The 56,398-nt window shown below is 66.4% G+C and carries 52 protein-coding genes, 1 tRNA gene and 2 pseudogenes (1 of these 55 cut by a window edge); 25 read left to right on the top strand and 30 right to left on the bottom strand.

Annotation, left to right across the window (positions count from 1 at the left end; genetic code table 11):
- From FHR94_RS06120 to FHR94_RS06135, 4 genes are all read left to right on the top strand, one after another.
- The coding region (locus tag FHR94_RS06120) for a glycine cleavage T C-terminal barrel domain-containing protein (RefSeq protein ID WP_281375940.1) at positions 1–1,644 on the top strand (1,644 nt) is incomplete at its 5' end.
- Positions 1,637–2,287 (top strand): sarcosine oxidase subunit gamma, encoded by a 651-nt coding sequence (locus FHR94_RS06125; protein WP_183324754.1) that lies wholly within the window; start codon positions 1,637–1,639, stop codon positions 2,285–2,287. The genes FHR94_RS06120 and FHR94_RS06125, both read left to right, overlap by 8 nt.
- Before the next feature lie 68 nt (positions 2,288–2,355).
- A complete protein-coding gene (purU, locus tag FHR94_RS06130) occupies positions 2,356–3,243 on the top strand; it encodes a formyltetrahydrofolate deformylase (protein ID WP_246389848.1) in 888 nt (295 codons plus the stop codon).
- 36 nt (positions 3,244–3,279) lie between these two features.
- Positions 3,280–4,659 carry an L-serine ammonia-lyase gene (locus FHR94_RS06135; RefSeq protein WP_183324755.1) on the top strand — a complete coding sequence of 460 codons (1,380 nt, stop codon included), beginning with the start codon at positions 3,280–3,282 and terminating at the stop codon, positions 4,657–4,659.
- Here the strand turns inward: FHR94_RS06135 and FHR94_RS06140 are convergent.
- From FHR94_RS06140 to FHR94_RS06170, 7 genes and pseudogenes are all read right to left on the bottom strand, one after another.
- Positions 4,646–4,981: a helix-turn-helix transcriptional regulator gene (locus FHR94_RS06140; RefSeq protein ID WP_183324756.1), complete on the bottom strand. Its 336-nt coding sequence runs from the start codon at positions 4,979–4,981 to the stop codon at positions 4,646–4,648. The two genes, FHR94_RS06135 and FHR94_RS06140, sit on opposite strands and share 14 nt — an antisense overlap.
- Entirely contained in the window at positions 4,978–6,318 is a 1,341-nt protein-coding gene (locus FHR94_RS06145; RefSeq protein WP_183324757.1) for a type II toxin-antitoxin system HipA family toxin, read from the bottom strand. Before FHR94_RS06145 ends, FHR94_RS06140 begins: the two co-directional genes overlap by 4 nt.
- 340 nt (positions 6,319–6,658) lie before the next feature.
- Positions 6,659–6,949 (bottom strand): annotated as a pseudogene (locus FHR94_RS06150) (transposase); the annotation flags it as partial.
- Positions 6,950–6,960: 11 nt separating this feature from the next.
- Positions 6,961–8,127, bottom strand: a complete 1,167-nt coding sequence (locus tag FHR94_RS06155) for an HNH endonuclease (protein ID WP_183324758.1) — start codon at positions 8,125–8,127, stop codon at positions 6,961–6,963.
- Positions 8,124–8,849, bottom strand: coding sequence for an OmpA family protein (locus FHR94_RS06160; RefSeq protein WP_246389849.1), 726 nt, complete (start codon positions 8,847–8,849; stop codon positions 8,124–8,126). Before FHR94_RS06160 ends, FHR94_RS06155 begins: the two co-directional genes overlap by 4 nt.
- Entirely contained in the window at positions 8,846–11,452 is a 2,607-nt protein-coding gene (locus tag FHR94_RS06165; RefSeq protein ID WP_183324759.1) for an apolipoprotein A-IV repeat region-like domain-containing protein, read from the bottom strand. The genes FHR94_RS06160 and FHR94_RS06165 overlap by 4 nt, the downstream gene beginning before the upstream one ends.
- A gap of 115 nt (positions 11,453–11,567) precedes the next feature.
- Positions 11,568–11,825 carry a hypothetical protein gene (locus FHR94_RS06170; RefSeq protein WP_183324760.1) on the bottom strand — a complete coding sequence of 86 codons (258 nt, stop codon included), beginning with the start codon at positions 11,823–11,825 and terminating at the stop codon, positions 11,568–11,570.
- Positions 11,826–12,447: 622 nt separating this feature from the next.
- Between FHR94_RS06170 and FHR94_RS19460 the strand changes: the two genes are divergently transcribed.
- From FHR94_RS19460 to FHR94_RS06185, 3 genes and pseudogenes are all read left to right on the top strand, one after another.
- Positions 12,448–12,792 (top strand): IS110 family transposase, encoded by a 345-nt coding sequence (locus tag FHR94_RS19460; protein WP_221188389.1) that lies wholly within the window; start codon positions 12,448–12,450, stop codon positions 12,790–12,792.
- Between the two features lie 9 nt (positions 12,793–12,801).
- Positions 12,802–13,818, top strand: coding sequence for an IS110 family RNA-guided transposase (locus FHR94_RS06180; protein WP_221188396.1), 1,017 nt, complete (start codon positions 12,802–12,804; stop codon positions 13,816–13,818).
- Between the two features lie 93 nt (positions 13,819–13,911).
- Positions 13,912–14,124, top strand: a pseudogene (locus tag FHR94_RS06185) (transposase); the annotation flags it as partial.
- 415 nt (positions 14,125–14,539) lie between these two features.
- On the opposite strand, the gene FHR94_RS06190 reads toward FHR94_RS06185, so the two are convergent.
- Positions 14,540–14,616 (bottom strand) — tRNA-Arg (locus tag FHR94_RS06190).
- Positions 14,617–14,846: 230 nt separating this feature from the next.
- On the opposite strand from FHR94_RS06190, the gene FHR94_RS06195 reads away from it, so the two are divergent.
- On the top strand, positions 14,847–15,668 hold the full coding sequence (locus tag FHR94_RS06195; RefSeq protein WP_343064637.1) for a c-type cytochrome: 822 nt from the start codon (positions 14,847–14,849) through the stop codon (positions 15,666–15,668).
- A gap of 246 nt (positions 15,669–15,914) precedes the next feature.
- Here FHR94_RS06195 and rep read toward each other — a convergent pair whose 3' ends face one another.
- From rep to pyrE, 3 genes are read right to left on the bottom strand one after another with little or no spacing between them, the layout of a single operon-like run.
- A complete protein-coding gene (rep, locus tag FHR94_RS06200; RefSeq protein WP_183324762.1) occupies positions 15,915–17,963 on the bottom strand; it encodes a DNA helicase Rep in 2,049 nt (682 codons plus the stop codon).
- Positions 17,964–18,007: 44 nt separating this feature from the next.
- A complete protein-coding gene (gene trmL / locus FHR94_RS06205; RefSeq protein WP_183324763.1) occupies positions 18,008–18,550 on the bottom strand; it encodes a tRNA (uridine(34)/cytosine(34)/5-carboxymethylaminomethyluridine(34)-2'-O)-methyltransferase TrmL in 543 nt (180 codons plus the stop codon).
- 41 nt (positions 18,551–18,591) lie between these two features.
- Entirely contained in the window at positions 18,592–19,284 is a 693-nt protein-coding gene (pyrE, locus tag FHR94_RS06210) for an orotate phosphoribosyltransferase (protein ID WP_183324764.1), read from the bottom strand.
- A 109-nt stretch (positions 19,285–19,393) separates the two neighbouring features.
- On the opposite strand from pyrE, the gene FHR94_RS06215 reads away from it, so the two are divergent.
- On the top strand, positions 19,394–20,161 hold the full coding sequence (locus tag FHR94_RS06215) for an exodeoxyribonuclease III (protein ID WP_183324765.1): 768 nt from the start codon (positions 19,394–19,396) through the stop codon (positions 20,159–20,161).
- Between the two features lie 94 nt (positions 20,162–20,255).
- Here FHR94_RS06215 and rph read toward each other — a convergent pair whose 3' ends face one another.
- Positions 20,256–20,993 (bottom strand): ribonuclease PH, encoded by a 738-nt coding sequence (rph, locus tag FHR94_RS06220; protein ID WP_183324766.1) that lies wholly within the window; start codon positions 20,991–20,993, stop codon positions 20,256–20,258.
- A gap of 137 nt (positions 20,994–21,130) precedes the next feature.
- Between rph and FHR94_RS06225 the strand changes: the two genes are divergently transcribed.
- From FHR94_RS06225 to FHR94_RS06260, 8 genes are all read left to right on the top strand, one after another.
- Positions 21,131–21,994 (top strand): YicC/YloC family endoribonuclease, encoded by an 864-nt coding sequence (locus FHR94_RS06225; RefSeq protein ID WP_183324767.1) that lies wholly within the window; start codon positions 21,131–21,133, stop codon positions 21,992–21,994.
- Between the two features lie 200 nt (positions 21,995–22,194).
- Positions 22,195–23,394, top strand: a complete 1,200-nt coding sequence (locus FHR94_RS06230; RefSeq protein WP_183324768.1) for an MFS transporter — start codon at positions 22,195–22,197, stop codon at positions 23,392–23,394.
- Between the two features lie 259 nt (positions 23,395–23,653).
- On the top strand, positions 23,654–24,286 hold the full coding sequence (gene gmk / locus FHR94_RS06235; protein WP_183324769.1) for a guanylate kinase: 633 nt from the start codon (positions 23,654–23,656) through the stop codon (positions 24,284–24,286).
- Positions 24,287–24,367: 81 nt separating this feature from the next.
- The gene (gene rpoZ, locus FHR94_RS06240; protein WP_183324770.1) at positions 24,368–24,631 is read left to right on the top strand and encodes a DNA-directed RNA polymerase subunit omega; all 264 of its coding nucleotides are present in this window, start codon (positions 24,368–24,370) and stop codon (positions 24,629–24,631) included.
- Between the two features lie 63 nt (positions 24,632–24,694).
- Positions 24,695–26,827, top strand: a complete 2,133-nt coding sequence (locus FHR94_RS06245) for a RelA/SpoT family protein (protein ID WP_183324771.1) — start codon at positions 24,695–24,697, stop codon at positions 26,825–26,827.
- Between the two features lie 84 nt (positions 26,828–26,911).
- Positions 26,912–27,301 carry a RidA family protein gene (locus tag FHR94_RS06250; protein ID WP_183324772.1) on the top strand — a complete coding sequence of 130 codons (390 nt, stop codon included), beginning with the start codon at positions 26,912–26,914 and terminating at the stop codon, positions 27,299–27,301.
- A 10-nt stretch (positions 27,302–27,311) separates the two neighbouring features.
- On the top strand, positions 27,312–27,851 hold the full coding sequence (gene thpR / locus FHR94_RS06255) for an RNA 2',3'-cyclic phosphodiesterase (protein ID WP_246389850.1): 540 nt from the start codon (positions 27,312–27,314) through the stop codon (positions 27,849–27,851).
- Positions 27,848–28,354: an acyloxyacyl hydrolase gene (locus FHR94_RS06260; RefSeq protein ID WP_183324773.1), complete on the top strand. Its 507-nt coding sequence runs from the start codon at positions 27,848–27,850 to the stop codon at positions 28,352–28,354. The genes thpR and FHR94_RS06260 overlap by 4 nt, the downstream gene beginning before the upstream one ends.
- Before the next feature lie 36 nt (positions 28,355–28,390).
- Here the strand turns inward: FHR94_RS06260 and FHR94_RS06265 are convergent, their stop codons facing one another.
- Entirely contained in the window at positions 28,391–29,272 is an 882-nt protein-coding gene (locus FHR94_RS06265) for an NAD-dependent epimerase/dehydratase family protein (protein ID WP_183324774.1), read from the bottom strand.
- A gap of 96 nt (positions 29,273–29,368) precedes the next feature.
- Here FHR94_RS06265 and FHR94_RS06270 point away from each other — a divergent pair, with 96 nt between their 5' ends.
- Entirely contained in the window at positions 29,369–30,289 is a 921-nt protein-coding gene (locus FHR94_RS06270; RefSeq protein WP_183324775.1) for a hydrogen peroxide-inducible genes activator, read from the top strand.
- Positions 30,286–32,367, top strand: coding sequence for an ATP-dependent DNA helicase RecG (gene recG, locus FHR94_RS06275; protein WP_183324776.1), 2,082 nt, complete (start codon positions 30,286–30,288; stop codon positions 32,365–32,367). The genes FHR94_RS06270 and recG overlap by 4 nt, the downstream gene beginning before the upstream one ends.
- 181 nt (positions 32,368–32,548) lie before the next feature.
- On the opposite strand, the gene FHR94_RS06280 is transcribed toward recG, so the two are convergent.
- The 3 genes from FHR94_RS06280 to FHR94_RS06290 all read right to left on the bottom strand — a co-directional run bounded on the left by FHR94_RS06280 (position 32,549) and on the right by FHR94_RS06290 (position 34,674).
- Positions 32,549–32,905: a hypothetical protein gene (locus tag FHR94_RS06280; RefSeq protein WP_183324777.1), complete on the bottom strand. Its 357-nt coding sequence runs from the start codon at positions 32,903–32,905 to the stop codon at positions 32,549–32,551.
- 97 nt (positions 32,906–33,002) lie between these two features.
- Entirely contained in the window at positions 33,003–33,479 is a 477-nt protein-coding gene (locus FHR94_RS20145) for an HU family DNA-binding protein (protein WP_343064638.1), read from the bottom strand.
- Between the two features lie 34 nt (positions 33,480–33,513).
- Entirely contained in the window at positions 33,514–34,674 is a 1,161-nt protein-coding gene (locus tag FHR94_RS06290) for an NAD(P)/FAD-dependent oxidoreductase (protein WP_183324779.1), read from the bottom strand.
- Positions 34,675–34,831: 157 nt separating this feature from the next.
- On the opposite strand from FHR94_RS06290, the gene FHR94_RS06295 reads away from it, so the two are divergent.
- The 4 genes from FHR94_RS06295 (at position 34,832) to phoR (ending at position 38,383) form a co-directional block, all read left to right on the top strand.
- The gene (locus tag FHR94_RS06295) at positions 34,832–35,320 is read left to right on the top strand and encodes a chorismate--pyruvate lyase family protein (RefSeq protein ID WP_183324978.1); all 489 of its coding nucleotides are present in this window, start codon (positions 34,832–34,834) and stop codon (positions 35,318–35,320) included.
- A gap of 61 nt (positions 35,321–35,381) precedes the next feature.
- A complete protein-coding gene (gene ubiA / locus FHR94_RS06300) occupies positions 35,382–36,278 on the top strand; it encodes a 4-hydroxybenzoate octaprenyltransferase (protein ID WP_183324780.1) in 897 nt (298 codons plus the stop codon).
- A gap of 94 nt (positions 36,279–36,372) precedes the next feature.
- On the top strand, positions 36,373–37,062 hold the full coding sequence (gene phoB / locus FHR94_RS06305) for a phosphate regulon transcriptional regulator PhoB (protein WP_183324781.1): 690 nt from the start codon (positions 36,373–36,375) through the stop codon (positions 37,060–37,062).
- A gap of 1 nt (position 37,063) precedes the next feature.
- A complete protein-coding gene (gene phoR / locus FHR94_RS06310; RefSeq protein WP_183324782.1) occupies positions 37,064–38,383 on the top strand; it encodes a phosphate regulon sensor histidine kinase PhoR in 1,320 nt (439 codons plus the stop codon).
- Here phoR and cysZ read toward each other — a convergent pair.
- From cysZ to FHR94_RS06340, 6 genes are all read right to left on the bottom strand, one after another.
- Positions 38,371–39,114: a sulfate transporter CysZ gene (cysZ, locus tag FHR94_RS06315; RefSeq protein WP_183324783.1), complete on the bottom strand. Its 744-nt coding sequence runs from the start codon at positions 39,112–39,114 to the stop codon at positions 38,371–38,373. The genes phoR and cysZ overlap by 13 nt on opposite strands.
- Positions 39,115–39,195: 81 nt before the next feature.
- Positions 39,196–39,924, bottom strand: a complete 729-nt coding sequence (phoU, locus tag FHR94_RS06320) for a phosphate signaling complex protein PhoU (protein WP_183324784.1) — start codon at positions 39,922–39,924, stop codon at positions 39,196–39,198.
- Between the two features lie 41 nt (positions 39,925–39,965).
- A complete protein-coding gene (gene pstB, locus FHR94_RS06325) occupies positions 39,966–40,787 on the bottom strand; it encodes a phosphate ABC transporter ATP-binding protein PstB (RefSeq protein WP_183324785.1) in 822 nt (273 codons plus the stop codon).
- A gap of 31 nt (positions 40,788–40,818) precedes the next feature.
- Complete coding sequence (pstA, locus tag FHR94_RS06330; protein ID WP_183324786.1) at positions 40,819–42,366, bottom strand: phosphate ABC transporter permease PstA; 1,548 nt, start codon at positions 42,364–42,366, stop codon at positions 40,819–40,821.
- Complete coding sequence (locus tag FHR94_RS06335; protein ID WP_183324787.1) at positions 42,363–43,484, bottom strand: ABC transporter permease subunit; 1,122 nt, start codon at positions 43,482–43,484, stop codon at positions 42,363–42,365. The genes pstA and FHR94_RS06335 overlap by 4 nt, the downstream gene beginning before the upstream one ends.
- Positions 43,485–43,560: 76 nt before the next feature.
- On the bottom strand, positions 43,561–44,508 hold the full coding sequence (locus FHR94_RS06340) for a PstS family phosphate ABC transporter substrate-binding protein (protein WP_183324788.1): 948 nt from the start codon (positions 44,506–44,508) through the stop codon (positions 43,561–43,563).
- Positions 44,509–44,659: 151 nt separating this feature from the next.
- Between FHR94_RS06340 and FHR94_RS06345 the strand changes: the two genes are divergently transcribed.
- Positions 44,660–45,067, top strand: a complete 408-nt coding sequence (locus FHR94_RS06345) for an acyl-CoA thioesterase (RefSeq protein WP_183324789.1) — start codon at positions 44,660–44,662, stop codon at positions 45,065–45,067.
- 46 nt (positions 45,068–45,113) lie between these two features.
- Here FHR94_RS06345 and FHR94_RS06350 read toward each other — a convergent pair whose 3' ends face one another.
- The 3 genes from FHR94_RS06350 to hexR all read right to left on the bottom strand — a co-directional run bounded on the left by FHR94_RS06350 (position 45,114) and on the right by hexR (position 49,589).
- Positions 45,114–46,220 (bottom strand): TRAP transporter substrate-binding protein, encoded by a 1,107-nt coding sequence (locus FHR94_RS06350; RefSeq protein WP_183324790.1) that lies wholly within the window; start codon positions 46,218–46,220, stop codon positions 45,114–45,116.
- Between the two features lie 124 nt (positions 46,221–46,344).
- Entirely contained in the window at positions 46,345–48,543 is a 2,199-nt protein-coding gene (uvrD, locus tag FHR94_RS06355; RefSeq protein ID WP_183324791.1) for a DNA helicase II, read from the bottom strand.
- Between the two features lie 191 nt (positions 48,544–48,734).
- A complete protein-coding gene (gene hexR, locus FHR94_RS06360) occupies positions 48,735–49,589 on the bottom strand; it encodes a transcriptional regulator HexR (protein WP_183324792.1) in 855 nt (284 codons plus the stop codon).
- A 257-nt stretch (positions 49,590–49,846) separates the two neighbouring features.
- Between hexR and FHR94_RS06365 the strand changes: the two genes are divergently transcribed.
- Positions 49,847–50,053, top strand: coding sequence for a PA3496 family putative envelope integrity protein (locus tag FHR94_RS06365; RefSeq protein WP_183324793.1), 207 nt, complete (start codon positions 49,847–49,849; stop codon positions 50,051–50,053).
- A 91-nt stretch (positions 50,054–50,144) separates the two neighbouring features.
- On the opposite strand, the gene FHR94_RS06370 is transcribed toward FHR94_RS06365, so the two are convergent.
- The 5 genes from FHR94_RS06370 to FHR94_RS06390 form a co-directional block, all read right to left on the bottom strand.
- Positions 50,145–51,485 (bottom strand): sodium-dependent transporter, encoded by a 1,341-nt coding sequence (locus FHR94_RS06370; RefSeq protein ID WP_183324794.1) that lies wholly within the window; start codon positions 51,483–51,485, stop codon positions 50,145–50,147.
- Between the two features lie 420 nt (positions 51,486–51,905).
- Positions 51,906–52,115, bottom strand: coding sequence for a DUF72 domain-containing protein (locus FHR94_RS20060; protein ID WP_425485360.1), 210 nt, complete (start codon positions 52,113–52,115; stop codon positions 51,906–51,908).
- 231 nt (positions 52,116–52,346) lie between these two features.
- The gene (glmS, locus tag FHR94_RS06380) at positions 52,347–54,182 is read right to left on the bottom strand and encodes a glutamine--fructose-6-phosphate transaminase (isomerizing) (RefSeq protein WP_183324795.1); all 1,836 of its coding nucleotides are present in this window, start codon (positions 54,180–54,182) and stop codon (positions 52,347–52,349) included.
- 12 nt (positions 54,183–54,194) lie between these two features.
- Positions 54,195–55,562 carry a bifunctional UDP-N-acetylglucosamine diphosphorylase/glucosamine-1-phosphate N-acetyltransferase GlmU gene (gene glmU / locus FHR94_RS06385; RefSeq protein ID WP_183324796.1) on the bottom strand — a complete coding sequence of 456 codons (1,368 nt, stop codon included), beginning with the start codon at positions 55,560–55,562 and terminating at the stop codon, positions 54,195–54,197.
- Positions 55,563–55,594: 32 nt separating this feature from the next.
- Positions 55,595–56,398, bottom strand: partial view of an FAD:protein FMN transferase gene (locus FHR94_RS06390; protein ID WP_183324797.1) — the 3' portion only. The gene runs 306 nt beyond the window's last position; only the last 804 of its 1,110 coding nucleotides appear in the window; the start codon falls outside the window, past its right edge; its stop codon occupies positions 55,595–55,597.

Here is a 56,398-nt window from a genome sequence, read left to right on the forward strand (position 1 = left end):
CGCGGCGTCTATGCCACCGGAGAGGTGCTGGCCGACGGTGCCGAGGCCGGCCGCCAGGCCGCCGCGGAGACCGGTTTCACGGCCGCCGAGCTCGCGCTGCCCCAGGTCGCCGCGCGCCGCGACGGTGCGGCCTGCGCGCTCTATCAGGTGCCCCATGAGAAACCAACGCTGCGCGCCCCCAAGCAGTTCGTCGACCTGCAGAACGACGTCACCGCGGCGGGCATCGAGCTGGCCACCCGCGAGGGCTTCGAGTCCATCGAGCACGTCAAGCGCTACACCGCCATGGGCTTCGGCACCGACCAGGGCAAGCTCGGCAACATCAACGGCATGGCCATCGCCGCCCGTTGCCTGGGCCGGACGATCCCCGAGGTCGGCACCACGGTGTTCCGCCCCAATTATACGCCGGTGACCTTCGGCGCCATCGTCGGCCGCCACTGCCGCGAGCTGTTCGACCCGGAGCGCTACACCGCCCTGCACCCGTGGCACGTGGAGAACGGCGCCGAGTTCGAGGATGTGGGCCAGTGGAAGCGCCCCTGGTACTTCCCGCGCCAGGTCGATGGCAAGACCGAGACCCTGGATGAAGCGGTGGCCCGGGAGTGTCTGGCCGTGCGTCAGGGGGTGGGCATCCTCGACGCCTCGACCCTGGGCAAGATCGATATCCAGGGGCCGGATGCCCGCGAGTTCCTGGGCCGCGTCTACACCAACAAGTGGGCCAAGCTGGAACCGGGGCGCGTACGCTACGGCTTGATGTGCAAGGACGATGGCATGCTGTTCGACGACGGCACCACCAGCTGCCTGGGCGAGAACCACTTCCTGATGACCACCACCACCGGCGGTGCGGCCGGCGTGCTGGAGTGGCTGGAGCTGTGGCACCAGACCGAGTGGCCGGAGCTTCAGGTCACCTTCACCTCGGTGACCGACCACTGGGCGACCATCACCGTCACCGGGCCCGAGGCGCGCAAGCTGCTCGCCGAGGTGACGGACATCGATCTCGATCGCGACAGTTTCAAGTTCATGGACTGGCGCGAGGGCAAGGTGGCCGAAGTGCCGGCGCGGGTGTTCCGGATCTCCTTCACCGGGGAGCTGGCCTACGAGATCAACGTCCAGGCCAACTACGCCCTGCACGTGTGGAAGACGCTGTTCGAGCACGGGAAGAAGTATGACCTCACGCCCTACGGCACCGAGACCATGCACGTGCTGCGCGCCGAGAAGGGCCTGATCATCGCCGGCCAGGACACCGACGGCTCGGTGACCCCGGAGGACCTGGGCATGCAGTGGGCGGTCGGCTACGACAAGCCGTTCTCGTGGATCGGCCTGCGCGCCCTGTCGCGCCCCGACACCGTGCGCAAGGACCGCAAGCAGCTGGTGGGCCTCAAGCCCAAGGACCCCAAGGTGGTGCTGGAAGAGGGCGCACAGATCGTCTTCGATCCGAAGCATGCGATTCCCATGCCCATGGTCGGTCATGTGACCTCCAGCTACCACAGCGCCATTCTCGGTCATGGCATCGCCCTGGCGGTGGTCAAGGGCGGGCATGAGCGGATGGGGCAGACGGTCTATCTGCCGATGGCCGACGGCCAGGTCCATGAGGCCGAGATCGTCAGCAATGTCTTCTACGATCCCAAGGGGGAGCGCCAGCATGTCTAATTCGGTTGCCCAGAACGTCAGGACCTTCGACACCCGTCCCGAGGCGGCGGTGCCGGCCGAGTCGCCGCTGGCCTACGCCTACCAGCGCTCGGGGGCTCCGGTCCCCACCAACAGGAGCCGGGTGGTGCTGCGCGAGCGGCCCTTTCTCGGTCACCTGATCCTGCGCGGCGGGGCCATCGTGCTGGACGAGGCGGTGCGCGAGGTGCTGGGCATCACGCTGCCCGGCGAGCCCCAGGGCCTGGTGCTCGACGCCGACGGCGAGCGTAGTGTCCAGTGGCTGTCGCCGGACGAGTGGCTGGTCATCGTGCCCGGCGGCGAGGAGTTCACCCTGGAGGCCAAGCTGCGCGAGGCGCTGGGCGATGCCCACTTCGCCATCACCGACGTCAGCGGCGGCCAGACCCTGGTCGAGCTCGAGGGCGAGGCCGCTCGGGAGCTGCTGATGAAGTCGGTGATCTACGATGTGCACCCGCACCACTTCCCTGTGGGCAAGGGCGTGACCACGGTGTTCGCCAAGGCCACGGTGATCCTGCGCCGTCCCGGCGAGTCACGCTGGGAGCTGGTGGTGCGTCGCAGCTTCGCCGACTACACCTATCGTTGGCTGCTGGACGCCGGCGAGGAGTACGGCATCGGCGTCGAGCGCTGAGCCTGGCCTTTCGCAACTGCTATTAACAGGCCGGGGTTCGCCCCGGCCTGCTTCGTCAGGAGACACCCATGAGCCCCATGAATCGTAGTGTCGATATGAGCGCCGATACCTGGATCCTAACCGCCCAGTGCCCCAGCCGGCTGGGCACCGTCGACGTGGTCACCCGCTTCCTCAAGGAGAGCCGCTGCTATATCACCGAGCAGCAGTCCTTCGATGACCGGCTAAGCGGGGGCTTCTTCATCCGCACAGAATTCCGCCCCGAGGACGATGGCTTCGATGCCGACGCCTTCCGTGCGGCCTTCGCCCCGCGGGCCGCCGAGTTCGCGATGAGCTTCGAGCTGACCGCCCCGGGGACGCGTCTGCCGGTGGTGATTATGGTCTCCAAGGCCGACCATTGCCTGAACGACCTGCTGTATCGCTACCGTACCGGCCAGCTGCCGATCAAGATCCGTGCGGTGATCTCCAACCACCCGGACCTGGAGCCGCTGGTGGCCTGGCATGATATTCCCTATCACCATTTTCCGATCACCCCGGAGACCAAGCCCGAACAGGAGGCCCAGGTCTGGCAGGTGGTCCAGGAAACCGGCGCCGAGCTGGTGATCCTCGCCCGCTACATGCAGGTGCTGTCCAGCGACATGTGCGAGAAGCTCGCCGGTCGGGCAATCAACATCCACCACTCGCTGCTGCCGGGTTTCAAGGGTGCCAAGCCCTATCACCAGGCGTATGAGAAGGGCGTCAAGCTGGTCGGCGCCACCGCCCACTACATCAACGACGACCTGGACGAGGGACCGATCATCACCCAGGGGGTGGGGGCCGTCGGCCATGCCGACTACCCGGAGGACCTAGTGGCCAAGGGGCGTGATATCGAGCGCTTGACCCTGGCCCGGGCGGTGGCCCTGCACGTGGAACGACGCGTCTTTCTGCACGACAAGCGCACGGTCGTGTTCGATCGCTAACTCGACAACAACAAGTCATTGCCAAGGTGAAACAACATGTCAATCAGCGTTTTCGACCTGTTCAAGATCGGCATCGGGCCCTCGAGCTCGCATACCGTGGGCCCCATGCAGGCGGCCTACGACTTCGTCGGTGAATTGAAGGCGCAGGACCTGCTGGAGCGCGTGACGCGCGTGGAGGTCCAGCTCTTCGGCTCCCTGTCGGCCACCGGTATCGGTCACGGCACCGACCAGGCCGTGATCATGGGCCTGATGGGCGAGCGGCCCGACCGGATCGACCCGGACATCATCGAGCCCTGCCTCGCGGAGCTGAAGGAAGCCGAGGCGCTGCGCCTGGATGCCCGGCACAGTGTCCCCTTTCTCTGGGCTCGCGACATGCAGCTGCTCGAGGAGAGCCTGCCGCGCCACCCCAACGCCATGCGCCTGATCGCCCACGGCGATGATGGCGAGCTCTACCGCAACACCTACTACTCGGTGGGCGGTGGCTTCGTCATCGACGCGGCCCAGGCCGCCGAGGGCCAGCTGGATATCGATCACACCGAGCTGCCCTACGATTTCCAGACCGGCGCCGAGCTGCTGCGCATGTGCCGGGAGAGTGGCCTGCGCATCAGCGAGCTGATGCTGGAAAACGAGAAGGCCTGGCGCAGTGAAGAGGAGATTCGCGAAGGCCTGCTGGTGATCTGGGCGGCGATGCAGGCCTGCGTCAAGAAGGGCATGGAAGCCGAGGGCGTGCTGCCCGGCGGGCTCAACGTCAGGCGCCGCGCCAAGGCGCTGTATCAGCGCATGCTGGCCAGCAAGGATGACCACTCGCTGATCGCCTCCACGATGTCGGCCATGGACTGGGTCAACCTCTACGCCCTGGCGGTCAACGAGGAGAATGCCGCCGGCCGGCGCATGGTCACCGCCCCCACCAACGGCGCGGCGGGCATCATCCCGGCGGTGCTGCACTACTACATGCAGTTCAGCAAGGGCGCCAACGAGCGCGACGTGGTGGACTTCCTGCTCACTGCCGGCGCCGTGGGCATCCTGTGCAAGAAGAACGCTTCCATCTCCGGCGCCGAGGTGGGCTGCCAGGGCGAGGTGGGCTCGGCCTGTGCCATGGCCGCGGCGGGGCTGACCGAAGTGATGGGCGGCAGCGTGGGGCAGGTGGAGAACGCCGCCGAGATCGGCCTGGAGCACAACCTGGGGCTGACCTGCGACCCGGTGGGTGGGCTGGTGCAGGTGCCCTGCATCGAGCGCAATGCCATCGCCTCGGTCAAGGCGATCAATGCCGCCCAGATGGCCCTGCGCGGCGACGGCGAGCACTTCATCTCCCTGGACAAGGTGATCCGCACCATGCGGGATACCGGCGCCGACATGCAGGAGAAGTACAAGGAGACCTCGAAGGGGGGGCTTGCCGTCAACACTATCGAGTGCTGACCTCCCTTCTCGGTTCGGCCGCTTTGCCCAGCCGAGCCAGCAGGTCGGCCTGGCGCGGTACCAGGCCGACCTTCAGCCCCAGCGGACGAAAGACCCGGTTCATGCTGGCCGTGGAGAAACTGCCGGCATCGCGTTCGATATCCGAGAGGGTGCGGCGGCTGACCCCGACCAGAGCCGCATAGTCACTCTGCGACAGGCCCAGCACTTCGCGACGCAGGGTGCGCAGCACCTGGCCCTCGGTGGTCTCGCCGCGCAACAGCCGCCCCAGCTGGTTCAGCAGTGCGGCTTCCCGCGCCTCGGGCGTCAGTGTCCTGGGCTTCATACCAGTCCCCAGCGTGCCAGCCGGCGATCGAGGTCCCTCAGGCCCACCGCCGGCATGGTCAGGATCCGCTCCGGCACGCCGCGCCGGACAAGCCGCTCCTGCAGCCCGTGCAGGTGCTGGCCGAGATCACGCAGTTCGGCCATCAGGCGCGCCGGGGGGACCAGCTCGCCGAGCGCCTCGGCAATGGCGGGCCAGTCGAAGTCACCGCCCTGCTCAAATGGCACGCCCCATTGGGTGGTGCGCGTGACCCCTTCCGGGTCGGCCTTCATGGGGGCGAAATCGTAGACGGGGGCATGCCAGATCCCCTCGGGACGCTTCAGCAGGGCGGCGTTGCGGCCGTGATTGTCGGAATTGCCGAAGGCCACGTTGAGCAGGTCGCGCTTCACCCATTCGATGACGAAGGCCTCCCGATCGAAGGCTTCGCCCAGTTCGCGCACCCGATGCTGCCGGTCGAGCAGCGCCGCCAGGCGGCGAATCACCGGCAGATGGCGCAGGTGGGTGCCGGGCGGCGCACCTAGCAGGGCATAGACCGACTCGAGGCCGAATCGGCACCAACCGTCGCCTCGCCACTCGACGTCGAACCGGGGCAGCCACAGCGAGGGATAGCGCTCGCCTTCGATCAAGGCCAGGCCGTCGGTGGCGATGGTCTCGACGCCAAGCGCGGCAAGCTCAAGGTAGTAGTGGTATTCGGCGCGCAGGATGTCGCAGTCGTCGGCGCTGCGCCGGCCTCGCGGAAACTTCACCAGATAATGGGCGTCGGGATTGCCCGGGTCGTCCTGCCAGGTATCGATCCACACCTCATCCTCGGGTGTGCGACGCACCAACAGCTTCGGCGCTTCGCCGCCGGCGCCGGTAGCCCCGCCGCTGGCGGCGCCCATCTGCTGAGCATATTCCAGAAAGTCGGTATGGCGCTCGATGACATCCACCATCGGGAAGCGTCGCGTCCCCAGGCTTGCGGTGTGCGCCGGCACCGCCTCGCGCAGGCGCAGGTTACCGACCGGCGCGATGGTGCCGTGGCGCAGCAGCGGCGCATCCTGCTCGGCCGAAGAAAGAGCCTGAAGGCCCAGGTGCTGCACCCAGTAGCGGCGGCCGGCGCCGGCCGGCATGATGTCCTCGAGGAAACCGAACCAGCGCTCGCCGTGGTGGGTCAGCATCAGCTCCACGGGAAGCATCAGACTGCAGGCGTGCTCGTCGTCTCGGAACATCCACTCCAGGGCATAGTCCTGCAGATAGCCGAGCCTGGCCGGGCCCTGTATACCCCGCTCGGGATCCGGCAGTTCCAGACGCGCCGCGTCCTGCCATTCGCCGCCCAGATGGATCTGGATGGTAAGATGCATCGCGACTGCTCATGTGAAAAAAGCTGCTCACATTATAGGAAAGATCGGATTTTTTGGGAAAAAAATTGCGCATAATAGGCATATAGTGAGCACTTTTGCGCAATTATTTGCGCATCCATGAACGTACCATAACCCCAGAGACTGCGATCGGCAAATCCGCAAGCGGCCTCGGCATCGGTGTAGCGCACTACCAGTCGTTGCAAGAGACAGGGTGGCCACAAGCAAAGAAAGGCTCTTCGCAAATCAGCGTGAAGTCACTGCACGGCCCGGTTCGCATGGTGGGAGCGTTGCTTGCAGCGCGATATTGGAGTTACCCCGATTCGGTGGACGGTGAACAGCTTTAGCTCGAGGCAGCCGCATTCTGTCTCTCGAACTGCACCGGACTGGCATAGCCGATCGCGGAGTGGCGACGGTGTGGGTTGTACCAGCCCTCGATGAACGCGAAGACGGCCCGCTGCGCTTCCGATGGCGTGGCGAACCGCCGTCTATCCAGCAGCTCGCATTCCAGGGTGGCGAAGAAGCTCTCCGCCATGGAGTTATCGTAGCAATCTCCAACCGACCCCATCGATGGCCGCACGCCGGCCTGCTCGCAGCGCTCACCGAACGCGATGGAGGTGTATTGGGCGGATTCAATCGGTCGTCTCAGCGGCTGCGCCGAAGCAGGTCTACCAATTTTTCCGGGCGATCCAGTGCCAGTTGCACTCTGTAGACACGCCAGCCCTGTTCCTTGGCGGAAATGGCATCCGCCTCACTAATGGCGATGCCGATCTGCTGACTTGGCCAGGCCAGCTCCAGGTTGGCGATGATCGCATCTCGCCCATCCTGAATGTCCAGCCCCACCTTGGGGAGTGGAGCACGTTTAGCTTCGAGGTGGTGCAGCAGGCCATTGAGGCCTGGATCCGCCAGACGAAATACCTCTCGCCAGTCAGGTGCCTCAGCACGTTGCTGCTCCTGGCGTAAATGGGCGATCTCCTGCCGGATACGATGTGGAACAGCCATGTGGTAATGCCCAGGCTCCTTGCTATGACAGTCTGCGCACAGCGCCTTGAGGTTATGCTCGGCATTGTCGCTGCGTACGCCATTGATGTGGTGGGTATGCAGAAGATAGGGGCGACGGGAGAAGTTCACGCCGCAGTTCTCGCAGGTATGCCGGCGCGACTCGCGATAACGGCGCGAGACCTCTGCCCAGTCCTCACTGTAGTGCTCTGGGGCACCAGCCTCGCGAGACGGATGATAAGGAAAAAAGGACTCGTACTGCTGGAAAAACTTTACGAAGGAAAAATTGGTGAAGGCGGCATAGTTTCCAGGGGTGCCATAGCCCTCGTAATTGAGTTTGCGCAGGCAGTACTTGCAAACCTTAAGGTCGGTGGTAGCTGACTCTTCCCGCCAGCCAAGCATTTTCCCGGTAATTCGGAACTGCTCGCTGTGATCACGCGTGACCACGTAGCGCTCGAAGCGACCTGAGTCACGCATCTTCTCCAGTGTCTGGCAGAAGGACAGATGTACTCTGTTGCCAACTTTTCCATCCAAGCGGGCTGCATCAAAGCGCGCACGATGATCCTGGATGTAAAGCAGTACCTGCTGCCCCTGCCATGTCAACAGGTTGTTGTCGATACCGACCTGCCCCAGGTCAGTCAGCTCCATGCCGCCTTCGGGAATCACGAGCTCCGGCGGCGGCGCGGTATTCACCGTGATGTCCTTTCTCACCAAGGGCGCATTGGCTGTCTTGAAGCTCAAGTCGATCTGTATTGGCGGCCCCATACGGTTAGCTGCGGCACGCAGGGCGCTGAAGTCCACCAAGAGCTTCATGAGTCTACCTCGGAGAGGATCTCACGGATCTGACTTTCAGCGTTGGTCAGGATGCGGAAGCTGACGCGGCGCGAACGCTCATGATCTTCCTCTCCATTCTCCCCGATGACCGGGTGCGAGGAGGAGAAACCTACTGCTGCGGTGGTCTTCTTCACCCAGCCTTTTTCGACTTGGGTTTCTGGTAGCCCATACAGGTAGCTCAGTACAGAGCGAGTGCGACCCTGGGAGAGCTCCATGTTATGGAAGTAGGCTTCATCCTCGTTTACGTGACGATTCCACAGGCTAGAGGTATGCCCCTCGATGCGTACCTCATCGATGGAATCACGAAAAGGCACCAGCACTTCGAGATAGCGCGGGTAGAAGTCGCCCAGGATGCTCTGGAAGCGCGAACGTAGCTCGGTCGATCCGGTGTCAAAGAGTACTTCCGGCGACTTGAAAGTTAGGGCCAGAGTGTCGGCGTCGATGTCGGCTTCCCAGGCTTCCAGGTCATCCGCGAACTCCTCCATCAGTGCCTGATAGATGGCGACCTGGGTATCCTGGTAGGCCTTGGCGACCTGGGTGACGCGATCACGCTCCTTGAGAGCATGCTGCATCAGGGCGATGGAGATCAGCAAAAAGACCATCATCAGCCCCGCCATCAGGTCCGAGACGCTCAACCAATGGTGTTCTTCCTCGTTGCCGGTCGCGCTGCCATGGCCGAATAAGGCATGCATGCGGCTCATGAGTAGGCTCCCACATTGGCCGACTGCACCACCTTCTGCATTTCACTGGTCAGCTTCTGGTAGTCCTGGGTAAAGTGACCGCTGATCTGTGCCAGCGCACTGCCCATCTCGGTCATCACACGCTGCAGTTCCTGCTGCATGCTTTCATCGATGCGCTCCATCTGGGCATTGACGTGCTCGCCGGTGCGCTGCACGGCCTGCTGCATGGTGGCCTCGACCTGCTGGTAGGCATTGCTCAGCTGATTCTGATATTGCTGGCTGGCTTCGGCCAGCGCCTGCTTGTGCTGCGACTGAAGACTTTCCAATGCCTCGGCGGTCCGGCTCTGCACCTGGCGCAGCTGACTCTGGGTCTCCTCGCCAGATTCACTCAGGGCACGTGCTATCTGTTCTTGCTCGCGGGTGAGCTGCTCGACGAGAGCCTTCACCTGTTGCTCGGCGCTTTCGATGCCCTTGCGATACTCCTCGCTCAAGCGCTTTGCACCTTCATGGAGGGTGCTGGCATTGCCTTCCAGAGTCTCCTGTAGCTCACCAAAGCGCTTGCCGATTCCTTCGGCGCCATCGCGCATGTGCCTCTCGAGACGCTCGGCACCGCCATACATCTTCTCCTCGAGCTTTTCGGCACCTTCCATGAAGCGCTCGTTGAGCTCCTCGGTGCCTTTCTCGAGCTCCCTGGCGCTAGATTTGAGGTGATCCTGAAGGCTTTCGAAGTGCTCTCCGATCTGACGGGTGTTCTTGTCCATGTCCCGTTCGAGACGTTCTGCTCCCTCACTCATGCGCTTCTCGAGGCGCTCGGCACCGCCATACATCTTCTCCTCGAGCTTTCCGGCGCCTTCCACGAAGCGCTCGTTGAGCTCCTCGGTGCCTTTCTCGAGCTCCCTGGCGCTGTTGGTCAGGTGCTCCTGCAGGTTTTCGAATCGCTCACCGATCTGACGGGTATTCTTGTCCATGTCCCGCTCAAGACGTTCTGCCCCCTCACTCATGCGCTTCTCGAGGCGTTCGGCGCCTTCAGCCATACGCTGCTCCAATCGCTCGGCACTGTTGTCCATGCGTGTGCCTAGTTGTTCAGCCCCCTCGGTGAATCGCTGGTTGAGCTTTTCGGTGCCTTGCATCAGCTCGCTAGCGCTCTTGGTCAGGTGCTCCTGCAGGGCGGTGAAGCGTTCACCGATCTGGCGAGCACTGTCATCGAGCTGCCTGCCGACGCGCTCGCTGCCTTCGACCAGGCAACTGCTCATCTGCTCGCTGTGGCCACTGAGACGTTCCACGAGCTCACGGACCTGGGCATTGACCTCCTCGTGAGCATCTCTGAACTGCTGGGCAATTTGTTCTGACTGGGTGGAAAGGTGGTCCGAGGTGCCCTGCAGTGACTCATGGACCCGGTTGTATCGGTCGTTGAGGCCACTGGCGCCTTCGAGCATCTCTTTATTGATGCTTGCGCTGCCCTCGAGGAGTTCACTCTTCATGCTCTCGCTGCCGGCCACCAGCTCCTTCGCAGCGCTCTGCGCGGCTTGATTGATTTCGCTGACGGTTTCGTCAATCTGGCGGCGGATCTCAGGTACGGCTTCCACGGCGCGGTCACGCATGTCGCGGAAAGCACTCAGATGGCCCTCGAGGTCGTTCAGCTGGCGCTGGGTGGTCGTGAGCAAGGTCTCGAGGCCACCCATGGTTTCGGGAATGGCCGCAGCCTTGTCGCTGATGTGTGCGACGCTCTGTTCCGTTTGGGTGATCGCGGTGACGCCCTGCGCATACTGTTCGCGCATCTCACCAAGCTGCTGGCGGTAGTTTTCTTGCCATTCGACGAGGGACCTCACCGAGGCATCCAGGGCCTTGAAATTCTCGCCGAACTGCTCGGTTAGCTGGTGGTTGAAATCCTGAATGACTTCCTTGAGGGCATTGACGACCTGCTCGGTGGCGGACTTCGACATCATCTCCGCGAAGTCCTGCATCTGGGTGGAGAGCTCTCGGGCGAAGGCATCGAAGCGTTCACGCTGAGTCTCAGCGTGCGTGCCCAACGCCTCGGAGGCCTCGGCCTGACGGCTAGCCTCACGGGCCAGCGCCTTGTGGTTGTCGTCCTGATGCTGACGCAAAAGTCGGATCTGTCCCGTCAAGGTGTCGCTATCATCGCCAGCGATGGCCTGGTGTAGGCGGTCCAAGTTGTTGTTCTGCTCACGCAGAAGTTGGTGAATGTGTTCCGGGCCGATTTCGTCTGGACCGATGGCCACATCTGTCTTCGGCTGACACCAGGACGTGCTGGTAACCACTTTATAGGCCATGGTCATGGCCATGCCGAACAGGCTGGTCATAAAGGCCGTTTGCAGGCCACCAAGTAACAAGCTGATGCTTCCATCGATGTCATCCGGGTCGAAATGCAGCAGACCGATGACGATCCCGATGAATGTGCCCAGCATCCCGAGCGAGGTGAGAAGGTTCGGCATGTAGTGGGTAAGGCTGCGGGCCTTGTCGGCCTTGTAATACGCCAGACCAAGTATGAAGAAGCCGATGATAAGCGCGAAGAACACCGCAGTGATGCTGCTGGCAGGCGTGGTTCGGAGCAAGTCTTCCAGTGCAGAAGGGAAGATGCCGAAGAGGCTTATGAGCAGTTCCATTCTTGAGTCCCCTGTGGCATCTCAGTGCCATTTTCTGTTGAGAGCATTACGCTCAATGTTGGCTGAGTAAGCCTTGAGTGCGGTCAATGCCCTCGAGGCGTGTGGCTTCCAGTCTCTACTCAGTAATGCACTTCGAGCTTGGGCGTTTTTCAGCCTCAAAGAAGGCCCATGCCTCGGCATAGTCGGCCTCGCGGTCCTGCCGGGTGAAAGGCGCCAGGCATTCCACCGTAGTCTCGAAGCGCCCAAAGGGCAGGGTGTCGTCCAGGTACGACTTGCACACGACGCCACTATTGGCGTTAACCATGTGTGTGAGCCGCCAATTCATGTCACGAACTTCCAGGCACATGCCCGGGGTGGACTGGTGGTGGCTCATACTTTCTAATCTTTGATTAGTCATGCCACGTGGGTACCGATCTCATTCCTTTGGAGCGCTCTAGCTACTAAATATGCTTTGTTACATTAAATTACGCAAGAGTGACAAACCAGCATGGGTGTGTCGCTACGAGGTATCAGTAGCTTAGGAGCCTGTTGGCTGGTCCTCAGTGGCCTGCGGGCTGGAGCGGGCGAACTGGATCTATGCGGAACTGGCCACTCAGCTGTACCGTAGCCACGGGGTCACGGTGGGCGAGACGGCCATGCGCGAGTTCTGTCACCGCCATGACATCCGCCCTTACCGCCCCAGCTACCGCTTTCTGCGCGCCGACCCCGCGCGGCAGGCGACGGCGCGGGAAGAGCTGGCGGCATTAAAAAACTGTTTAGGGTTGGCACCCGCTTGTCGGGACAGAAACTCGGCGGCTGCCTATATTCAGCTTGGGCGCCAGAGGCGCAGCCGACCGCTTTGTGGAGGTCCGTCCCCGGAAAAAAACGTGGTTCGGGCGGCGTGCTGGACTTGACAGTGGTGACACCGCTTGTCGGTGATCCCGGTTAGGAAGGTAGACTCGTTCAGCGCCGCCTCCTCTGGCCCTCTCGTTCTGGGCTCTTGAGGAGTTCGCGCCATGGCTCGCCAGTCCTCTCCCCGCCAGCGTCGCAGTAAGTTGCAGGTTGTGCACCCTGACGCGGCGGCCATCGACATCGGGGCACGCTTTCATGTGGTCGCCATTCCGCCGGACCGCGATCCGGAACCGGTCCGGCGCTTCGACAGTTTCACCCATGATCTGGAGCGGCTGGCCGACTGGCTGGTGCAGCAGCGCATCACCACCGTGGCCATGGAATCCACTGGTATCTACTGGATTCCCGTGTTCGAGATTCTGGAGGAACGCGGCCTGGAGGCCCTGCTGGTCAACGCCCGTGACGTCAAGAATGTGCCGGGACGCAAGACAGACATCAACGATGCCCAGTGACTCCAGCGCCTGCATGCCTACGGGCTGCTGCGTGGGAGCTTCCGGCCGACCCAGGAACTGGCCAGTCTGCGTGCCCTGGTCCGCCATCGTGAACGCCTGCTGGCCTATGCCGCCTCGCATATCCAGCACATGCAGAAGGCGCTGATGGAGATGAACCTGCAACTCCATCATGTGGTGACCGATATCACCGGCAAGACCGGCATGTGTATCTTGCGGGCCATCGTGGCCGGCGAACGCGACCCCGCGGTGCTGGCCAGCTATCGCGATCGCCGCTGCAAGTCGAGCGAAGGGACGATTCGCGAGGCACTGGTGGGTCACTACCGCGAGGAGCATGTCTTGGCCCTGCGTCAGTCGCTGGCTCTCTACGATACCTATCATGAGCATGTGGCCGACTGTGACCGGCATATCGAGGCGGCGCTGGCCGCTCTGGCGGACTATGCGCCATTGCCTCCCGCCCCGTTGCCGCCGGCGCGTCGTGCTGACACCAACCACAACGCGCCGGCGTTCGACCTGCGTGAGCGGTTATTCCGGGTGCTGGGCGTCGACCTGACCCAGGTGAATGGGTTCGGCGCCTACCTGGTGCTCGAGTTGATTGCCGAGTGCGGCATCGACATGGCCCGCTGGCCGACGGCCAAGCACTTTGCCTCCTGGCTGGCCCTGTCGCCGGGCAACAAGATCTCCGGTGGCAAGCTATTGTCGTCGCGAACGCGGCGGACCAAGAGTCGAGCGGCGGCCCTGTTGCGACTGGCGGCCAATGTCATCGGGCGAACAGAGACGGCGCTGGGCGCCTACTACCGTCGACTATCGAGCCGCATCGGCAAGGCCAAGGCGGTGACGGCTACCGCACGCAAGCTGGCTCTGCTGTTCTACAACACTCTGCGGTATGGCTGGAAGTATCAGGACCCTGGCGTGGATTACTACGAAGCCCGCTATCGGCAGCGGCTGGTGAGCAATCTCCACCGTCGTGCGAAGTCACTGGGCTATGAACTGGCTCCCGTGCAGGCCTGCGAGCTGCGAGTTTCTTAGGAAGGACCTGGTCTACGCCTTCGCGGCCCTGGAGGTGGTGGGGCACGCGCCTGCTCGACAGCCCGGGCCAAGGCCACGACCGGCAAAAGCAAGACGCGGCGGCTTCAGGAAGCCTTCGCGTCGCATCTGCGCGATATCGACCGGCGCTATCCGCGGCTGCGGTACTCACGGGTCGTGGTCATCATCGACAATGCCCCTTGGCACCGGGGACGGCTGATGACGGCGGTGCTGGAAGCGCATCCGCACCTGGAGCTCTATCGGCTGCCCAGCTACAACCCACAGCTGAATGTCATTGAGCGATTGTGACGGGTGCTGCGCCGCTGGGCCACCCACAACCGGTTGTTCGACACCATGGCCGCCCTGCGTCGCGCTCTGCGCGCCAACCTCTGCTGCTACAAGACGCTTCGGCACAAGGTGCTGTCGTTGATCGAAGGCCCCAGAAGCCCCAAAGACAGGCGCGGCGTGAATAAGGCTCGTGCAGTGCTTATTCAGTGGGGCAGCGGCGGTTTCTCACCTGACGGCGTCCGCCGGGCTGTAGGCCAGCAGGGAAACGCCATTTGGGACTATTTCCTCCGCATATACCGGAGGGGTGGTTTAGGGGGCATCCTCGGCGAAGCCAAGCCAAATGGTGACAACTGGAACCTATTTGGAACCTCGAAGAGCGCTAATGAAAACGGCCACTGCGCTAAATGCGCCAAGTGGCCGTTTTTACTGGTGTTTATGGCGCGCCCTAAAGGATTCGAACCTTTGACCTTCGCCTCCGGAGGGCGACGCTCTATCCAGCTGAGCTAAGGGCGCACGCGGCCTGAAGGTGGTTGCCCTCAGGCGAGCGCTATCCTACCGCGCCGCCTGTCGTGTGTCCAGCCGCCCCCGCCGGGTCCGGGACCTCATGCCAAAGAACGGGCCCGCGTCGTTTTCCAGCGGTTTGCGATGCCGGTATACTGTGGCGCATTGTGCGCGTCATGGCGTCCCGGCTTTCGTGATGCCGATCGTGACTTGGATAACAGGACCGTCAAGAGGTGGTGAGAGTGAAATCCAGCAAGCTGATCATGGGGTGTCTGGCCACCCTGGGCCTGATGACCACAGGCATGGCCTTCGCGCAGGACAATCTCAACCGTGAGGCTATCGCCGAGCGATTGGAACCCGTCGGTGAGCTCTGCCTCGAGGGCGAGGACTGCGGTACCGCCATGACCGCCGCCACTACTGGCGGCGGCAGCGCCGCCTCAGGCACTGCCGACGGCGAGAGCATCTACAACAACGTCTGCATGGCCTGCCACGAGACCGGTGCCGCCGGCGCCCCGGTGCGCGGCGACGAGGCCGGCTGGGGCGAGCGCACCGGCAAGGGCTTCGAGACCCTGGTAAGCCACGCCATCGATGGCTTCAACGCCATGCCGGCCCGCGGCGGCAACCCCAACCTCTCCGACGAGGAGGTGCAAGCCGCCGTGGCCTACCTGGTCGAGCCGGTGATGGAGGTACCGGAAGCGGCTGCCGAGGCGGCTCCGACCGAGGAAGCGGTCGCCGAGGAAGCGGTCGCCGAAGAAGGCGCTACCGAGCAGGCCAGCGCCGAGGCGGCGACCGAGGGCGAAGCGACGAGTGCCGGCAACGGCCTCGACGGCGAGGCCCTCTACGGCAGCTCCGGCTGTGCGGCCTGTCATGACTCCGGCGCCGCCGGCGCCCCCGTGCTGGGCGACGCGGAGGCCTGGGCCCCGCGCATCGAGCAGGGCAAGGAGACCCTCTACGCAAGCGCCATCAATGGCAAGGGCGCCATGCCACCGAAGGGCGGCAACATGTCGCTGGCCGACGAGAAGGTCAAGGCCATCGTCGACTACATGGTCAGCCAGGCCGAGTAAACCGGCCGGACGGCCAGGAACGGGGCGCCGAGGCGCCCCGCTTCGTTTTATGCCTGCCCATGGCCCGCCGTCGGTTGCCTGTTCATGGCACCAGAGGGTTGTCGGGTGCGCTCGCAGGCTCGCTTACCCAACCTACGAGGCTATCGCAGCCCGCAGCCCGCAGCCCGCAGCCCGCAGCCCGCAGCCCGCAGCCCGCAGCCCGCAGCCCGCAGCCCGCAGCCCGCAGCCCGCAGCCCGCAGCCAGGATTATCCCAACAGCGAGCGCAGCCCGGCGATGGCGTCTTTCCCCCGGGCCTGCTTCTTCTCCGGGTCTTCCTTGTCGGCCCGCCCTTCCCACTCGAGGTCGGCGTCCGGCAGTTCGTCGAGGAAGCGGCTCGGGGTGCAGTCCATCAGCTCGCCATAGGCCTTGCGCTGGCGGGCCAGCGTCAGTGTCAGGGTGCGTCGTGCCCGGGTGATGCCCACATAGGCCAGGCGGCGCTCCTCCTCCACGGTCCCCACCTCGATGGCGTTGCGGTGGGGCAGCAGCTCCTCCTCCAGCCCCATCAGGTACACATGGGGGAACTCCAGGCCCTTGGAGGCGTGCATGGTCAGCAGCTGGACCCGGTCGGAGTCGTCCTCCTCGGCCTGCTGCTCGAGGATGTCGCGCAGCACCAGCCGCGAGATGGCCGACTCCACGCTGTCGGTCTCGGTGTCCGTGCTGGCGGTGTCCTCGGGCTCACGGTTCATGGATTTCTCGAGCTGGTCGATCAGCGTCCAGACGTTGGCCATGCGCCGCTCGGCGATGGTCGGGGCGCTGGCGTTCTGGTAGAGCCAGGCCTCGTAGTCCATCTCCCTCATCATCTCGCGGATGGCGGCGAGGGCATCCCCCCGGTCCATGCGGTCGCGCACGCCCTCGATGAAGTGGATAAAGCGCGACAGCCGCTCCACGGCCCGGGTCGGCAGCTGCTCGGCCAGGCCCAGCTCGCGGCAGGCGGCGAACAGCGCGATCTCGCGTTCGGTGGCGTAGTTAGCCAACTTCTCCAGGGTGGTCGGCCCGATCTCCCGGCGCGGAATATTGACGATACGCAGGAAGGCGTTGTCGTCGGCGGGGTTGATCAGCAGGCGCAGGTAGGCCATGGCGTCCTTGATCTCGCCGCGCGAGAAGAAGGAGGTACCGCCGGAGAGCTTGTAGGGGATCTGGTAGTGCTGCAGCTTGAGTTCCAGCAGCCGGGCCTGAAAGTTGCCGCGGTAGAGCACCGCGAAGTCGCGCCACTCGGCGCGCTCCTTGATGCGCCGGGTGAGGATCTCGCTAGCCACCCGTTCGGCCTCGGCCTCCTCGTGGCGGTTGACCACCACACGGATCGCCTCGCCCTGCCCCATCTCCGACCACAGGGTCTTGTCGTAGACATGGGGATTGTTACTGATCAGGGTGTTGGCGGCACGCAGGATGGTGCCGGTGGAGCGATAGTTCTGCTCGAGCTTGATGACCCTGAGACGCGGAAAGTCCTCGCCCAGGGTCACCAGGTTCTCGGGTCGCGCCCCGCGCCAGGCATAGATCGACTGGTCGTCGTCGCCGACCACCGTGAAGGTCGCCCGCTCACCCATCAACATCTGCACCAGTCGGTACTGGCTGACGTTGGTGTCTTGGTATTCGTCCACCAGCATATAGTGGATCTTGCGTCGCCAGCGGGCGAGCGCTTCGGGGTCGTCGCGCAGCAGCACCACCGGCAGCAGGATCAGGTCATCGAAGTCCACCGCATTGTAGGCCTTGAGGTGGCGTACGTAGGCCTCATAGACCCGGGCGGCATACTGCTCATCGTCATTTGCCGCATGGGACAGCGCCTGGCCGGGTAGCACCAAGTCGTTCTTCCAGCTGGAGATCTGGCCCTGCACGCGATTGATCTGATCGGCATCGACCTGGGCGTCCTTGTTCATCAGGTCGCGCAGCAACGCCTTGGCGTCCTCGGGATCGAACAGCGAGAAGCCGGGCTTGTAGCCCAGCGCCTTGAGCTCGCCACGGATGATGTTGAGTCCCAGGGTGTGGAAGGTCGAGACGGTCAAGCCGTGGCCCTGCTTGCCCTTGAGCATCTGTCCCACCCGCTCCTTCATCTCCCGGGCGGCCTTGTTGGTGAAGGTCACGGCGGCGATGCGTCGGGCGCTCATGCCGCACTCCTGGACCAGATAGGCGATCTTGGTGGTGATCACGCTGGTCTTGCCGGAGCCGGCGCCGGCCAGCACCAGGCAAGGGCCATCGATGTAGCGGACTGCCTCCTGCTGACGCGGGTTGAGGCGGACCAGGCGTTGCTGTATGGACATGGGGATCGGGGTCCTCCGTGATCGCGCAGCGATGCGCTGCGCACCTACCGATGGTCTTGTATCTTGGCGGCCCCCGGATGGCCGGACCCCGGAAGCCCGGAACCCGGAAGGCCGGCCCCCGGAAGGCCGGCCCCAACGAATCCCAGTTGCCGCCAGGCCTCATAGACGATCACCGCAGCGGCGTTGGAGAGGTTCAGGCTGCGACTCTCGGGCCGCATGGGGATGCGCAGGCGCTGCGTCTCGGGCAGAATGTCGAGCATCGCCTGGGGCAGGCCTCGGGTCTCGGGGCCGAACACCAAGGCGTCGCCTGCCCGGTAGGCGGGCTCATGATAGCCGGTACGCCCGCGGGTCGAGACGGCGAAGACCCGGGCCGGTGCCACCCCCTCGAGAAAGGCAGGCCAGTCACGATGGACCCGCACCCGGGCCCACTCGTGGTAGTCGAGCCCGGCGCGACGCAGGCGCTTGTCGTCCAGCACGAAGCCCAGCGGCTCGATTAGGTGCAACCGGAAGCCGGTGTTGGCGCACAGCCGGATCAGGTTGCCGGTGTTGGGCGGAATCTCGGGCTGGTAGAGCACCACGTCCAGCATCGGCGGCTCTCCGGGACAGCAAAGGCAGGCGCTAGCGTGGTTCAGCGCGGCGTCACGCCGTAGCGATCGCGGTAGGCGCGGATCGCCTCGGCATGACCACGCAACTCGTCGCCGGCCTGCTCCTCGAGGTAGGCGAGCACCATGTCCAGGGTGACGATGCTGATCACCGGCATGCCATAGGCCGCCTCGACCTGTTGGATGGCACTGCGCGGGTCGTTGTCGTCACCGCCACGCTCCTGGCGATCCAGGGCCACGACGACCCCGGCGGCCCGGGCCCCGGCGGCCTCGATCAGCCCCATCACCTCACGGATCGCAGTACCGGCGGTGATCACGTCATCGACGATCAGCACCCGTCCCTCCAGGGTGGCCCCGACGATATTGCCGCCCTCGCCGTGGGCCTTGGCCTCCTTGCGATTGAACGCATAGGGCAGGTCACGGTCATGGTGATCGGCCAGCGCCACGGCGGTAGTGGCGGCCAGGGGGATGCCCTTGTAGGCGGGACCGAACAGCACGTCGAACCCGGGGGCACGCTCGGCGATGGCCCGGGCATAGAAGCGGCCCAGCTTCGCCAGGGCGCCGCCGGTCCGGAACAGGCCGGCGTTGAAGAAGTAGGGGCTGGCCCGGCCGGACTTGAGGGTGAACTCGCCAAAGCGCAGCACCCCCTGCACGATGGCGAACTCGATGAACTGCCGCTGGTAGGGTTGCAGACATGCTGCACCCGGATGATCCGCCACGAGGCCTCCTCTCACGTCTCGCCCCCTTATCACGTTTATCGGCCGGGGCCATTTACCCAAACGTCGAAACGTCGGGTATCATACACGCGCGACGCAAAAGGGACCATGTATGAAAATCGCCACCATCAATGTGAACGGCATCCGCGAGGCGGTAGGCCGAGGCTTTCTCGACTGGCTGGCCAACCAGGACGCCGACGTCGTCTGCGTGCAGAACCTCAAGGCCAAGAGCTTCGAGCTCGACGACAGCATCCTCTATCCGGAAGGCTATGAGGGCTATTTCCTCGATGCCGAGCAGGACGGCTTCTCCGGTGTTGGCCTCTATTGCCGCAAGATCCCCAAGGCGATCATGTACGGCCTAGGCTTTCCCCAATGTGACCACGAGGCGCGCTTCCTGCAGGCCGACTACGATCGTTTCAGCATCGCCAGCTTCCTGATGCCCGACGGCAGCGACCCGACCGCCAAGCAGACCTTCATGGCCCAGTACCAGGAGTACCTGGCCAAGATGGCCCGCAAGCGCCGCGAGTACATCATCTGCGGCACCTGGCACATCGCCCACAAGACCCTCGACCTGGCCAACTGGGCCGACCATCAGGCCTCGCCCGGCTTCAGGCCCGAGGAGCGTGCCTGGATGGACCAGGTGTTCGGCCCCATCGGCTTCATCGACACCTTCCGCGAGATCAACCGCGACGCCGGCGAGTATACCTGGTGGCCAAGACTCGACCAGGAGGTCCCGCGGGAACGCCAGGATGGCTGGCGCATCGACTACCAGATCGTCGGGCCCAACTTCCGCCGCCATGTCGTGGATGCCTGGATCGACTACGATGCGACCTTCTCCGAGTTCTCGCCGCTGATCGTCGAGTACGACCTGACGCTCTGAGCGCGCTCCCTTCGTCGCCGTTCCGGCAAAGGCCGGAACGCAGCACGCCGGCCCAGTGGTCGGCGTGCTGCGTTCATGCGCGGCTCTCTCGCCCTTAGGTCCGGATCCCCAGCGCCTCGCGCTGATGGGCGAACAGCGCGTCGCCGGCCTGCTCGGCCAGGTCGAGCATCGCGTTGAGCTCCTCGCGACTATAGGTGCCGGACTCGGCGGTACCCTGCACCTCGATCAGCCCGCCGCCCTCGGCCATCACCACGTTCATGTCGGTGTCGGCGCTCGAGTCCTCCGGGTAGTCCAGGTCGACCACCGGCACGCCCTTGAACAGCCCCACCGAGACCGAACTTACCAGCTGGTGGAAGGGATCGCCCTTGATCAGCTTCTCGCGCTGCAGGTAGCGGATGGCATCGACCAGCGCCACGCAGCCGCCGGTGATGGAGGCGGTGCGCGTGCCGCCATCGGCCTGGATGACGTCGCAGTCGACGGTGATGGTGAACTCGCCGAGCTTCTTGAGGTTCACCGAGGCCCGCAGCGAGCGGCCGATCAGGCGCTGGATCTCCAGCGTCCGCCCGCCCTGCTTGCCGCGGGTCGCCTCGCGACCGCCTCGGGTATGGGTGGCCCGGGGCAGCATACCGTACTCGGCGGTCACCCAGCCCTGTTTCTTGCCGCGCAGCCAGCGCGGCACGCCGGCCTCGACGCTGGCGTTGCACAGCACCTTGGTATCGCCGAACTCCACCAGCACCGAGCCCTCGGCGTGGCGGGTGTAGTCGCGGGTGAGACGGATCTCGCGGGGCTGGTCGGGGGCGCGTCCGCTGGGACGCCGGCTGTCCGAGGACATGGCACCTCTCTTAACATGGGAATGAAGGGAATGGGGTCAGCAGGATGGCCCATTCTACACGGTCCACCGGGAGAATCGGTTACACTGCGTTGCCCCGGGACAGTTGTTCGGGCACCACGACGGCGCAGGAGAGAACCATGGTCCACAGCATGACGGCCTTTTCCCGGCAGGAGCAGGATGGCGACTGGGGGAGCCTGCAGCTGGAACTACGCTCGGTGAACCATCGCTACCTCGAGCCTCACTTCCGCCTGCCCGAGGCCCTGCACGATCTGGAACCGGCCTTCCGCGACGCCCTGCGCACCCGTTTGGCCCGAGGCAAGGTGGAGTGCAGCCTACGTTTCGAGCCGGCCGAGGCTTCTACCGGCATGAGCGTCGATATCGACCGACTGGATGCGCTGGCCGAGGCGCTGGCCGAGGTGTGTACCCGGGTGCCCCAGGCCCCGATGCCGGACGCCCTGGCGCTGCTCGAGCACCCCGGGGTGCTCGATATCCCGACCCCCGATCTCGAGGCCGTCAAGGCCGAGGCCCTGGCACTCTTCCAGGCCGGGCTCAAGGACCTGATCGCCGGCCGGGCCCGAGAAGGCGAGAAGCTCGCCATGCTGATCCGCGAGCGTCTCGCGGCCATCCGCGCGCAGGTCGCCGAGGTACACCGCCTGCTGCCGCAGATCCTCGAGCGCCAGCGTATCCAGCTGCGCCAGCGCCTGGCCGCCATCCAGGCCGAGCTCGACCCCCAGCGCCTCGAGGCCGAGCTGGTGCTGCTGGCCCACAAGGCCGATGTCGACGAAGAACTCGACCGTCTCGAGACTCACGTCGGCGAGGTAGAGCGCCAGCTGGCCCAGAAGGGGCCGGTGGGACGACGCCTGGATTTCCTGATGCAGGAGCTCAACCGCGAGGCCAACACCCTGTCCTCCAAGTCGGTGGTCGCCGAGACCACCCGCTGCGCCGTGGAGCTCAAGGTGCTGATCGAGCAGATGCGCGAGCAGATCCAGAATATCGAGTAGGGCGCGTGCGTGATCGGGCGCTAGGCTCCCCGAGGGTCGCCTGTCTTGCCACCGGCCAGCACGCCTTGCCCCGAGCGACGCACCATTATGTAGTTTTATTACATAAATAAACCCTCAGCTTCTCGCGATTCCCCCGATAATTTCTTATTCTTTGGTCGCAATAAAGATGTAAATTTCCGTGCTCTACGCGAGGAGTCGCCATGTCGTCCACCCCGTCCAGCGCCGAGGCGCGCAACCCCCGTCTGGCCGAGCTGGCGCTGGCGCTGGGCGGCTTCGGCATCGGCACCAGCGAGTTCGTGATCATGGGGTTGCTGGAGCGAGTTGCCGGTGATCTGCAGGTCACCACCGCCGACGTGGGCTACGCCATCTCCGCCTACGCCCTGGGCGTGGTGGTGGGCGCGCCGCTGATCTCGGCCCTGGCCGCTCGGGTTCCGCGCCGCGCCCTGCTCATCGCCCTGATGCTGGTGTTCGCCGTGGGCAACGTCGCCAGCGCCCTGGCCACCAGTTTCTGGCCCTTCGTGGGGCTACGCTTCCTCGCCGGCCTGCCCCACGGCGCCTACTTCGGTGTGGCCGCGCTGGTCGCCGCGGCGGCGGTGCCCATCGATCAGCGCGCCCGCGCCATCGGCCGGGTGATGCTGGGCCTGAGCACGGCGATCGTGGTGGGGGCGCCCCTGGCCACTTGGGCCGGCCAATGGCTGGGCTGGCCGTTCGCCTTCCACGCCGTGGGCGCCGTGGCCCTGGCCACCATGGTCATGATTCGACTGTGGGTGCCGCCCCAGCCCCGCGACCAGGCGGCGAGCCCGCGCCGCGAGCTCTCCGCCCTGATCAGCCGGCGGGTGCTGTTCACCCTGGGGGTGGCCAGTATCGGCTTCGGTGGCATGTTCGCGGTGTTCAGCTATGTGGTGCCCACCCTGCGCACCCAGGCCGGCATGCCCGAGGCGCTGGGCCCCTGGGTGCTGGCGATCTTCGGCATCGGCGGCATCGTCGGCAACCTGGTCGGCGCCCGCCTCGCCGACCGCCACCTGATGAAGGCGATCCCGCGCATCCTGTTGTGGAGCCTGGCGGTGCAGGTGGGCTTCTTCTTCGCCGCCAATCACCTCGCCGCCGGGCTGTTGTTCGTCGGCCTGGTGGGCACCGGCATCGCCCTGGGCCCGGCGCTGCAGGCCCGGCTGATGGATGTCGCCGGCGAGGCCCAGACCATGGCCGCCTCGATGAACCACGCCGCCTTCAACGGCGCCAATGCCCTGGGGGCCTGGCTGGCCGCGGTGACCATCAAGGCCGGGGCCGAATGGTCCGCCAGCGGACTGGTCGGCGCCGCCCTGGCCCTCGGCGGACTGCTGGTATTCGCCGCCGACCGCCGGCTGGAGCAGCGGGCGCGGCTGCGGACGACCGCCGCCTGACACTTGACCCAGGCCTATCGCAGTTAGGGGCTGATCCGTCGACAGGTCTGCGAGGAGGCGCTATGAACCCCTCCCTGGGCGTTACCGACGCCATCCATGGCGTAGGACCCCCTCTTCGACCTGTCCCCGGCGCCCCTCGCCAGACCCAACTGCGATTGCCCTGACACCTGACCGGGGAGGCTGTGGAGAAGGGGGCAATCTGTGCGATACTTCGCGCTTTCCACGCCGCCATTTTGCTGTCACATCAGGTCGCATCGCCATGTCCCAAGGTACGCTCTTCATCGTTTCCGCCCCCTCCGGGGCCGGTAAGACCAGCCTGGTGCGCGAGCTGATCGAGAGCCTCGACGGCATCCGGGTGTCGGTCTCCCACACCACCCGGCCGCGCCGCGCCGGCGAGGTCGACGGCGTGAACTACCACTTCGTCGACAAGGCCGCCTTCGAGGCGATGGTCGAGCGGGGGGAGTTCTTCGAGTATGCCCGGGTGTTCGACAACTACTACGGCACCTCGCGCCGGGCGGTACAAGCCCTGCTCGCCGCCGGCCAGGACGTGATTCTCGAGATCGACTGGCAAGGCGCCCGCCAAGTCCGCGCGCAGTTGTCCGATGCGGTGTCGATCTTCATCCTGCCGCCCTCCCGGGAGGAGCTGGAGCGCCGCCTGGCCGGCCGCGGTACCGACGAGCATGCGGTGATCGCCCGGCGCATGCGCGAGGCGGTCCAGGAGATGTCGCATCACGACGAGTACGACTACTTGGTGATCAACGATGACTTCACCACCGCCCTGCGCGAACTGCAATCGCTGGTCATCGCCCGTCGCCTGACCGTCAAGCGGGTCAGCGAGCGCCATGGCCCGCTGCTGGCGGCGCTCTTGTCAGGAGAAGCGGGGCTCGAGTAATCTATTCGGTCTACCCATCGGTGGACCCCCCGGGCGACGCCCCGGCCGGGGCTTCGCCCATCAGCATTCAGGAAGACACCCATGGCGCGAGTCACCGTCGAAGATTGTCTGGAAAATGTCGAGAACCGTTTCAAGCTGGTGATGATCTCCACCCAGCGCGCCCGCCAACTGGCTCGCGGCTCCCGCGATGCCCTGCTGCCCTGGGAGAACGACAAGCCCACCGTGATGGCGCTGCGCGAGATTGCCGAGGGACTGGTCGACCACACCGTACTGGACGAACCCGTCGAGGCGGCGCCGATGCGCATGCGCACCGGGATGGAAACGAGCCTGCCCGCCGAGGAGTGAGGCCGCCGGATCTTTCATCGCTCCCGCCTTCTGGGCCATCACGAAACCTTCAGGGCGCGCCGCATGTTCACCATCGATGACCTGGCCGACCGCCTCGGCGGCTACCTCCCCGCGGACGAGATCCGACAGGTCAAGCGCGCCTTCTACTACGCCGAGCAGGCCCATGACGGCCAGCGCCGGCGCTCCGGCGAGCCCTATGTCACCCACCCGCTGGCGGTGGCCAACATCCTCGCCAACATGCACATGGACCACCAGAGCCTGATGGCGGCCATGCTGCACGATGTCATCGAAGATACCGGGGTCTCCAAGACAGCCCTCGGCCGGCAGTTCGGCAAGCCGGTGGCGGAGCTGGTCGACGGCGTCTCCAAGCTGACCCAGATCGCCTTCGAGGATAAGGCGGTCGCTCAGGCCGAGAACTTCCAGAAGATGGTGCTGGCGATGTCCCGGGACATCCGGGTGATCATCGTCAAACTGGCTGACCGGTTGCACAACATGCGCACCCTGGGCGCCCTGCGCCCCGAGAAGAAGCGCCGCATCGCTCGCGAGACGCTGGAGATCTACGCGCGTATCGCCGGGCGGCTGGGCATCAACACCATCCGGGTCGAGCTCGAGGACCTGTCCTTCCAGGCCCTGTACCCCATGCGGGCCGAACGCATCAAGCGGGCCGTCTCCAGCGCCCGGGGGCATCGCCGCACGGCGATCCGCCAGGTGCAGAATGCCTTGCAGAAGAGCCTCGACGACGAGGGGCTGCCCGGCACCGTGGTGGGTCGACAGAAACACCTGCTGTCGATCTACAAGAAGATGCGCGACCAGCGCAAGTCCTTCGCCGAGATCATGGACGTCTTCGGCTTTCGCATCATCACCGAGGACGTCGACAGCTGCTATCGCATCCTCGGCGTGGTGCACAATCTCTACAAGCCGGTGCCGGGGCGCTTTAAGGACTACATCGCCATTCCCAAGGCCAACGGCTACCAGAGCCTGCACACTACCCTGTTTGGCCGTGGCGGCATGCCCATCGAGGTGCAGATCCGCACCCGCGAGATGGAGGCCATGGCCAACAACGGCATCGCCGCCCACTGGCTCTACAAGGCCGGTCAGACCGAGCATCCCATCGCCGAGGGCAGCCATGCCCGGGCCCGGGCCTGGGTCAAGGGCCTGCTGGAGATGCAGCGCCATGCCGGGGACTCGCTGGAGTTCATCGAGCACGTCAAGAACGACCTCTTCCCCGACGACATCTACGTGTTCACGCCCAAAGGCGACATCATGGAGCTGCCTCAGGGCGCCACGGTGATCGACTTCGCCTACAGCGTGCACACCGACATCGGCAACAGCTGCATCGCCTGCCGCATCGACCGTCACCTGGCCCCGCTCTCCACCCGCCTGGAGAGCGGCCAGACGCTCGAGATCATCACCGCTCCCGGGGCGCGGCCCAACCTGGCCTGGCTCAACGTGGTGGTCACCGCCAAGGCCCGCTCGGCGATCCGCCATGCGCTCAAGCACCAGCGCCAGACCGAAGCCGTGCAGCTGGGACGCCGCCTACTCAACAAGGCCCTGGCGGTCTTCGAGACCAGCCTCGAGGAGTTGCCCAGCGGCACGCTGGACCGCCTGCTCGAGGAGTACGCGCTGAAGCAGGAGGACGCACTGCTGGAATCCATCGGGCTCGGCACCCGGGTCGCCCATGTGGTGGCGCGGCGGCTGGTCGACCTGCAGCAGGGTGAACCATCACGACCGCTCCCCGACGGCGAGCCCCCCGCTCCCGTGCTGATCAGCGGCGCCGAGGGCATGGTGATCAAGTTCGCCCGCTGCTGCCACCCGCTGCCCGGCGACCCGGTGGTCGGCCATCTCTCGGTGGGCAAGGGCATCGTGGTGCACCGGGCCGAATGCCGCAACCTGGGCGAGTTCAAGAACGCCCCGGACAAGCTGATCGCCCTGGAGTGGTCCGACGACATCGATCAGGATTTCCCCGTCGCCCTGCGCCTCGAGATGGAGAGCCGGCGCGGCCTGGTGGCGGAACTCGCCGGACTGATCACCGATGCCGGCGCCAATATCGAGCGGATCGGCATCGAGGAGCGCGATGCCCGCCTGTCGATCGTCAACCTCACCCTGGCCGTGCGCAACCGCGTGCACCTGGCGCGTATCATCAAGCGTCTGCGCAACCTGTCTCCTGTGAGCCGCATCACCCGCCTGGGCAATTGAACCGTCCCGACCCGGCCCGCCGCCGTCACGGCGGGCCGGGTCTTTCATTGGCAAGATCCCATCGCTAACCATATGGAGCACATCATGAGCAACAAGGCCGTCATCAATACCGACCAGGCGCCCGCCGCCATCGGCCCCTACTCCCAGGCGATCAAGGCCGGCAACACCGTCTATCTTTCCGGCCAGATCCCGCTGGACCCGGCCACCATGGCGATCGCTTCCGACGACTTCGAGGCCCAGGCGCGCCAGGTCTTCACCAATCTCCAGGCCGTCTGCGAGGAGGCTGCCGGTTCCCTGCAGGATGTGGTCAAGCTCAACCTCTACCTGGTCGACCTCGACCAGTTCGCCGTCGTCAACAAGGTCATGGAGGAGTTTTTCCAGGCGCCCTTCCCGGCGCGAGCCGCGGTGGGCGTCAAGGCCCTGCCCAAGGGCAGCCAGGTCGAGGCCGAGGCGGTGATGGTGCTGGGCGACTGAGCCGATCGTCATGGCCACCGCCATGCGCCTGTTCCTGGGCCTCTTCCCGCCCCCCGAGGTGCGCGCACGCCTCGGGGCGCTGGCCGAGGCCGCCCAGGCCCACTGTGGCGGGCGGCGCATGCCCGATGACAGCCTGCACCTGACGCTGGCCTTCCTCGGCGACCAACCGGCAGAGCGCACCGAAGCCCTCGGTGACTGGCTTCGCCACCAGACGATCCTCCCGGGACACTGGCGCCTCGACCGCTGGGGCCATTTCCGTCGGCCGGGTATCGTCTGGGTCGGAAGCGCACGGCCGACACCGGCCCTGAAGGCCCTGCAGGGCGAGTTGTGGGCGGGACTGGAGGCGCTCGGCATCGGAGGGCGTCCCGAGCGGTTCGTTCCGCATATTACCCTGCTGCGCAAGGCCACGCGTCCGCCTGGCCCCGAACTGCCGCATATCGCCATATCATGGGTCTATACTCGGGTTGAGCTAATACAGTCGGTCTTAACACAACAGGGTAGCCACTATCGCACCCTCGCACGGACCGTCCTGCCCGAGGAGATCCCATGACTCGCCTGCTCAGCCGCCTCCCGACACTTGCCGCGTTCACCGCCTGTCTCGTCATACCGCCCGCCGGCGCCGCCCCCAGCCTCGAGCTGGGCACCACCAGCGAAGGCACCCCGACACTGGGCCTCACTATCGACTGGATGCGTGATCTGAGCCACTGGCACCCGGTCCTGGACCTGCGCCTGGCCACCGGCCTGCTGCTGCTGCCAGGCGACAACGGTGACGACAATGCCGCCTGGAAGCTGACGCCGGCGCTGCGCTACACCTTCGACGGCAAAGACGCCTTCCTCGAGGCCGGCGTGGGCGGTGGCCTGTTCATGGAGACGGAAGTGGGGGACCAGGCGCTGTCCACCGCCTTCCAGTTCGAGAGCCGCCTCGCCGTCGGGATGCGCTTCGCGTTCGGCGGCGAACTCGGCGCGAGTGCCGCCCACTACTCCAATGCCCGGCTGGACCTGCCCAACGAGGGGTTCGAGGTCTATTCGCTGGTCTATCGCCAAACGCTCTAGCCACGAAATCCGCCGGGCCGGGAAGCGTGACCCGCGTCAGCTCAGCGCCGGGTCCGCCGACAGGAAACCGCCCTCGCGCAGCACCTGGGCGTAGCCTTCCCGATAGGTGGGGTAGCGGAAGCCATAACCGCTGTCGAGCAGGCGGGTATTGTCGCAGCGCTTGCTGGCGCGACGGCGCAGCGGCGACTGGATGGTCTCGGTGGCCTCGACCTTGAGTTGCCTGGCCAGCCAGGCCATCACCTCGTGCAGCGGGGCGGGCTCGCAGTCGCTGGCCAGGTAGAGGTCATGGAGCGGCTCGTCCGCCAGCGCAAGACCGATCAGGTGCGCCAGCACCCCGGCACAGTCGTCGCGATGGATGCGATTGGTGTACATGGCGGGGCTCGAGGGCGCGATACGCCCCTCGCCGACCTGGCGGATGAGCCGGTCACGGCCGGGGCCGTAGATGCCCGAGAAGCGCACCACCGTGCCCGGCAGGTCGCTGTCCAGCAGCGCCTGCTCGGCCTCGCGCATCAGCGCGCCCGAAAACCCGGTGGGCTCGGCAGGACTCTGTTCATCGACCACCTCACCGGCCTGCTGGGCATAGACGCTGGTGGAGGAGACGAAGAATAGCCGGCGTGGCGGGCATGGACGGGCGACGTACTCGGCCAGCACCGTCTTCAGGCCGTCGACATAGGCGGCCCGATAGGCCCCCTCCTCGAAGCGGTCGGCACTGACCACATAGACCAAGAGGTCGGCATCCGGCAGCTCGGCCACCGCGGCGGCGTCGCCGAGGTCCGCGGCTCGTCCCTCGAGGCCCGATGCCGCCAGTCCGGCGGGGTCGCGCCGCACCCCGATCACCCGTTGGCCAGCCGTCAGCAGTTCCCGACCCAGTGCCTGGCCGATGTCCCCACATCCGAGAATAAGCGTCGTCTTCTTCACCTTTCCCTCGCCCCCTGATAAAACATCCCTATTGGCATACCGTTGCCCCTGTGCTCAGGGCCACCTGACATTTCAAGAGGATGCCCCGGCAATCAGATGACTCTAACAGAACTGCGATATATCGTAACCCTGGCCCAGGAACGCCACTTCGGGCGGGCCGCTGAGCGCTGCTTCGTCTCCCAGCCCACCCTGTCGGTGGCCGTGAAGAAGCTGGAGGAGGAGCTCGGCGTGGCCCTGTTCGAGCGTTCCAAGTCCACGGTGCAGGTGACGCCCCTGGGCGAGAAGATCGTCGAGCAGGCCCAGCGAGTCCTCGAGCAGAGCAGCGTGATCAAGGAGCTGGCCTCCGCCGGCCGTGACCAGTTGGCCAGCCCCCTGCGCATCGGCGCCATCTACACCATCGGCCCCTACCTCTTTCCGCACCTGATCCCGGAGCTGACCCGCCGGGCCCCGCAGATGCCGCTCTACATCGAGGAGGGCTTCACCGGCAACCTGCGTCGCAAGCTCAGGAGCGGCGAGCTCGATGCCATCATCGTGTCACTGCCCTTCACCGAGACCGATGTGGTCACCAAGCCGCTCTACGAGGAGGCCTTCGAGGTATTGCTACCGGCCGATCATCCCTGGGCCGTGCGGGAAAGCATCGACAAGGAGGACCTGCTCCAGGAACGGCTGTTGCTGCTCGGCGAGGGCCACTGCTTCCGCGACCAGATCCTCGAAACCTGTCCGGCCATCAGTCACAAACTCAACAGCCCCAGCAACACCCTCACCGCCGAGGGCGGCTCGCTGGAGACCATCCGCCACATGGTCGCCTCCAAGCTCGGCATCACCGTGCTGCCGCGCTCGGCCATCGGCACCGGCCACTACGAGAGCGGCCTGCTGGTCAGCCGACCCTTCTCGGCGCCGGCGCCCTCGCGGACCGTCGCCATCGCCTGGCGCGCCAGCTTTCCCCGCCCCCGGGCCATCGATGTCGTCACCCGGGCCATCGGGCACTGTCGCGAGGCCGAGCTCGACCCGGCATGAGCGACCTCGACGCACCGGTCACCACGCTCAAGGGCGTCGGCGAGGCACTGGCCGGCAAGCTCGCCCGCCTGCATATCGTCTCGGTGGCCGACCTGCTGTTCCATCTGCCGTTGCGCTACCAGGACCGCACCCGCATCACCCCCATCGCCACGCTGCGCGCCGGCCACGAGGCGGTGGTGGAGGGTGAGGTCATGGCCGCCGAGGTCGTCCGAGGGCGCCGTCGCAGCCTGCTGGTGCGACTGCGCGACGGCTCCGGCATCCTCAGCCTGCGCTTCTTCCATTTCTCCCCGGCCCAGCAGCAGCAGTTCCGTCCCGGCGTACGCCTGCGCGGCTTCGGCGAGGCTCGCGCCGGGGCCACCGGGCTCGAGCTCTACCACCCGGAGTATCGGCTGCTCAGCGACGATGCCCCACCGGTGGAGGATCATCTGACGCCGATCTATCCCGCCACCGAGGGGCTCCATCAGGCCCGGCTGCGGGCACTGATCGAGCAGGCCCTGACCTGCCTCGATACGGCCCCCGAGGCACTGCCGGACGGGATTCCCGCCGAGCTGCGCCGCCGCTTCGACCTGCCGGCCCTGCATCACTGCCTGCAGGTGCTGCACCGCCCCCCGCCAGACACGGACCCGGCACCGCTCGCCGCCGGACAACATCCCTGCGTGCGGCGACTGGCCCTGGAGGAGCTGCTCGCCCATCAGCTGAGCCTGCGCGAGGTACGCCGCCGCATCCAGGTCGACGGCGCCCCGGCGCTGCCGTCGGGGCGCAGCCTGCAGGCACGCTTTTTGACCCAGCTGCCCTTCTCGCTGACCGCGGCCCAGCGCCGGGTGCTCGACGAGATCGCTGCCGACCTGGCCCGTGAAGTGCCAATGCTGCGCCTGGTCCAGGGTGACGTGGGCTCGGGCAAGACGGTGGTGGCGGCGATGGCGGCCCTGTCGGCCATCGCCGGCGACTGCCAGGCCGCGATGATGGCCCCCACGGAGCTGCTCGCCGAGCAGCACTACCGGGCCTTCCGTGCCTGGTTCGAGCCGCTGGGCATCGAGGTGGCGTGGCTGTCCGGCAAGCTCAAGGGCAAGCCTCGCCTGGACACCAAGGCGGCGATCCTCGACGGCCGAGCGCGGATGGTGGTCGGCACCCATGCGCTGTTCCAGGGCGACGTGCACTTCCAGCGCCTGGGCCTGGCGATCATCGACGAGCAGCACCGCTTCGGGGTCCACCAGCGCCTCGCCCTGCGCGAGAAGGGCGAGGCCGGCGGCCTCACCCCCCACCAGCTGGTGATGACCGCCACCCCGATCCCCCGCACCCTGGCCATGAGCGCCTATGCGGACCTCGACGTCTCGGTGATCGACGAACTGCCCCCTGGCCGCACCCCGGTGAAGACGGTCGTGGTGCCCGACGAGCGGCGTCCCGAGGTGGTCGCACGGATCCGCCATGCCTGCGCCGAGGGGCGTCAGGCCTATTGGGTCTGCACCCTCATCGAGGAGTCCGAGGCCCTGCAGTGCCAGGCGGCGGAAGCCACCTGGGACGAGCTGGTGGAGACCCTGCCGGAACTGGCTATCGGCCTGGTGCACGGTCGTCTGAAGGCCGCCGAGAAGGCCGAGGTGATGGCGGCCTTCAAAGCCGGTGAGCTCGACCTGCTGATCGCCACCACGGTGATCGAGGTGGGGGTCGATGTGCCCAACGCCAGCCTGATGATCATCGAGAACCCCGAGCGCCTGGGGCTCTCGCAGCTGCACCAGCTGCGCGGCCGCGTCGGGCGCGGCGCCACGGAGAGCTTCTGTGTGCTGCTCTACCACCCGCCGCTCTCGGCCCACTCGCGCCAGCGGCTGGCGGTGCTGCGCGAGACCACCGACGGCTTTCGCATCGCCGAGAAGGATCTCGAGATCCGCGGTCCCGGCGAGATGCTCGGCACTCGACAGACCGGCCTGGCCCAGATGAAGGTCGCCGACCTGGAACGCGATGCCGACCTGCTGCCTCGGATCACCCCGCTGGCCGAGGCCCTGCTGGCCAGCCACCCGGAGGCCAGCCGGCCGCTGATCCGTCGCTGGCTGGGCGAGGAAGCCGGGCGCTATGGGCAGGTCTGACGGCGCTGCGGGCTGCGGGCTGCGGGCTGCGGGCTGCGGGCTGCGGGCTGCGGGCTGCGGGCTGCGGGCTGCGGGCTGCGGGCTGCGGGCTGCGGGCTGCGGGCAGTCTCCGTGAGAATCAAGCCTGCTGCCAACCGCTCGAGGCCCGAAGCTCGTGGCTCGTGAGCGGCGTAGCCGCGTCTTACAGGTGCTTGAGCAACTTCTGCAGCTTCTGCAGATCGCCGGAGTCGCCGACCAGGCGCACGCTGCCGGCCATCATGCCGCCGAGGAAGGCCTGCTGGGTGGGCTTCTTCAGGACCTTGAGCGCCGTGGCCTCGTCTTCGAAGCGCAGCTCCAGGTCAAGGTCCACCGGCAATCCCCTGCCGGTGCGGATGCCGCGAGGAGACATGCGGTAGTGGCGAGCAATGGCCAGATCCTCGGTGGCGATGCCCCAGTCGAGGCCTCGCATCTCCGTCAGCAGCTCACGGAAACGGGCCTTGCGTCGCAGGGCGCGCTTGAGCAGCAGGCCCAGCATCCACAGCGTCAGTCGCAGCTTCATGTCGCATGCCACCGGGGTCAGGAAATCGAGATCGAAAGGACGTGAGACGGCCCGACCGACAAGGGCGAGCCGCATGCGTCCTGGCCATGGCCAAGTCTTACCTGGCGACGGCGTCCTTGAGGCCCTTGCCAGGCTTGAACGCCACGGTCCGGCTGGCCGGGATGGTGAGCGGCTCACCGGTCTGGGGATTCTTGCCGGTGCGAGCGGCTCGCTCGCGCACGGAGAAGGTGCCGAAACCGATCAAGGACACATCCTGGCCGTCGGACACCGAGCCGGTGATCTCATCGAGAATGACATTGAGCACCTGGCTGGCCTTGTCCTTGGACAGATCGGCCCGTTCGGCGATCGCCGCGGCGAGTTCTGGCTTGCGCATACAGCCCTCCTGAGTATGGCGTAGGCCGGCGAGGGTCGTCGCCGGCCCCTGGTGGTTGGGACAGTTGTCGAGACATTGGCCAGGCCTACCGCACCTGGCGATCCCCCGCGCCTCCCCGGCAACGGACCGGCGTCGCCTCGGGGACGACGAGGCGTGAGCGTGACGACATAAGGATGCTCTCGGCCGTGACGACACCACCACAGCCCGATGGCGGACGGCCCCGTTGTTGACGTCACTAGCCTAGCAACGGCGGCGCCGCCCGCGCTAGTTCGACTTTCCGACGCACGCAGCCTCCCGTCAACGCAAAACCCAGCAAACGCCCGTCTTCGGCCTCGGCGAAGGCGGCCAGATCCGCGCCCTCCCCCTCGATGCGCCAGCGACAGGGAGGCTCGGTGGGCGGCAGCGAGACCACCGGCAGCAACGGCGTCTTGACCAGTACCGGCCAGGGGCCATAGCGCACGGGCGTGGGCGTACCGGCCAGTGTCCGGGCCAGAGCCTTGACGCCGGCCAGCAGCGGCTGGACATACATCGCATTGAGACCATCGACACAGGCCACATCCCCCAGGGCGTAGATGCCCGTCGCCGAGGTAGCGAGTCGACGATCGGTGCGGATGCCCGCCACCCCGACCGCGAGCCCGGACGCCTCGGCCAGCTCGCTGCGCGGCCTAAGGCCCGTGGCCACCAACACCAGATCGGCCTCGAGGATGGCGCCATCATCCAGCCCCAGGCCGATATTGCCGCCGACGGTCACCAACTCGTTCACCCAACGTCCGGTGTGCAGCACCATGCCCGCCGCCTGGAAGGCCTCGCCCAACGCCCGCCCCAGCGGTTCCGGCAGCAGCCGCGGCAGGGGCGCCGACTCGGGGGCGACCAGTTCGACCCGATGGCCACCGGCGGCCAGGTCGTTGGCGAACTCACAGCCGACCAGACCGATGCCGACGATCGCTACGCGCCCCGGCCGCCCCAAGGCGGCCAGGGCATCATGGAAGGCTCGATAATCGTCGAGGTCATTGATGGTGAAGACCCTGTCGGCCAGTGCCTCGGGGATGGTGAAGGGGGCCACCGGTGCGGCGCCGGTGGCCAGCACCAGCTCGCTCCAGGGCAGCCGCTCCGCGCCGATGGTCAGCAGGCGAGCCGCCGGGTCGAGGGCTTCGACCCGAGTCCGGGTGCGCATCACCACGTTCAACGTCTCGGCCACGTCGAGGGCCGAACGGCTGGCCAAGCGCTCGGGCGGGAGCCCCTTGGCGAACCCGGTCGAGAGCAGCGGCTTGGCATAGTCATCACCGCTGTCGGCGGTGATCAGGGTGATGGGGCGATCCGGCGCGTAGTCGCGTAGCTGTCGCGCCAGGCCGAGACCGGCCATGCCGGTGCCGATGATGGTCAGGGGAGCGGTCATGGTCATCCTTCGGAAACGGGCCATGGCGGCCCGCGACGTGAAATGCGTGAAATCCCCCATGATACACTACCGTTCCCGGAATCGACGTGGAGCCTCCGTGAGCCAGGGACCGGTCACCCTTCCCCGATGGCGCCCGCTGGCGGCGGCGCGTCCCGCCATGCCCCCAGTCTGGTGGCACTGGGTCGCCTCGCGCGACTCGCTCACCCGGCGCCTGGTCGCGGCGGGCGCGCCCCGCGCGTTCCGGGTACGGCTGCTCGACCAGCGGATCGACCGTCCGCACCGCGACGAGGCCCTGGCACTGGGCATTCCCATTGCCCAGTGGGCCTGGCTGCGCGAGGTGGCGCTATGCCTCGACGAGCGTCCCTGGGTGTTGGCCCGCTCGGTGGCCCCGCTGTCGCGGTTGCGGGGTCAGCGGCTCGAGCGGCTCGGCGACCGCTCGCTGGGCAGTTGGCTGTTCCGCCAGCCAGACCTGATACGCGGCCCCCTCGAGGCGACGGCCGACCCACCGCCCTTCGGCCACACCCTGCCGGTGGCCGCGGGTCCCTGGGGACGCCGCTCGGTGCTGCGCCACGGGCACTTCGCCGTGCTGGTGCAGGAGTTCTTTCTGGCGTCCATGGCGGATGACCTCGGGCTGCCGTCGCGGTAGGCTCTGCCCAGGCCCCGGCGCTCGACGCCGGGGCAAGCACCGACCCACTCGAGAGACCGTGATGGACCGTACCCTGATGCGCCCCAAGGGGCTTGCTCGCCTGCCGGATTTCCTGCACCTGACGCGCCTCGACCGTCCCATCGGCACCTGGTTGCTGATGTGGCCGACCCTGTGGGCACTGTGGATTGCCGCCGACGGCATTCCCGCCCGCGACGTGCTGTTGATCTTCATCGCCGGGGTCTACCTGATGCGGGCCGCGGGCTGCGTAGTTAACGACTATGCCGACCGCCACTTCGATGGCCACGTCAAGCGCACCAAAAACCGCCCGCTGGCCACCGGCCGCATCAGCGAAGGCGAGGCCAAGACGCTGTTCGTGATCCTGGTGATAGCGGCCTTCGTGCTGGTATGGTTCACCAACCTCTTCACCGTGATGCTCTCGCTGGTGGGCGTGGTGCTGGCCTTCATCTATCCCTTCATGAAGCGCTATACCCACCTGCCCCAGGCGTTTTTGGGCGCGGCCTTCTCCTGGGCGATTCCCATGGCCTTCGGCGCCGTGTTGGGCACGGTGCCCCCCGTAGCCTGGCTGCTGTTCGCCGCCAACGTGGTCTGGACCGTGGCCTACGATACCGAGTACGCCATGGTCGACCGCGACGATGACCTGAAGATCGGCATCAAGTCCACCGCCGTGCTGTTCGGCCGCGCCGACCGACTGATGATCGGGGCGCTGCAGCTGCTCACCCTGGCCTTGCTCGCCTGGGCCGGGTCGTGGCTGGCGCTGGGTGGCTTCTTCTGGCTGGGGCTTTCCGCCATGGCGGTCACCTTCGTGCATCAGCAGGTGCTGATCCGGAAACGGGATCGCGATCGCTGCTTCCAGGCCTTCCTCAACAACCACTGGTCGGGGCTGGTGCTCTTCGCCGGCATCGCGCTCTCCCTGTGGCCGGCACTGAACGGTGGCTGAGCGCAGCGACAGGACGGCACTGTCACGCTATTGTCATCGGGACGTGCTGTCATCGTCACCGCACTGTCACTGACCTTGACCACGAGGCACCGGGATGACCGCCAAGACCGTTCTGATCGTCGATGACGAGGCGCCGATCCGCGAGATGATTGCGGTGGCACTGGAGATGGCCGACTATCGCGTCCTCGAGGCAGACAATGCTCAGGCCGCACACGCCATGATCGTCGACCACCAACCCGACCTGGTGTTACTGGACTGGATGATGCCCGGCACCAGCGGCATCGAGCTGGCCCGCCGCCTCAAGCGCGAGGAGCTTACCGCCGAGCTGCCGATCATCATGCTCACCGCCAAGGGCGAGGAGGACAACAAGATCCAGGGGCTCGAGGCCGGAGCCGATGACTATATCACCAAGCCCTTCTCCCCCCGAGAGTTGGTCGCCCGGCTGAAGGCGGTGCTGCGCCGGGCCACGCCGCGCGGCGTCGAGGAACCGGTGGAGGTCGAGGGGCTACTGCTCGACCCGGCCAGCCATCGGGTCAGCGTCGACGGCCAGTCGCTGGAGATGGGCCCCACCGAATACCGTCTGCTGCAGTTCTTCATGACCCACCAGGAGCGGGCCTACACCCGGGGCCAGCTGCTCGATCAGGTGTGGGGCGGCAATGTCTACGTGGAGGAGCGTACCGTGGACGTGCACATCCGGCGCCTGCGCAAGGCGCTGGGCGAGCCCCACCAGCAGCTGATCCAGACGGTGCGCGGGACCGGCTACCGCTTCTCCACCAAGGGCTGACGTGAAGCGCCTCTGGCGACGCGAATTGTGGCGCCTGGCCGCCCTCGTGGCCGCCGGCGCGCTGGTCGGCTGGCCCTTCGCCGCCGTCGGCAGCGGCATCGCGGTGGGGCTCGCCCTCTATCTGTTTCACCACTTGCGCCAACTGCACGCACTTCATGACTGGTTGACCCACCGGCCCAACCAGGAACCCCCGACCACCATCGGCCTGTGGGGCGAACTGTTCGACCGTCTCTACCGCTACCAGAAGAGCCAGCATCTCACCCAACGACGCCTGCGGACCACCCTGCAGCGCATCCAGGAATCCTCCGAGGCGATGCGTGACAGCGTGGTGATGCTCGACAGCCACGGTGACCTGGAGTGGTGGAACAGTGCCGCCGAGACGATGCTCGGCCTCAAGCCCCGGCTCGACCGTGGCCAGCACATCACCAACCTGCTGCGCGACCCGCGCTTCGTGAACTACTTCCACGCCAAGGATTACCGTGAGCCCCTCACCCTGGCGTCGCCCATCGACGAGTCGCGGATCCTACAGTTCCAGATCACCCTCTACGGGGATGACGAGCGCCTGGTGATGGCTCGGGACATCACGCGACTGCACCGCCTTGAGCAGATGCGCCGCGACTTCGTGGCCAACGTTTCCCACGAGCTGAGAACCCCCCTAACGGTGCTGACCGGCTACCTGGAGACCTATGGCGACATGGCCGATCAACTGCCGTCGCGCCTCGCCCGGGGCCTGTCGCAGATGCAGGCCCAGACCGAGCGTATGCAGAACCTGGTCAACGACCTGCTGCTGCTCTCGCGGCTGGAGACCGACCAGGGCGGCGGCGATCACGCGCCCCTGACGCTGCCTCCCCTGCTGGAGCGTGTGCGCCGCGATGCCGAGGCGCTGTCTGGCGGACACCAGCGCATCGAGGTCGAGGTGACGGAGCCCCGCCGCCTGGCCGGCAGCGAGCAGGAGATCCACAGCGCGCTCTCCAACCTGGCCTTCAATGCCGTGCGCTATGCCGGCGAGGGCCGCCATATCGTGCTGCGCTGGCGCCCCGCCGGCGCCGGCGCCTGCCTGGAGGTCCAGGATGACGGCGAGGGCATCGACCCGCTGCATATCCCGCGACTCACCGAGCGCTTCTATCGTGTCGACAAGGGCCGCAGCACCGCCACCGGCGGCACCGGCCTGGGGCTGGCCATCGTCAAGCACGTGCTGCTGCGCCACGATGCCCGCCTCGAGATCATCTCCCGTCCCGGCCAGGGCGCCACCTTCCGCTGTGTCTTCCCCGCCGAGCGACTGCAGACTGCGACGGCAAGCGATACCGCTCAGCGCGCCTGAGAAGACCCCGCGACCGGCGCCAGGGGCCGGTAGTGACGGTCCCACATCAGCACCGAGGCGGCCACGGCGCCGGGCAGCAGGAAGAGGTTGGCCAGCGGCAACCAGGTGATCAGGGTGACCCAGCCGCCGTAGGTCAGGGTCGGCCACCAGCGGGCCGAGAGTCGACGGCGCATGTCGCGAAAGCTCACTTGGTTGTTGTCCATGGGGTAGTCGAGGTAGGTGATGGCCATGATCCAGGCCGAGAAGGCCAGCCACAGTAGCGGACTGATCAGATTGAGTACCGGGATCCAGCCGATCACGAACAGCACCGCCATGCGCGGCAGGATGTAGGCCAGCTTGACCATCTCGCGTCCCAGGGCGTCCAGGGCGGTTTTCGCCAGACCGCGATCGTCCCGTGGCGCTCGGCCGGTGGCCACCGTCTCCACCTTCTCGGCCAGGAAACCGTAGAAGGGGGCGGCGATCAGGTGGGTCACCAGCGAGAAAGTGAAGAAGACGATCAGCACCAGGCTGACCACGAACAGCGGCCAGATCAGCCAGGAGAGCCAGTCCAGCCAACCCGGGACCATGGCCATCCAGCTGTCCAGCCAGCCGCCAAAATGGGTGAGCACATAGGCCAGCATGGCGGCATAGACCAGCAGGTTGACCAGGATCGGCAGGAAGACATAGCGCCGCAGGCCGCGCGTATAGACCAGGCGGGTCCCGCGGGTGAGCGCCGTGAAGGCATCGAGCATACTTGAGGGTCCTTGGCACACGAAAGCAGGTCATCGCCCGGGGCGACGGCCTGCACATTGACGGTCAAACGCCGAGCGCGGTCAACCCTTGGGGCCAAGCTCCTCCTCGTCGAGGTCATCCGGATCAGTATGGCGGATATCGAGCCCCTTGACCAGGTAGACCACGTACTCGGCCAGGTTGTTGGCGTGGTCACCGATGCGCTCCAGGGCGCGCAGGATCCACATCAGGCTGAGCACCGGCGAGATGGCGCGCGCATCCTCCATCATGAAGGTCATCAACGAGCGCATGGCGCTGCGATACTCGTTGTCGACCTCCTCGTCCTCATGGACCAGCTGCAAGGCCAGCTGGGTATCGAGACGGGCGAAGGAGGTCAGCGCATCGCGGACCATGCGACGCACGTGCTCGCTGATCAACCGCACCTCGACGAAGCCGCGGGTGCCGTTGTTGGCATCGATCAGCTCACAAGCGTTGCGGGCGATCTTGCTCGCCTCGTCGCCGATGCGCTCCAGGTCGGAGGCGGCGCGGATCACCGCCAACACCAGGCGCAGATCGGAGGCGGTGGGTTGTCGACGGGCCAGCACCTGGGTGCACTCCTCGTCGATCTTGATCTGCATGTCGTTGACCGCCCGGTCGTTGTCGACCACCCGCCGGCCGAGGTCCGAGTCGCTCTCGAGCAGGGCGGCGACCGCATCCTGGACCTGTTTCTCGACCAGGCCGCCCATCGCCATCAGGTGGGTCTTGAGTTCATCGAGCTCCTGGTTGAACTGCCGAGAGATATGCTGGCTGTGGATGTCGCTGGTAATGTCCATGGGGTTCTCCTTGGAGGCAGGGCCCGATCATACGCCGTGGGTCAGGCCATGCGCCCGGTGATGTAGTTCTCGGTACGCCTCAGGCGTGGATTGGTGAACAGGGTATCGGTGGGGCCGTATTCCACCAGCTCGCCGCCCTGCAGGAAGGCGGTATAGTCCGAGACCCGTGCCGCCTGCTGCATGTTGTGGGTGACCAGCACCAGGGTCAGCGTCGACTTCAGGTTGCGGATCAGCTCCTCGATCTTCAGCGTCGAGATGGGGTCCAGCGCCGAGGCCGGCTCGTCCAGCAGCAGCACCTCGGGCCCCACCGCCAGGGTCCGGGCGATCACTAGGCGCTGCTGCTGGCCGCCGGACAGCGACCAGGCCGAGGCCTGCAGGCGATCCTTGACCTCGTGCCACAGCGCCGCCGAGCGCAGCGCCCACTCGACGGTGTCGTCACGCTTGCGCTTCGAGACCCTGCCCTGCAGGCGCAGCCCGAAGGCCACGTTGTCGTAGATCGACATAGGAAAAGGGTTCGGTGCCTGAAAGACCATCCCCACCCGCCGGCGCAGCTCCGCTACCGACACTTCGGGGGCGTGGATGTCCTGGCCATCGAGCAGGATCCGGCCCTCGCGCACCACCTCCTCGTTGAGATCGTGCAGACGGTTCAGCGCCCGCAACAGCGTCGACTTGCCACATCCCGAAGGGCCGATGAAGGCCGTGACCCGATGGCGTGGCACCCGCAATGACAGGGCCTCGAGCGCCGGCGTGTCGCCATAGGCGAGGCTCAGCCCCTGAATCTCCAGGCAGCTGGCCTCGGGGGCAAAGTCGATGCAGGCCCCGGCCAAGCGAGGCGCGAAGCGAGGGTCCCGGGTGGCGGACATCACGGCTCCTGTTGACACGACGCTGCCGGCCTCAGCGAGGCGACGGCATGCCATGCCGTACTCTCAGATAGTGACGAAGAAATATTGCAGTCAAATTAAGCACCAGAATCACTAGCACCAGCAGCAGGGCGGTGGCGTAGGCCAGTGGTAGCGCCGCCTGGAGATCACCACTGTGCAGGGCCACATCATAGACATGATACCCGAGGTGCATGAACTTGCGGTCCAGGTGCAGGAAGGGAAAGTGGCCATCCACCGGCACTTGGGGCGCCAGCTTGGCCACCCCCACCAGCATCAGCGGGGCGACCTCACCGGCGGCCCGGGCCACGGCGAGGATCAGGCCGGTGAGCATGGCCGGTGTGGCCATCGGCAGCACCACCCGGCTAAGCATCTCGAGCCGCGTAGCGCCGAGCGCCAGCGCCCCCTCGCGCTGCTGGTCGGGAATCCGCGCCAGCCCTTCCTCGGTGGCCACGATCACCACCGGCAGGGTCAGCAGCGCCAGGGTCAGCGAGGCCCACAGCAAGCCGCCGGTCCCGAAGGTCGGGGACGGCAGGCGCTCCTCGAAGAACCAGGTATCCAGGGTGCCGCCGATGCCGTAGACGAAGACCCCTAACCCGAAGACCCCGTAGACGATGGAGGGCACCCCGGCCAGGTTGCGCACGGCGATACGGACCAGCCGGGTGACACGTCCCTGATGGGCCACCTCGTTGAGATAGACCGCCGCCAGCACGCCGAACGGCATGACCATCACCGACATCAGGATCACCATCAGCACGGTGCCGAAGATCGCCGGCCAGACGCCCCCCCGGGTATTGGCGGCCCGCGGCCCTTCGGTGAGAAAGCGCCACACCGCATCACTCCAGTCGGCGAGCTTGTCGATCGCCGACATGGCGTTGGGACGCCGCGCCGACTGCAGCGCTTCCAACGGCACCACGAGACGCTCGCCTCCAGCAGCCCGCAGAATCAGGCGGCCCCCCTCCATCGCTGCCTGCAGTTCCTGGAGTCGGGCATAGGCACGGGTCAGCTCAGGGGTGTCACCGTCTCCAGGCTCCCGCTCACTGACATGTGGCAGAATGACCGTCTCACGCAGCCGGTCACGGGTCTCGCGCAGTCCCTGCAAGACGTGCAGACGTTCCTGCAGGGCGGTCCAGGCGCGTGCTCCCTCGATCCATCGGCCGTCTTCCCGGGTCATACCGACCAGCCAGCCGACCATCTCGTCGCCACGGCGACGCTCGACACGGACCAGCTCCCGCGGATATTCCACTTCGGTGATGGCCGCCACGGGGACCCAGGCCCAGACACCGTCCTCGAGCTCGGCATTGCCGGTGCGATATAGTCGTTCCCGCCCGTCCCCGGGCAGTGCGACCTCACGCACCGGCACGCCGGCCAGTTGCTGGCCGTCGGCAAGGGTCACCAGGGCGACATCGGCCGGCCAGAAATGCCCCAGGCCGCGCACCGTCAGCAGCAGCAGCAAGGCCGCCAGGGCCAGCAAGGAAAGCGCCACGCTACCCGCCGACAGCCAGGCCCAGGGACCCTCGCCGCGGGGTGTCCGACCGCGCCAGGCGTGCCAGACACCGATCATGCATTCCCTCCCAGCTGTCGGTAACGGCGTCGAAGCCCGGTCCGCACCAGCTCGGCCAGGGTATTGACCAGGAAGGTGAAGAGGAACAGCAGCAGGGCCGCCAGCATCAGCCAGCGGTAGTGGGCCCCGCCGGGATCCGCCTCAGGCAGCTCGATGGCAATACCGGCCGCCAGGGACTGTAGACCGTCCAGGGGATTGAGGGTCATCAGGGCGGCATTGCCGCTGGCCATCAGCACGATCATGGTCTCGCCCACCGCACGGCCGGCGCCGATCATTACCGCCGCCAGGACCCCGGGCGAGGCCGCCGGCAGCATCACCCGCCACAGGGTCTGCCAGCGGGTGGCGCCCAGCGCCTGGGCCCCCTCGGCCAGGCTGGACGGAACCCCGGAGAGTGCCTCCTCGGCTAGCGCGTAGACACTGGGTATCACCGCGAACCCCATGGCGACACCGACCACCAGGGCATTGCGCATGGCCACGTCCAGCCCCAGCCCCTGCTCCAGCCAGTCCCTCAGGTCCCCGCCGAACCACCAAACCTCGAGCCAGGGCGATAGCCACAGTGCCGTGGCCATAACCAGCAGCAGCCAGGGAACCAGCCACAGGCCTGCATAGCCCATCGGCAGCCACCGCTGCCAGCGGTACGGGAGGCAGGCGCGCAGGCCGGCCGCTAGCAGCAGCCCGGGCGGGAGCAGCACTATGAGGGCGAAGACCTCTCCCAGGTGACGTTCCACCCAGGGCGCCATCACCAAGCCGGCCACGAAGCCGATGACCACGCCGGGCAGGGCTTCCATCAGCTCCAAGGTCGGCTTGAGCCGGCTGCGCAGGCGCCGCGACATGAACATCGCCGAGTGGATCGCCGCCCCCAGCGACAGGGGCACGGCAATCACCAGCGACCAGGCCGCCGCCTCCAGGGTCCCCCAGGCCAGGGCACTCAGCCCCAGGGTCTCCGTGCCGGAGGGCAGCCAGAGCAGCGGCAGCGCCTCTAGGGCCAGGAAGACACCGATGGCCAGTACCGCGACCACCACCCCGATGCCCCCGGCCGTGATCAGGGCCGTGGCCAGGCGATCGCGTGCCTGACGCAGGCGGCGCCGCGACGAGGTGTCGGGAGAGGCATCGGACATGGGCAGAGCCTTCGGGAAACGGGAATGCTAGCGCCACACTACGACAGTGTCATGACAATCGCATGACGGCCAAGGATCAGTTAGCCGATGTGGCCAGCCCCAGGGCTTGACGCTGGCGCATCATGACGTCGGGGGGGAGCGGCACGAAGTCCAGCGCCTCGACCACGGCCTGCCCGGCCGGTGACAGCACCAGTTCGAGGAAGGCCCGCTCGGGGGCTGGCAGGGACTCGCCGGGCGGCAGGTTGACATAGAGATAGAGGTTCCGCGCCAGGGTGTAGTCACCGCTGGCCACCGACGCCGCATCGGGCCAATGCAGGGCGCCATCGGCATCCCGCCTGGCCAGCCGCTTGACCCCGGCATCGAGGTGATTGAGGCCAGCGTAGCCGAGCGCCCGGGGGTCCTCGGCCACCGCCGCCACCACGGCCGCAGAGCCGGGATGCTGGCTCACTTCCGGGCGGAACTGGCCGCCGCAGAGGGCCACTCGCCGGAAGAGCCCATGGGTACCGGACGCGGCGTTGCGACCATGCAGGCGGATCCGGCCCTCCGGCAGGCCTTTCCCCAGCTGCTGCCAGCGGGTGATGGCATGCTTCCCCCCGCAGCGGCGGTTCACCGAGAAGATTGCGTCCAGTTCCTCCCGGCTAAGACTCTGCAGGGGATTGTGGCGATGCACCACCACCACCAGGGCATCCTTGGCCACCACCAGTTCCAGAGGCGGGTAGCCGTGCTGGGCGATGAAGGCCTGCCGCTCACCCTCGGTCATGGGACGCGACATGGGGCCCAGCCGGGTGGTGCCGGCCGTCAGGGCGGGGGGCGCACTGGCCGACCCGCTGGCCTGCAGCTGCAGGCGCAGGCCGGGATGCTCACGGGCGAGACGCTCGCCCCAGCGCAGCATCAGCCCGGCCATGGTATCCGAGCCCACGGTGTCCAGGGTGCCTGTCGGATGATCCGCCATCGCCGAACCGACGAAAAGACCGGCCATGAGCAGCAGGCCGGCTAGCAGCCGGTGACGGACAGGTGATGCCATACGGCCTCCGGGAGGGGAGAAAACGAAAAAGGATCATGCGCCTGGAGGTCGACCCACCCTGGCGTTTACCATGATGCGCTGATGCAGGGTGGCAGCGCCACCTGATCACGCCCCATGCAAGCGACAACAACAATCCAGACAGATCACGCCCATGACCGAACCCGATGATGTCCCTACCCCTCGCGGCCACCTGACCCTCAAGCTGCTGGCCAGCCGCCAGGACACCAATGTCCACGGCGACCTGCCCGGAGGCTGGCTGGTCGCCCTCATGGACCAGGCCGCTGAGGTCGCCGCCAGCCACGAGGCACGCGGCCGCACCGCCACCGTGGCCATCGAGGCCATGGATTTCCTCAGCCCGGTCCGGGTGGGCTCCATGGTCAGCATCTTTACCGAGGTGCGCGAGATCGGTCACAGCTCGATCAAGATCGACGTCGAGGTGTGGATCCGCCCTCCCCAGGAGCGCGACCCCTTCGAGCTGCACAAGGTGACCGCGGTGCGCTTCGTGATGGTCGCCCTGGACGACAATGGCCGTATCCGTGCCGTGCGCCAGCACGGCTGATCGGTTGTCTTGCCATGCCCAGCGCCGGCTTGTCTGCGGGAGCGGTCTAGTCGCCCGGTGACACCTCGGCCCGTACCTGCTCCCGCGCCTTCAGGTAGGCGAACTCGCCCACGTCGGTGAAGGGCCTGACCTTTTGCTGGAAGGCCCGATAGGAGTCGTAGACCTTGCGCGACTGTGGATCGCTGTCGACCTGCGCCTGGAGCACCTGCTGCGAGGACTCGAACAGCGCGGCCATGACGTCATCGGGGAAGGTCCTGAGTTCCACGCCATGCTCGCTGACCAGGGTCTGCAGCGCCTCAGCATTGCGCAGCGCGAACTCGCTGATCATCGCCAGGTTGGAGGCCCGGGCCGCCTCGCTGACCACGGCCTTGAGGTCATCGGGCAGTGCCTTCCAGGCATCCAGGTTGACGGTGCCCTCGAGGACGGCACTCGGCTCGTTCCAGGCGGAAGTGTAGTAGTACCGGGCAACCTGGTGCAGGCCGAAGGCCAGGTCATTGTAGGGGCCCACCCAGTCGGCGGCGTCCAGGACCCCGGTCTGCATGGCGGTGAAGATCTCACCGCCGGGCATGTTCACCGTGGTCACTCCGATGCCGTTCATCGCCTGGCCGGCCAGGCCCGGCAGACGCAGCTTGAGCCCCTGCATGTCCTCCAGGGAGTCGATCTCCTTCTTGAACCAGCCCGCCATCTGGGTGCCGGTGTTGCCCACCGGGAAGGGCTTGAGGTTGTGCTCGGCATAGAGTTCGTCCCACAGCGCCTGACCGTCGCCGTAGTAGAGCCAGGCGTTGGTCTCGGTGGTGGTCATGCCGAAGGGCACGGCGGTGAAGAACTGCGAGGCCGGGGTCTTGCCGCGCCAGTAGTAGGAGGCGGAGTGCCCCATTTCGGCGGTGCCCTGACTCACAGCGTCGAAGACCTCCATGGCCGGCACCAGCTCGCCGGCGCCATGCACCCGGATGCGCATCCGGCCCCCGGACATCCGCTCGATTCGTGCGGCGAAGTCATTGGCCCCGGTCCCCAGGGCAGGAAAGTTCTTCGGCCAGGAGGTCACCATGTCCCAGGTGATGGTCGGCTGGGCGGTGGCGCTGGTAACGAAGGGCGCGGCGACGGCGCCGGTGGCACCGGCGCCGAGGGTCTTGAGAAACTTCCGACGTTGCATGGCGGACGAGGCTCCAGGGTGGCGGTCGAGGCGCGGATTGCGCGGTGTCTGCCTCGGAGTATGCGCGACAATCGATTTGACCGGCAAGCCGAAGGGGATGACGCTGACGTCAACGGAAAGATAACTAGAGGGGGGTCAGCTTGGCAAAGCCCAGCACCAGCCACTTGTCGCCCTCGCCCTCGAAGCTGACCTGGACCCGGGCCCGTTCGCCCTCGCCCTCGGCATTGAGGATCACCCCCTCGCCGAACACCGGGTGGCTGACCCGCTGACCGAGGCTCAGGCTGGGCAGCTCGCCACCGCCATTCACCCGGGTCTGGCGGGGGGCGGGCCGCGAGGCGGTGACCGGACGCGAGACCTGGCCGCGCAGGCGTACCTCCTCGAGGCACGCCTCGGGCAACTCGCGCAGAAAGCGCGAGGGGCGCTGGAAGGTCTCCTTGCCATGCAGGCGGCGGATCTCGGCATGGGTCAGGTAGAGCTTATGCATGGCACGGGTCAGCCCCACATAGCACAGCCGCCGCTCCTCCTCCAGGCGGCCGGGCTCCTCCAGCGACATCCGGTGGGGGAAGAGTCCCTCCTCCACGCCGGCAATGAACACCACCGGGAACTCCAGGCCCTTGGCCGAGTGCAGCGTCATCAGCTGCACGCCGTCCTCGAACTCGTCGGCCTCGTGATCGCCGGCATTCAGCGCCGCCTCGACCAGGAAGGCCTCCAGCGCCGCCATGCCCTCGCCTGCCTCCGGCGGCTCGAAGGCCTCGCCCTGGGTGAAGGCCCGGGCGGCGGTGACCAGTTCCTCGAGGTTCTCGACCCGCGCTTGGCCCTTCTCGCCCTTCTCGTGGCGGTGATGTTCCACCAGGCCGGAACGCTCGTTGACGTGGTCGATGATCTCATGGAGCGCCAGGCCCGCGGTCTCGTTGTCGAGGCGTTCGATGAGGTCGGCGAAGGCCTTGACCGCCGAGGCGGCGCGCCCCTTCAGCGAGCCGTCGAGCTGGACGTCATGCAGCGCCTGCCACAGCGAGACGCCGCTCTGGCGGGCCTGCTCGCGCAGCACCTCCACGGTGCGGGTACCGATGCCCCGCGCGGGCAGGTTGATCACCCGCTCCAGCGAGGCATCGTCGTCACGATTGAGCAGCAGACGTAGGTAGGCCAGGGCGTTCTTGATCTCCAGGCGCTCGTAAAAGCGCTGGCCGCCATAGATGCGATAGGGCACGCCCTGGCGGATCAGGGTCTCCTCCAGCACCCGTGACTGGGCATTGGAGCGGTAGAGGATGGCGATGTCGCGGCGGCTGATGCCCGCCTCGACCTTCTCGCGGAGGGTATCGACGATGAAGCGGGCCTCGTCGAGGTCATTGAAGCCGCTGTAGAGCGAGATCGGCTCGCCCCGATCGCCGGCGGTCCACAACTCCTTGCCCATGCGCTCGGCATTGTGGTGGATCAGGGCGTTGGCGGCCTCGAGGATGGCGCTGGTGGAGCGGTAGTTCTGTTCCAGACGCACCGTCCGGGTGGCTGGAAACTCCTGCTCGAAACGCCGGATGTTCTCGATCCGCGCGCCGCGCCAGCCGTAGATCGACTGGTCGTCGTCGCCCACCACCGTCATCGGCGTGCGCATGCCGGTGAGCAGCTTGAGCCAGGCGTACTGCAGGGTGTTGGTGTCTTGGAACTCGTCGACCAGCACATGGGCGAAGCGCGCCTGATAGTGAGCCAGCAGCGCCGGATTGTCACGCAGCAGCTCGAGGCTTCGCAGCAGCAGCTCACCGAAGTCCACCAGGCCGCCACGCTCGCAGGTCAGCTGATAGCGTTCAAAGAGCTCGACCATCTGGGCCAGGTAGGCGTCGCCATGGGCATCCACCTGATGGGGACGCAGGCCCTCCTCCTTGCAGCCCGAGATGAAGGACTGGACTTGGCGCGGCGGGAAGCGCTCGTCGTCGATGCGGTTATCCTTGAGCAGACGCTTGATCAGCCTAAGCTGATCATCGCTATCGATGATCTGGAAGTGCTGGGGCAGGCGGGCATCCTGCCAGTGAGTGCGCAGCAGGCGATGGGCGATGGAGTGGAAGGTCCCGACCCAGACGTGGCGCAGCGAGATGCCCAGCAGCGCCTCCAGGCGGGTGCGCATCTCGCGGGCGGCCTTGTTGGTGAAGGTCACCGCCAGCACGGCATAGGGTGAGAGGCCCTCGGCCTGCATCAGCCAGGCGATGCGATGCACGAGTACCCGGGTCTTGCCGGAGCCCGCCCCGGCCAGCACCAGCATGTTGCCCTGGGGAGCGCTGACGGCCTCTCGCTGGGCCGGGTTCAGGTGGTCGAGAATCGCCGTGACGTCGTCCATGGGGAAGGCATCGCTGCTCGGAAAATGGGCGGACAGCTTAGCATAGGGGCAAGGGGCAAGGGGCAAGGGGCAGCGTAGGTCGGGTAAGCGAGCCTGCGAGCGTACCCGACGGACCAACCCGACAGCATCTTTGAATCGTCGGATGCGCCTTCGGCTTATCCGACCTACAACGCTGGGCGCTGCCTGAAGGGCTATTCTTGCTCCGGGAAGCGCAGCGGATTGAGGCTCTTCTTCACTTCCCTGAGCTGCTCGGCGAGCTTGGGCCCCCGGGTCTTGGCCACGCCCACCGCCAGCACGTCGATCAGCACCAGATGGGCGATACGCGAGCTCATCGGGGTATAGATCTCGGTATCCTCGTGGACGTCGATGTACAGCGGCAGGGTCACCTCCTCGGCCAGCGGCGAGCCGCTGGGGCACAGGCCAATCACCGTGGCGCCGGCCTCACGGGCCAGTCGCACGCTGGCCACCAGGGCCCGGGTGCGGCCGGTCTGGGAGATCGCCACCACCACGTCGCCCTCCTTGAGGGTCACCGCCGACATGTTCTGCATATGCGGGTCGGCATAGGCCGCGGTGGAGATCTGCAGGCGAAAGAACTTGTGCTGGGCATCGAAGGCCACCGCGCCGGAGGCGCCGAAGCCGTAGAACTCCACCCGGTGGGCCATGGCCAGGGCATTGATCGCCTGGCTCAGGGCCTCGTTGTCGAGACGGTCACGTACCGACAGCAGGGTCCCCACGGTAGAGTCGAAGATGCTCTGGGAGAATTCCGCCACCGAGTCGCTGTCGTTCATCGAGAACTGGGCGAACTGGCTGCCAGTGGCCAGCATCTGGGCCAGCTTGAGCTTGAAGTCCTGGAAGCCGTTGCAGCCCAGGGCCCGGCAGAAGCGCACCACGGTGGGCTCGCTGACCTTGGCCTCGGTGGCCAGGTCAACGATGCGCATGTGGATGACTTCCTCGGGGTGGCGCAGCACGAAACGCGCCACCTTCTGTTCGGAGCGGCGGAAATGCTCCATGCGACGTCTCATTTCATCGAATAGGGCACGGCTCACGCGGCTCTCCTTAGTTGACGGGCAGGGCCTGGACGGGCAGACCGGACCGGATCGAGGTCTCAGGCGTTCAGTATGCCCCAAGCGGGCCGACGATGCCCCCTTCGGACCACGCGGATCGGCATAAGCCAGCGTTGGAGCAGCGTTGCGCAATTACGGCACACACCGTCATCAAACTGTCAAGTGGGGTATAGTAGGAATTGCAGTGTCGCGCAGCGTCCCTGATGCCGGCACATTCACTGCAGACAGGAGAGTCGATCATGCGCAATGTCGAACGGTTAACCTCCCTGAAGAGCGAACTTCTCGACATCTTCATGAGCATGGAAGTCGCCGCACACGAGCAGCGCTCCCGCACCGCCGCCCGGCGCAATCTGCGCGCCCGCCGCGGTATCGAACTGCACAATGAGTTCAAGCGGCTGAGCCAGGACATCGCCCCGCTGCCCGAGGCCGAGGACGAGATGCACTGAACGCCTCACTCGAGGGCATGCCCCACACGCAGCGAACCCCGCCGAGGCGGGGTTCGTGAGGGGCCATGAGCCCCGGGGTCGAGCGGCCGGCTCAGAGGCTGGAGACGAAGACCACGATCACCCCGATGGGCGCCACGTAGCGGGCCACCAAGTGCCACAGGGTGGCCGAACCGCCCTTGAGGCCCAGTTCTGTCTCGACGCTCTGGCGCTCCAGAGCCCAGGCGACGAAGACGATGGCCCCCAGGCCGGTGAGCGGCAGCATGAACTTGCTGGTCAGCTTGTCCAGCAGGTCGAACACGCCCAGCCCGAAGAGCACGGGATCGCTCCAGACATTGAACGACAACAGCGCCGCGATGCCCAGCGCCCAGGCGCCGATACCCGCTACTAAGGTGGACATGACGCGGGAGAGCGGCGTGCGCTCCTCGACGAACTCTACCACCGGCTCCAGCAGCGAGATGGCCGAGGTCAGGGCGGCGAAGGTCAGCAACAGGAAGAACAGCAGCCCGAGGATGACACCTCCCCCCATGTTGCCGAAGGCCAGCGGCAGGGTGACGAAGATCAGGCCGGGGCCGGAGGCCAGGTCGAGGCCGTTGGCGAAGACGATGGGAAAGATCGCCAGGCCAGCCCCCAAGGCGATGACGGTATCCATGATCACCACGGTACGCGCGGTCTTGAGCAGGTTGACGTCCTCGCCCAGGTAGGAGCCATAGGCCATCATGATGCCCATGCCCAGCGACAGGGTGAAGAAGGCGTGCCCCAAGGCCGCCAGCACCGTCTCGCCGGTCAGCGCGCTCCAGTCGGGATTGAACATGTAGCCGAGTGCCTGACCGAAGTAGCCGGTGGTCATGCCGTAGCCGATCAGCACCACCAGCAGGACTCCCAGCGCGGGCATCAGGGTACGCACGGCACTCTCGAGCCCCTTGGTCACCCCGCGGGCCACGATACCGATCACCAGCAGCATGAAGACCGAATGGCCTGCCAGCAGCAGGCCGGGGCTGGCCAGCATGCCACTGAACAGCTCGCCGATGCCGTCGGCATCCTGGCCGCTGAAGACGCCCGTGACGGAGCTCAGGGTATAGTAGAGCGACCAGCCACCGATCACGCTGTAGAAGGAGAGAATCAGGAAGGCGCCGAGAATGCCGCTGACGCCCACCAGCAGCCAGGCACGGTTACGGCCGGCCTGGTGGGCCACGTCGGCCATGGCATTGATGGGATTCTCCTGACCACGCCGGCCGATCAGCCATTCCGCCACCAGGATTGGCAGGCCGATCAGGGCGATACAGAGCAGATAGACCAGCACGAAGGCCGCCCCACCGCTCTCGCCCACCATGTAGGGAAACTTCCAGATATTGCCCAGGCCGACCGCGGAACCCGTTGCCGCGAGAATGAAAGTCAGCCGAGAGGACCAGTGTGCATGTTGCGTGTTGGACATAAATCACCCTGAGGATACGTGTCGTCATCGATCGATCGGATGCAATGACGGCGTTGTGGTTGTAGTCGCCACGTCCGCGGACTCCCGGATCACGGGATGCCGCATTCAAGGGCATAACAGATGCCAAGCAGGATCGCTGCCGAGGCAATACCTCCGTGCTGCCGGTAAGGACGCACAGCGGGGCGGGAACCTCGGGGGATCAAGGCGGCGATTCACGCAGGATAGGCGTAAAAGCCCGCAATTTCCCCATGGCAAGTGACGCTCGACCCGTAAAAGTATCCGATCATACGCTTGATGGCCAGCCATGTCGGCGAAACCGGCGCCGTCATTTGACGGTAGTCAGAACAGGCAAGCCTGGCGTTCGCCAGGGAAGGGGAAGCGAAGGGAGATCGGCCAAGGCGGCAGGGAGGCCCGGGCCAGCTAGGGCGCGCCACGCTTGTCGGCAGTATGCACAAAAAGGAAAGGGGTTTTCCCCTGTTTTATCCACAAGGCGAGACGCTCGATCCACGTCGTGAAATAGCGGCGATTGCGGAACCCGTCAAGGTGACCGATGAAGCGCACTAGGGGAAAATTTCCTGTCGAGATCACGTGCAGCGGACGTTTCGGCTTCTCGGACTGGGCCTTCTGCAGGCCGGGAGGTCATCGGCCGGGGGTGAAGAATAGCGGCCGAACATCGAGTATCACCCGGTTCGCCCCATGAGTTATCAACAACCTGTTGAACGCCGTCTCGACGCTCTCCTTGTGGAGGAATTCCCTGTGCCGCACCTCCATGGCCCAGGGAATTTCCCTGGGCCACCGGATCAGCAGCGCCTCGATAAAGGCCACGAACTCGGCCCCGTTCCGGCGAGGCGTTGGCCACACTCACTCCACCGTCACGCTCTTGGCCAGGTTGCGGGGCTGATCCACGTCTGTGCCCTTGAGCACCGCTACGTGGTAGGAAAGCAGCTGCAGCGGCACGGTGTAGAGGATCGGCGCCAGGGCCTCGTGCACATGGGGCAGGTGCAGCACATGGACCCCCTCGCCATCCGACAGCCCGACACCCTCGTCGGCGAAGACGAACAGCTCGCCACCCCGGGCGCGCACCTCTTGGAGGTTGGACTTGAGCTTGTCGAGGAGCTCGTCGTTGGGGGCCACCGAGATGACCGGCATCTCGCTGTCCACCAGGGCCAGGGGACCGTGCTTGAGCTCGCCCGCCGGGTAGGCCTCGGCGTGGATGTAGGAAATCTCCTTGAGCTTGAGCGCTCCCTCCAGGGCGATCGGGAAATGCGCCCCGCGGCCCAGGAAGAGCGCGTGATGCTTCTCGGCGAAGGCGCCGGAGAGCGTCTCGACCATGCCGTCCAGCGCCAGCACCCGGTCCACCAGGCCCGGCAGGCCGCGCAGCGCCTCGACCAGTGCCGACTGCTCGGCGGCAGCCAGCCCCTTGATGCGCCCCAGCGCCAGGGTCAGCAGCATCAGGGCGGTCAGCTGGGTGGTGAAGGCCTTGGTGGAGGCCACGCCGATCTCGGGGCCGGCCTGGGTCATCAGGGTCAGGTCGGACTCGCGCACCAGTGAGCTGCCCGGCACGTTGCAGATCGCCAGGCTGGCCAGATAGCCGCGCTCCCGGGCGAAGCGCAGTGCCGCCAGGGTGTCAGCGGTCTCGCCGGACTGGGAGAGGGTCACGAACAGCGTGCCCTCGGGCACCACCACCTGGCGATAACGGTACTCCGAGGCGACCTCCACCTGCACCGGCACCCCGGTGTAGCGCTCCAGCCAGTAGCGGGCCACCATGCCGGCATGGTAGCTGGTACCACAGGCGACGATATGCACCTGCTTGACCCGCGCGAACAGCTCGGCCGCCTCGGGACCGAAGCTCTCGACCAGCACGCCATGATCGCCGAGACGTCCTTCCAGGGCCGCGGCGATCACCGCCGGCTGCTCATGGATCTCCTTGAGCATGAAGTGGCGATAGCTCCCCTTGCTGGCCGCGCCATCACCATGCTCGAAGGTCTGCACCTCACGCTCGACGGCCTGGCCACGAGCATCGACGATCTCGATGCGTCCCTTGCCGGACAGACGCACCACATCCCCCTCATCGAGATAGATGAAGCGGTCGGTGACCTGCAGCAGGGCCAGCGGGTCGGAGGCCAGAAAGGCCTCGTCGATGCCCACGCCGACCACCAGGGGACTGCCCTTGCGAGCGCCGATCACCGTGTCGGGCTCGTCGGCATGCACCACCCCCAGCGCATAGGCCCCGTCGAGCGCCGCCAGCACGCGCTGCACCGCCGCCAGCAGGTCACCGGCCCCGCGCGCCTCGCGGTCCAGCAGGTGCGCAATGACCTCGGTATCGGTCTCGGAGTCGAAGACGTAGCCATCCCGCTCCAGTGCATGGCGCAGCGCCTCGTGGTTCTCGATGATGCCGTTGTGGACCACTGACAGGCGATCCCCGGACTGGTGCGGATGGGCGTTGGCCTCGCTGGGCCGGCCATGGGTCGCCCAGCGGGTATGGGCGATGCCGCTGTGACCGGTCAGGGGCTCGGCCTCGAGACGCGCCGCCAGGGCCGCCACCTTGCCGAGCGCCCGGCGCCGCTGCAGCCCCCCCTGTGCCGCGCAGACGGCCATGCCGGCCGAATCATAGCCACGATACTCTAGGCGCCTGAGCCCCTCGAGCAGGATGTTCTGAACGTTACGCTGGGCGACGGCGCCGACGATTCCACACATGCTGCACTCTCCTCAGTGATCCTGTTCCCTGGACGGCCGGGGCCAGTCGGCCTTGCTGACCTGACGGCCCCGGGAGACGGCCAGGGCATTGTCGGCGACATCCTTGCTGATGGTGGAACCGGCGCCCACGGTCGCGCGCTTGCCCACGCTCACCGGGGCCACCAGGGCGGTATTGGAGCCGATGAAGGCCTCGTCACCGATCTCGGTACGATGCTTGTTGACGCCATCGTAGTTGCAGGTGATGGTGCCGGCACCGATGTTGACGTCGCGGCCCAGCCGGGCATCGCCGACATAGCTCAAGTGGTTGATCTTGCTGCCCTCACCGACCTCGGCGTTCTTGGTCTCGACGAAGTTGCCGACCCTGGCGTGCACCGCCAGGCGTGAGCCGGGACGCAGCCGGGCGAAGGGACCGATGCGGTTGAGACCGGCCACCACGGCGCCCTCGATGACGCTGTGGGGCTCGACCACCGTCTCGGCGCCGATGTGGCTGTCACGGATCACGCAGTGGGAGCCGATGCGCACGCCCTCACCCAGCTCGACATCGCCCTCGAAGACGCAGCCCACATCGATCTCGACATCATGGCCGCAGGTCAGGGTGCCGCGCACATCGAGGCGCTCGGGGTCGAGCAGTGCCACGCCACGGGCCATCAGCGCCTCGGCGATATCACGCTGGTAGGCGCGCTCGAGACGCGCCATCTGGGCCCGATTGTTGACCCCCTCGACCTCCAGGGGACGACACGGCTCGGCGGTGGCGATCTTCACGCCTTCGGCGGCCGCCATGGCAATGACATCGGTCAAGTAGTACTCGCCCTGGGCATTGTCGGCGGAGAGGCGCGGCAGCCAGCGCTTCAGCTGGCCGGCGGTCATCGCCATGATACCGGTGTTACACTCGCGAACGGTGCGTTCGGCCTCGGAGGCATCCTTGTGCTCGACGATGGCCACCGCCTCGCCGGCCTCGTCGCGCAGGATACGCCCGTAACCGGTGGGGTCGTCGAGGGTCACGGTCAAAAGCCCCAGGTGGTGTTCGTCGACGCGCTCGAGCAAGCCGGCCAGGGTCTCACGGCGGATCAGCGGCACATCGCCATAGAGTACCAGCACCTTGCCCTCGCCCAGGCCATCCAGGGCCTGGGCCACCGCATGGCCGGTGCCCTTCTGCTCGGCCTGCACCACGAAGTGGACCCGGCAGTCGGCCAGCGCCTCCCGCACATGCGCGGCGCCGTGGCCAACCACCACGTGGGTCCGCGCCGCCTCGAGACCGGCGGCGGTGTCGATCACGTGCCGCACCATCGGCTTGCCGGCCAGGCGGTGCAGCACCTTGGGCAGGCTCGAACGCATCCGGGTGCCCTGCCCGGCCGCCAGTATCACCACATCGAGGCTCATCGTGACTCCTTGTCGCTGATCGTTGGTCGGCTTCATTCTACGGTGTCACCGGTGGCCTCTGCCACGCCGGCGGGCGCCTTGGCTACCGTGATCCCCAACTCGGTCACCGCGTCCTGGCCGACGCGCGCCACGAAGGCCGGACTCGCCAGGCTGGTCCAGCCTTCCCCCTCGCGCACCAGCATCACCACGGCCAGCTCTTGCTCCTGGGCCAGGCGCATACCGGCGCGCTCGCCGAGCACCATGAGGGCGGTGGCCCAGGCATCGGCCCGAGTATTGGAAGGATGCATCACCGTCACCGACGCCAGACGATGGGTGATGGGACGCCCGGTGCGCGGATCGAGGGTATGGGAGTAACGCCGGCCCTGGTCTTCGAAATAGTTACGGTAGTCGCCGGAGGTCGCCACCGAGGTGTCGTGGAGGGGCAGCACATGCTGCGCCTGCGGGCGCCCCCCGCGAGGCACCTCGATGCCGATGCGCCAGGGTTCGGCGTCGCCGTCCCGAAAGCCGGACACCTTCAGCTCGCCGCCGATATTGACCAGGTAATGCGCGCGTCCCTGCTCGGCGAGATAGGCCGCGAGGCGATCGGTGGCATGGCCCTTGGCCACGCCGGAGAGGTCCACGAAGACATCGCGGGTGCGACGGGCGCGCAACGCCTCACGGTCCAGCTCAAGGGCCTGCATGCCGATCTCGGCCAGGCGTGCGTCGAGCACCGTCGAATCGGGAACCTCGCGCGGACGCGCCTCGGGGCCGAAGCTCCACAGGTTGACCAACCCGCCGATGGTCACGTCGAAGGCTCCATCGCTGGCGTCGGCCACTTCCTGGGCGATCGCCAGCAC

Source organism: Halomonas cerina (genome assembly GCF_014192215.1).
GTDB classification, from domain to species: Bacteria; Pseudomonadota; Gammaproteobacteria; order Pseudomonadales; family Halomonadaceae; genus Halomonas; species Halomonas cerina.

Coding starts and splice junctions, on each gene's coding strand:
- FHR94_RS06245 (WP_183324771.1), top strand. CDS start 24,695: ATGTTCACCATCGATGACCTGGCCGACCGCCTCGGCGGCTACCTCCCC.
- FHR94_RS06345 (WP_183324789.1), top strand. CDS start 44,660: ATGACCGAACCCGATGATGTCCCTACCCCTCGCGGCCACCTGACCCTC.
- glmS (WP_183324795.1), bottom strand. CDS start 54,182: ATGTGTGGAATCGTCGGCGCCGTCGCCCAGCGTAACGTTCAGAACATC.
- FHR94_RS06145 (WP_183324757.1), bottom strand. CDS start 6,318: ATGCATCTTACCATCCAGATCCATCTGGGCGGCGAATGGCAGGACGCG.
- FHR94_RS06250 (WP_183324772.1), top strand. CDS start 26,912: ATGAGCAACAAGGCCGTCATCAATACCGACCAGGCGCCCGCCGCCATC.
- FHR94_RS06260 (WP_183324773.1), top strand. CDS start 27,848: ATGACTCGCCTGCTCAGCCGCCTCCCGACACTTGCCGCGTTCACCGCC.
- pstB (WP_183324785.1), bottom strand. CDS start 40,787: ATGTCCGCCACCCGGGACCCTCGCTTCGCGCCTCGCTTGGCCGGGGCC.
- FHR94_RS06160 (WP_246389849.1), bottom strand. CDS start 8,849: ATGAGCCGCATGCATGCCTTATTCGGCCATGGCAGCGCGACCGGCAAC.
- FHR94_RS06335 (WP_183324787.1), bottom strand. CDS start 43,484: ATGTCCGATGCCTCTCCCGACACCTCGTCGCGGCGCCGCCTGCGTCAG.
- FHR94_RS06340 (WP_183324788.1), bottom strand. CDS start 44,508: ATGGCATCACCTGTCCGTCACCGGCTGCTAGCCGGCCTGCTGCTCATG.
- FHR94_RS06140 (WP_183324756.1), bottom strand. CDS start 4,981: ATGAAGCCCAGGACACTGACGCCCGAGGCGCGGGAAGCCGCACTGCTG.
- FHR94_RS06225 (WP_183324767.1), top strand. CDS start 21,131: ATGGTCCACAGCATGACGGCCTTTTCCCGGCAGGAGCAGGATGGCGAC.
- FHR94_RS06365 (WP_183324793.1), top strand. CDS start 49,847: ATGCGCAATGTCGAACGGTTAACCTCCCTGAAGAGCGAACTTCTCGAC.
- FHR94_RS06280 (WP_183324777.1), bottom strand. CDS start 32,905: ATGAAGCTGCGACTGACGCTGTGGATGCTGGGCCTGCTGCTCAAGCGC.
- trmL (WP_183324763.1), bottom strand. CDS start 18,550: ATGCTGGACGTGGTGCTCTACCAGCCCGAGATTCCGCCCAACACCGGC.
- purU (WP_246389848.1), top strand. CDS start 2,356: ATGAGCCCCATGAATCGTAGTGTCGATATGAGCGCCGATACCTGGATC.
- cysZ (WP_183324783.1), bottom strand. CDS start 39,114: ATGCTCGATGCCTTCACGGCGCTCACCCGCGGGACCCGCCTGGTCTAT.
- FHR94_RS19460 (WP_221188389.1), top strand. CDS start 12,448: ATGGCTCGCCAGTCCTCTCCCCGCCAGCGTCGCAGTAAGTTGCAGGTT.
- glmU (WP_183324796.1), bottom strand. CDS start 55,562: ATGAGCCTCGATGTGGTGATACTGGCGGCCGGGCAGGGCACCCGGATG.
- rpoZ (WP_183324770.1), top strand. CDS start 24,368: ATGGCGCGAGTCACCGTCGAAGATTGTCTGGAAAATGTCGAGAACCGT.
- FHR94_RS06370 (WP_183324794.1), bottom strand. CDS start 51,485: ATGTCCAACACGCAACATGCACACTGGTCCTCTCGGCTGACTTTCATT.
- gmk (WP_183324769.1), top strand. CDS start 23,654: ATGTCCCAAGGTACGCTCTTCATCGTTTCCGCCCCCTCCGGGGCCGGT.
- rep (WP_183324762.1), bottom strand. CDS start 17,963: ATGTCCATACAGCAACGCCTGGTCCGCCTCAACCCGCGTCAGCAGGAG.
- FHR94_RS06270 (WP_183324775.1), top strand. CDS start 29,369: ATGACTCTAACAGAACTGCGATATATCGTAACCCTGGCCCAGGAACGC.
- phoU (WP_183324784.1), bottom strand. CDS start 39,924: ATGGACATTACCAGCGACATCCACAGCCAGCATATCTCTCGGCAGTTC.
- FHR94_RS06165 (WP_183324759.1), bottom strand. CDS start 11,452: ATGGAACTGCTCATAAGCCTCTTCGGCATCTTCCCTTCTGCACTGGAA.
- FHR94_RS06350 (WP_183324790.1), bottom strand. CDS start 46,220: ATGCAACGTCGGAAGTTTCTCAAGACCCTCGGCGCCGGTGCCACCGGC.
- FHR94_RS06155 (WP_183324758.1), bottom strand. CDS start 8,127: ATGAAGCTCTTGGTGGACTTCAGCGCCCTGCGTGCCGCAGCTAACCGT.
- FHR94_RS06215 (WP_183324765.1), top strand. CDS start 19,394: ATGAAAATCGCCACCATCAATGTGAACGGCATCCGCGAGGCGGTAGGC.
- FHR94_RS06170 (WP_183324760.1), bottom strand. CDS start 11,825: ATGAGCCACCACCAGTCCACCCCGGGCATGTGCCTGGAAGTTCGTGAC.
- pstA (WP_183324786.1), bottom strand. CDS start 42,366: ATGATCGGTGTCTGGCACGCCTGGCGCGGTCGGACACCCCGCGGCGAG.
- FHR94_RS06230 (WP_183324768.1), top strand. CDS start 22,195: ATGTCGTCCACCCCGTCCAGCGCCGAGGCGCGCAACCCCCGTCTGGCC.
- FHR94_RS06135 (WP_183324755.1), top strand. CDS start 3,280: ATGTCAATCAGCGTTTTCGACCTGTTCAAGATCGGCATCGGGCCCTCG.
- thpR (WP_246389850.1), top strand. CDS start 27,312: ATGGCCACCGCCATGCGCCTGTTCCTGGGCCTCTTCCCGCCCCCCGAG.
- phoB (WP_183324781.1), top strand. CDS start 36,373: ATGACCGCCAAGACCGTTCTGATCGTCGATGACGAGGCGCCGATCCGC.
- uvrD (WP_183324791.1), bottom strand. CDS start 48,543: ATGGACGACGTCACGGCGATTCTCGACCACCTGAACCCGGCCCAGCGA.
- ubiA (WP_183324780.1), top strand. CDS start 35,382: ATGGACCGTACCCTGATGCGCCCCAAGGGGCTTGCTCGCCTGCCGGAT.
- FHR94_RS06290 (WP_183324779.1), bottom strand. CDS start 34,674: ATGACCGCTCCCCTGACCATCATCGGCACCGGCATGGCCGGTCTCGGC.
- FHR94_RS06295 (WP_183324978.1), top strand. CDS start 34,832: ATGCCCCCAGTCTGGTGGCACTGGGTCGCCTCGCGCGACTCGCTCACC.
- FHR94_RS06125 (WP_183324754.1), top strand. CDS start 1,637: ATGTCTAATTCGGTTGCCCAGAACGTCAGGACCTTCGACACCCGTCCC.
- recG (WP_183324776.1), top strand. CDS start 30,286: ATGAGCGACCTCGACGCACCGGTCACCACGCTCAAGGGCGTCGGCGAG.
- rph (WP_183324766.1), bottom strand. CDS start 20,993: ATGTCCTCGGACAGCCGGCGTCCCAGCGGACGCGCCCCCGACCAGCCC.